Origin of the sequence: Altererythrobacter epoxidivorans (assembly GCF_001281485.1) — a bacterium.
Taxonomy (GTDB): domain Bacteria; phylum Pseudomonadota; class Alphaproteobacteria; order Sphingomonadales; family Sphingomonadaceae; genus Erythrobacter; species Erythrobacter epoxidivorans.
Genome location: NZ_CP012669.1, coordinates 2,304,432 through 2,361,514, shown reverse-complemented (window position 1 = coordinate 2,361,514; position 57,083 = coordinate 2,304,432). Strand labels below are relative to the sequence as shown.

Genomic DNA, 57,083 nt, shown 5'->3' with positions numbered 1-57,083 from the left:
CCTCGACGTCCGCCTGGCGCAATCCGAGGTCACCAAGCTGGCCCTTTACTGCGATGCGTCCCCGCAATCTCCCAAGACGGTGGAGGCGGCCGATCTGGATGCGATCGGGGCCGCTGCCGAGGAAGACGGCTTCATGCCGCTCGTCAACGCAGTGCTGTCGGGAGAGACGGGCAAGCTCGACCGAGAATTGCGCCGGATGCGAGAGCACAGCATGAACCCTGTCGGCCTGTTGCTCGCGATCGAGCGCCGCGCTGCGCAGCTTGTACAGATCAACGCGCGGCTTGGCCCGAACGGTTCGCTGGAAAACATGAACCGGGGCGAAAAGGCGCAGCTTGGGATCTTCTGGAAGGAAGAGCGGGATATCCGCAACCAGTTGCAGCGCTGGCATCGCCGCAAACTGGAGCGTTTGGGCCCCCGGCTGGTCGACCTGCATCGCTCGCTCCTGACTAACAGTCAGGCCTCGGAAACCCTGATAGCTCAAGACCTTGTCGAGATTGCGCGCTTCGCATCGCGTCGTTAATCGATTGAGTCATCAACAGTTTCGCCGATAATTTCGCTCTACAACCTACGTGATTTCGCGTAGATTCGCTGTCACCATGTTGGGCGCGAAATGAACAAGCCGGCCGATGAGCTGGTAAAGGCGATTGCGGCGCAGGATGCAGCATCGAATGCCGCGCCCTCGCTCGAACGTCGGCGCTTGTGGCTCTATGCCTCGCTCCTGTTCGGCGATGCGATTCTCTTCATGCTCGGCTTCGCTCTGGGCGGGCTGCTCTACGAAGGTATCTGGCTGGAACAGCGGGCCTTGATGCAGGCGCAGCTAATGCTGCCGCTATTCTACACGATCGCGTTTTACAACAGCACCTATTGTGCACGGGCGCTGACGGACACTCGCTATGCATTGAAGCGGGTTGCAATCACTCTGGCGATTTCCGCTGCACTGCTGAACTTCATCGCATTCTATCTCAAGACGAACGCCGTTTTCTCGCGCGGCAGTTTCACGCTTGGCCTGATGTTCACAGTCGCGCTGCTTGCCGCATTCAGGATTGGAATTGTCAAGCTGGTCGCATCCGTGTGGAACGGTCAGGTGCGAAATTTCCTCGTCATCGACGATGCCGGCCCCGCGTTCGCACTCGAAGGCTCTCGCAGGCTCTCGGCCGCGGAACTGGGCCTCGATCCCGAGAGCGACGACCCGCACATGCTCAACCGCCTGGGTCGCATCCTCAATTTCCAGGACCGTGTGATCGTCACCTGTCCTCCGGCAAGGCGCGAAGGCTGGGCGCGCCGCCTCAAGGCTGCCGGGGTGCAGGGCGAAGTGGTTTCGTCCGGAGCGTTCGAACTCGGCGCCCTCGGCGTCGTGCGCTACGAAGACCAGTCGGTCGCGACGCTCATCGTATCGACAGGTCCATTGGGCATTCGCGCGAGAGCCGCAAAGCGTGCATTCGATCTGACAGTTGCGTGCACCGGCATTGTCGTGCTGTTTCCCTTACTTGTCTGGGCGGCGATCCGGATAAAGCTGGAGGACGGAGGGCCGATCTTCTTCGTCCAGCGCAGGCTCGGTCGGGGAAACAGGTTCTTCAACATGTACAAGCTGCGCACCATGAGCGTGGCACTGGAGGATCAGGCGGGGGACCGTTCGACCAGCAGGAACGATTCCCGGATCACCCGGGTCGGTCGGACCCTGCGTTCGACCAGTATCGACGAACTGCCTCAGCTATTGAACGTCCTGCGCGGCGAGATGTCTGTGGTGGGTCCGCGGCCCCATGCGCTCGGCAGCCGTGCGAACGACAAGTTCTTCTGGGACATCGATAGCCGATACTGGAAGCGTCACTCGTTGAAGCCGGGCCTCACCGGCCTTGCGCAGGTCCGTGGCCAGCGCGGCAGTACGCGCGAAGAGCAGGACCTGGTCGACCGGTTGCAGTCCGATCTCGAATATATCGCTGGCTGGTCGATTGCTCGCGACGTCGCGATTGCGTGGCGAACGTTTCGCGTGCTCCGTCATGAGCAGGCATACTGACCTGACCCGCCGCGGCACGGTAGATTTATTGCGGAACCTGGAAGGTGCCGGACACGCGGCCATTGCCATCGGTGGTTGTGCCTGTCACCGGCGATGAACCCGAAGCCCTGCCATCGACGCTCGAGACCCCGCTCGCCAGATCGATGACGAGGCGTCCGCCATTGAGCGTATCCCCACCACGATTGAGACGTACGTTACCTGCCATCGTGATGATGCGCCGGTTGAAGTCATACACGGCGACATCGCCGCGCGCCGCCTCGTTGCCGCGGGTCACGGAAACACCTCCGGTTGCGGTGATCCGCTGGATGCTCAGCGAACCGGCGTCGGAATAATTGACCAGCATGCGGTTCGACCGGACCGTAAGGCCGGCTTGCGTAACGATCACATTCCCCGACAGGACGACGCGATTCTGGCGATCCTGCAATTCGATCCGGCCTGCTTCGTAAGAGACAGGCGCATTCGAATTGTGGCCCGCAATGGCCTGCGCGTGAAGCTGGATACCGGCCATGGCGACGAGGGTTACGGCAAACGCCCCGACACCAGAACGGATGGCAGTGCGGAGGTGGTTTCGGGGCTTCGTTGTCATCATGGCATCCTCAGTTCGCCTGGCCGCATCTGCAGCCGGGCATCGCCGATAAGGGTTACGGTGCGCTCTGCCAGATCGGCTTCTATCCGGTTGGCAGAGAATGTGCCTGCAGGCACAGCACCCTCGACGCCGCCGGCTCCGACCATGCGGCGGTCTTCAAGGTTGATGGAGACATCGCGGGCGACCATCGAATATCCGTCCGCTGCCGACATGCGCAGGGGACCGTCAACCGTCACGAGTTCCTCGTCGATGTTGTAGGCACCGGCCTCGGCACTGATACGCGCCGGCCCTTCGGGCAGGAGCAGGCTGGCGACGAGGTCGCGCATGCGCACGATGCCTTCTCGGCTGGACCTTTGCACCGCTTCTCCGGCCGTCAGCGAGAAAGGACGTCCCTGGTTGTCCTGACCGCGATACATCGCGTTATCGACGCTGAGGCGGTTATCGATCATCGCGACCTTGTTGCGGTCGAGCAGGAACGAGACTTCGCCGCGCGGACTGAGCGGTGTGATGACCATCAGTGCCGCAAGCACACCGATCGCCATCGGCAGCGCCTTGGCCAGAAAGCCGACCATCTTGTCATGGCTACCGCCGGGCACGGCGAAATGCTGGCGCTGGTTGCGCAGCGCCTTGGCTTCACTCGTTTCGATGCGGCGTTTGATGACCATTCGACTGCCTAACGCACCAGGACCTTATTCGTGGCTGAATATGTCGCGGTCGGGCCAACCGGCAAGGTCGAGCCGCGCGCGTGTAGGCAGGAAATCGAAGCATGCCTGGGCCATTTCCATCCGCCCTTCACGCTCGAGCCGGCGGACCAGTTCCTCGCGCAGGCGATGAAGGTAGCGCACGTCGCTCGCGGCGTATTCGCGCTGGGCATCGGACAAGACCGGACCGCCCCAGTCGCTCGACTGCTGCTGCTTCGAAATGTTCTCGTTGAGCAGTTCGTCGATCAGGTTCTTGAGGCCATGCCGGTCGGTATAGGTGCGCACCAGCTTGCTGGCGATCTTCGTGCAGAAGACAGGTCCGGCCATGACACCCATGTAATGCTCGATCGCCGCCAGGTCGAAGCGGGCGAAATGATAGAGCTTGAGCCGATCCGGATCGCCGAGAACCGCTTTCAGGTTGGGGGCATCATAAGTGCTGTCGGGGCCGAAGCGGACGAGATGTTCGTCACCCTTGCCATCGCTGATCTGCACGACGCAAAGGCGATCGCGATGGGTGATGAGACCCATGGTTTCGGTATCGACCGCGACGGGTCCGTCAAAGACGACGTCAGCGGCAAGGTCTTCTTCATGGAAATGTACAGTCATACGGGTTGAGGCCTTAGGCGCATTGGGGAAATAGGGGAAGAGGGTGGTGGCGGCTGCCCGATACGGCAGTTATTCCGGTTACATGACCAGCGACCCGATCCCCCCGAGTTGGCGCCCCGCGCTCGAACCGGTCCTGCAAACGCCGGATTCGCGCAAGCTCGGTGGCTGGCTGAGGAACGAAGCGGATGCGGGCAAGCAGATCTACCCGCCGCAGGGCCAGCGTCTCAACGCTCTTGCTTTCACTCCGCTCGAAAGCGTCAAGGTCGTGATCCTGGGGCAGGACCCCTATCACGGCCCGGGTCAGGCCCATGGCCTCGCATTTTCCGTGCCCGATGGCGTCAAGCAACCGCCCTCGCTGGTGAACATCTACAAGGAACTCGCCGCCGACCTCGGAGTCGAGCGCCCTGTCAGCGGCAACCTGGAAAAATGGGCGCGGCAAGGCGTGCTGCTGCTCAACAACACGTTGACTGTCGAAGCGGGCCAGGCCGGGAGCCATGCCGGCCGAGGCTGGGACGCGATTACAGATGCCTGTGTCCAGGCGGTGGTCGATCGCGGAGCCCCTACGGCATTCATTTTGTGGGGCAACCATGCGAAGAAAAAGGCCAGCCGGGTCAGGGGGCTGGGTTCGGGCAGTCATCACTTGGTCCTGACCAGCCCGCATCCCAGCCCACTGTCGGCGCACTCGGGATTTTTCGGGTCCAAGCCGTTCAGCCAGGTAAACGAGTTTCTCAGCCGTCACGATCTTGACCCGATCGAATGGTGAGACGCAGCTTGGAAAATACTTACAGACGGTGAGCGCGGGGCCATCCCAAGCAATCGGGGAGTGACGATATGAATACGCAAGATCTGGTCCTGCTTTCGGTCGAAGACAATGTGGCGACGGTCACGTTGAACCGCCCCGATGCGATGAATGCGCTGTCCAAGGCGCTTCGTGCCCGCCTGTACGAGGTGATGTGCGAGGTGGATGCGAATGACGATATCCGCGCCGTCATCCTGACGGGCGCTGGTGAGCGAGCTTTTACGGCAGGTCTCGACCTGAAGGAGCTCGGTTCCGATCCGACCGCCATGGGTGCCGCCAATGCGGAAGGCGCCGACGAGAACCCGGTCAAGGCGATCGAGGTTTGTAGTAAACCTGTGATCGGCGCGATCAACGGCGTCGCCATCACCGGCGGCTTCGAGGTTGCACTCGCCTGCGACGTACTGGTTGCGAGCACGGCTGCCCGCTTCGCCGACACGCACGCACGCGTCGGCATCGTGCCGGGCTGGGGGCTGTCGCAGAAACTGTCGCGCATGATCGGCATCAGCCGGGCCAAGGAGCTTTCCTTCACTGGCAACTTCCTCGACGCGCAAACGGCAAAGGATTGGGGGCTGGTCAATCACGTGGTCGAGCCGGAGGAACTGCTGCCGCTTGCGCGCAAGCTGGCAGCCGATATGGCGAGTATCGACCCCGATTTCCTTGCCCGGTACAAGAAGCTCATCGACGATGGATATGCGACAAGCTTCGGCGATGGACTCAAGCTGGAAGCCAAGCTGTCGAGCGAGGCCAATGCGCAGGTTTCACCGGAAGAAGTCGAGGCGCGTCGTGCAGGTGTTCAGGCGCGCGGTCGCGGGCAATAGGCGAAAAAAGGACTAGCGGCGCCCCGCTTTTGCATTGCGAGCTGCCTTCCGCTGCGCATCCGAAGCGCTGGAAGCGCTGACAAATAGCGGGGCTATTGGTTCGACCTGTTCGAACAGATCCTCGAAATGGGCGTCGTTCAGGAGAGCGCCCCGGCTAGGGGGATCGAATTCACTCTCGACGATCGGGTGGAAGAACGCTGCATGGTGCCGCCAGATGTCGGCTGGTGATGGCCCATGCGGGACGAGGAAAGGATCGATCCAGCCATCGCGATAGTCGATGCTGAGCGACAAGCGGACATGCGGATAATCAAGGCAGCAACCTTCTTCGAACGATACCTCCGCCAAGGGGCCGAGAAGCTCGGAAAAACGCGGCTTGTGATATTCGACGAAGTGCCGGAACCTTGAAGCGTTTCGCAGCATGAAATTCAGAATTCGGCAGTTAGACGCATACCGGCCGTTACACCGGTGTCTCGCACGGCAACCGCGCTATCGACGATTTGTACATCTGCCGTCAGGCGCAGATTCTTGGAAAGGCCGAGGGTGTAAAAGGCTTCTACGCCCTCCTCATCTTCGAGCGGCACGCGGTTAGCGAGCACGTCGATGAGGTCGTCGGTCAGCGAATAACGGAACCACGCGATGCCGAAACGGTCCTGCGTCCGGAAACGCGGATTACCCGAAATGCCGATGAAGCCGCTCTTGTCGAGGAAGGTCGGATCACCGTTCGACAGATACACCTGGCCGAAAATACCCCAGCCCTTGCCCGGCGCCTCTGGATAGACACCGATGAACTGGTAACCAGCCAGCACTGCGCTGAATTCGCCCTTCCTGTGTCCGAAACTCGAACCCGGTGCCGGTATCAGCGCGGCCGGCAGGGACTCCGCTGCAATCTCGCTGCGTGTCGATCCTGCCAGCTTCAGGGCGTAATAGCCGGGCTTCCCACCGATCTTGGTCGGTATGGTGACTGACGAAAGAAAAGCCACGCCCTTGTCGAAGGGGCTTTCAAAGCCCGTCTTCGTCGATTGCGATTGGGGATCGAAAACCCAGAAGCGATAGAGCGCCTTTTTGGTCGGCACGTTCAAGAGCGCGCCGGTAATCGAGCCGGGGACGATGGCGGATGGCGGGAGCGCCATGGCCAGGTTCTGGAAACCGTCGTGACCACCACCGCCGACAACCGGCAATTGCGCGGCAAGATCGAGCACGTTGACCTTGCCAACGGTCAAGCTCGTGCCGCTTTTCCAGCGCTTGGTAATATTGACGTTTAGGTCGAAGACATCGCCTTCGTCGGGATAGAACAACTGGGTATTGCTCGGAAGCAAGCCGACCAGCCCGTTGGCGCTCTCGCCATATTTGAATTCGGGATGGATGTGGACCGACCAGCTGTCGTCGATGCCGAGCGCACTGCCGCCAATATCGAAATAGCCGTCGATCTTGCCACCATAGCGAAGCGTACCATCGGCGTCGCCCGACACGGGCAGATCGGCGAATTGCGAGAACAGCACACGGGACTTGATCGATGCAGAAGGGGTGCTGGCGGGGGTCGAGGGCTGCGGCGGAGCATCGGGGCTGGAGGCGTTGGACTGGGCTGCGCCATCCATCGTTGCGGCACCCGACAAAACGACAGCATCGCTTGGGTTAGAAGCCGGGGTTGCACCGTCTTCGGCAATGACCGGGGCAGAAATGAGCGCGAGACAGGTCGCGCAGCTTCTAAAAAGCCCTCGCCTTGCAAATGAAGGCCTTCGAATTTCAGAATTCACGACCCCTGACCCCCCGCTCGCATTGCTGATCTCTATTAAGTCAAAGACTTTAATCCGGTCAGCTCAGTCCGATATTTAAACTGACATTATTCGCGAATTCAATCCGGATTGCACAAAAATGCATCCGGATCGGCGATTTCTATGTAACGCTATGCGGGGAGGGGCTTTGCGTGAATTGTATGAAAGCGACATGCGCCGCGAAGTATCAACGCGGCAGCTGTGTTGCTCCCATCAGGAATTCGTCGACAGCGCGCGCCGCCTGCCTCCCTTCACGGATTGCCCAGACGACCAGGCTCTGGCCGCGACGCATGTCACCGCAGGCGAAAACCTTGTCGACCGAGGTCGCGTAGTCCTCGGTATCGGCTGCGACGTTACCGCGATCGGTCAGTTCCACGCCCGACTGGTCGAGCATGCCCGCCTTCTTCGGACCAACGAACCCCATCGCCAGCAGGATGAGGTCGGCCTCGATCGTGAATTCTGAGCCTTCGATCTCCTGCATCTTGCCGTCGGCCCATTCGACGCGGACGCATTCGAGGCCGGTGATGGTTTCCCCGTCGCCGACGACGCGCTTGGTCAATACGGCCCAATCGCGTTCGACGCCCTCTTGGTGGCTTGACGAGGTGCGCAGCTTGAGCGGCCAGTCGGGCCAGGTCAGCGCCTTGTCTTCCTTTTCGGGCGGCTTGGGCATGATCTCTAGCTGGACCACGCTTTCTGCGCCCTGCCGGTTGGAAGTGCCGACACAGTCGCTGCCGGTGTCACCGCCGCCGATGACGACGACCTTCTTGCCGGTCGCGAGCAGCGATCCGCGCGGTGCGGCGCGGACTTCGTCGTCGCCTGCGTTGCGCTTGTTCTGCTGGGTCAGGAACTCCATTGCCAGGCGGACGCCAGGCATCTCTGCACCGGGAATGGCAAGCGCGCGCGCATCTTCTGAGCCGCCCGCCATTACGATCGCATCGAAGTTTTCTTCGAGGCTCTTGAACGACACGTCGACGCCGACTTCCTTCGACGTCTTGAAGGTCACGCCTTCGGCTTCCATCTGCACGCCGCGGCGGTTGATCAGATGCTTTTCCATCTTGAAGTCGGGAATGCCGTAGCGCAGCAGGCCGCCGATGCGGTCGCTCTTCTCGAAGACCGTCACGGCATGGCCGGCGCGTGCAAGCTGCTGTGCGCATGCAAGGCCTGCCGGACCGGAGCCGACGACAGCCACCGATTTGCCCGTTTTCTTCTCGGGCACCTGCGGCTCGATCCAGCCTTCCTTCCATCCGCGATCGACGATGGCGCATTCGATCGACTTGATGGTGACCGGCTGGTCGACGATGTTGAGCGTGCATGCTGCCTCGCACGGGGCAGGACAGATGCGCCCGGTGAATTCCGGGAAATTGTTGGTCGAATGCAGCACTGTCAGCGCATTCTTCCAGTCGCCTTCGTAAACCAGATGGTTCCAGTCCGGAATGATGTTGTTCACCGGACAGCCGTTGTGACAATAGGGGATGCCGCAGTTCATGCAGCGGCTCGCCTGTGCCTGCAGTGCATCGTCGGGCGGCTGGATCACGAACTCGCGATAGTTGCCGAGGCGCTCTGCCGGATCGAGATAGTCGCGATCCTTGCGGTCGAGCTCGAGAAAGCCGGTTTCCTTACCCATTATTCTGACCCTTACTCTGCCGCTACCGATTCCGCTTCGAGGCGTTCGGCCTCGAGCGTTTCGAGCGCGCGCTTGTAGTCGCGCGGCATGACCTTCACGAAGGACCTGATGGCTTCGTCCCAATTGTCGAGCAGTTCCGTCGCTCGCGCCGATCCGGTGTGCAACTTGTGTCGTTCGACCAGGATCCTGAGGCGTTCGGCGTCGTGGCGCAGCATGTCGCCCATGCCGAAATCATTCACCGAGCGCGGGCGCTGTTGCGGACGTCCGGTGCCTTCGTCCTGATCGGGATCTGTCGAGATCGGGACGAGATCGACCTGCGCCGGATTGACGAGATCGGCGAACTGTCCCTGCGGATCGTAGATATAGGCGATCCCGCCGCTCATACCGGCAGCGAAGTTCCGGCCGGTCTGGCCAAGGACGACGACGACGCCGCCAGTCATGTATTCGCAGCCGTGGTCGCCTGTTCCCTCGACAACTGCAATTGCACCGGAATTGCGAACCGCGAAGCGTTCGCCGGCAACACCGTTGAAATAGGCCTCGCCTGCGATAGCGCCATAGAGGACTGTATTGCCGACGATGATGTTCTCGGTCGGATTGCGATCCACGCCTTCAGGTGGGCGAACGACGATCCGGCCGCCCGACAGGCCCTTGCCGACATAGTCGTTGGCATCACCGGTGAGGTCGAGAGTGACGCCGTGCGCGAGCCATGCACCGAAGCTCTGCCCGGCAACACCGGTCAGGTTGATGCGGACCGTGTCCGGGGCAAGGCCCGAATGGCCGTGTGCGCGAGCGATTTCGCCGGACAGCATGGCGCCGACCGTACGGTTGACGTTGCGGATGGTCCGGTCGATCTGCACCGCCTGGCCTGAATCGATCGCCGGGCGACATGCCTCGATCAGTTCATTGTCCATTGCGGCGCCCAGGCCATGGTCCTGCGTGCCAGTTTGGTGAAGCGCGCTGCCATCGTCGACAGCGACGGTGTGGAGCAGGCGCGACAGGTCGACGCCTTCTGCCTTCCAGTGGCGATGGACGCGGCGCATGTCGAGCCGGTCGACCCGGCCGATCATTTCCTCGACCGTGCGGAAGCCCATTTCGGCCATGATCTGGCGCAGTTCCTCGGCAACGAAGAACATGTAGTTGACGACATGCTCGGGCTGGCCGGTGAACCTTGCGCGCAGGACCGGGTCCTGGGTCGCGACGCCGACCGGGCAGGTGTTGAGGTGGCACTTGCGCATCATGATGCAGCCTGCGGCAATCAGCGGAGCCGTGGCGAAACCGAACTCGTCCGCGCCCAGCAATGCGCCGATGGCAACATCGCGGCCGGTGCGAAGACCGCCATCGACCTGAACCGCAATGCGGCTGCGCAGGTCGTTCAGCAGCAGCGTTTGCTGCGTTTCTGCAAGGCCGATTTCCCACGGGCTGCCGGCATGGGTCAGGCTGGTCAGCGGAGATGCGCCGGTACCGCCGTCATAGCCGGAGATCGTCACGTGATCGGCACGCGCCTTCGATACGCCTGCGGCTACCGTGCCGACGCCCACTTCGGACACCAGCTTGACCGATATGCGCGCAGACGGCTGGACGTTCTTGAGGTCGTGGATCAGCTGCGCGAGATCCTCGATCGAATAGATGTCGTGGTGCGGCGGCGGCGAGATCAGGCCCACGCCCGGGGTCGAATGACGCACCGCGCCGATGCGCTTGTCGACTTTGTGGCCGGGCAGCTGGCCGCCTTCGCCGGGCTTTGCGCCCTGGGCCATCTTGATCTGGATGTCGTCCGAATTGACGAGATATTCGGTGGTCACGCCAAAACGACCGCTGGCAACCTGCTTGATCCGGCTGCGCATCGAATCGCCATTGTCGAGCGGCTGGAAGCGCTCTGGCTCTTCGCCGCCTTCACCCGTGTTCGAGCGGCCGCCGATGCGGTTCATGGCGATGGCCAGCGTCGAGTGCGCTTCATGGCTGATCGAACCGAAGCTCATCGCGCCGGTGCTGAAACGCTTGACGATTTCGGCAGCGGGCTCGACCTCGTCGAGCGAGATCGCCCCGCTTTCAGCCGGTTTCAGGGCCATCAGGCCGCGGATGGTCAGCAAGCGTTCCGACTGCTCGTTGATCGACTTGGCGAACTCTTCGTAGTTCTTGTGGTCGTTACCGCGCACTGCATGCTGGAGCTGCGCGATATTGGCAGGCGTCCAGGCATGGGCTTCGCCGCGAAGGCGGTATTGGTACATCCCGCCGACATCGAGCATGTTCTCGTACAGCGGATTGTCGCCATAGGCCTGTGCGTGGCGCAGCACGGATTCCTGGGCCACTTCCTTCAGTCCGACACCTTCGATCGTCGTCGCCGTGCCGGTGAAGTAGTTGTCGATGAACTGCGAGCAGAGGCCGACAGCGTCGAAAATCTGCGCGCCGCAGTAGGACTGGTAGGTCGAGATGCCCATCTTGGACATGACCTTGCGGATCCCCTTGCCGATGGCCTTCACATAGTGCTGGCGCAGCTCGTCCGCGTCGAGGTCGGGATGGCGTTTGGAACGCAGGTCTTCCAGCGTCTCCATCGCGACATAGGGGTTGATCGCTTCCGCGCCGTATCCGGCCAGAACACAGAAATGGTGCACTTCGCGCGCTTCGCCGGTTTCGATCACAAGGCCAGTCTGCATGCGCAGGCCCTGCCGGACGAGGTGATGGTGCACTGCCGCAGTCGCGAGCAGCGCCGGCATGGCAATACGGTCGGGCCCCTGCGCGCGGTCCGACAGGATCAGGATGTTGTGGTCCTGCAGCACGGCTTCGGTGGCAGCCCAGCACATTTCCTTGATCGCAAGCTCGATACCCTCGACGCCGCTTGCAGCATCCCAGGTCATGTCGATGGTCGCGGTGCGGAACGCCCCGTCGAGCACCGCTTCGACCGAGCGGATCTTAGCCAGGTCCTCGTTGGTGAGGATCGGCTGCATGACTTCGAGACGCTTGTGCGTGCCGGCTTCGCGGCCCAGCAGGTTGGGGCGCGGCCCGATCATCGACAGCAGGCTCATCACCAGTTCTTCGCGGATCGGGTCGATCGGCGGATTGGTGACCTGCGCGAAGTTCTGCTTGAAATAATCGTACAGCAGGCGCGAACGGTCCGACAGCACGGCGATGGGCGTATCGGTGCCCATCGAACCGATCGGATCGTCCGAATCGAGCATCATCGGCTCGAGGAATTTCGACACGTCTTCCTGCGTGTAGCCGAATGCCTGCTGGCGCTGCAGCAGGGTGGTTGTGTGTTCGGGCACCTCGCTCAGGTCGGGTTCGATGTCCTCGATATCCTGCAGCTGGTACTGTGCCTGCTCGAGCCATTTTTCGTAAGGGTGAGCGGCAGCGAGTTCGGCCTTGAGCTCTTCATCCTCGATGATGCGGCCCTGTTCGAAATCGATCAGCAGCATCTTGCCGGGCTGAAGGCGCCATTTGCGCACGATGTCTTCTTCGGCGAACGGCAGGACGCCGCTTTCCGACGCGAGACAGACGAGGTCGTCCTTGGTCACGCAATAGCGCGCCGGACGCAGACCGTTGCGGTCCAGCGTCGCACCGATCTGGCGGCCGTCGGTAAAGGCAACCGCGGCCGGGCCGTCCCATGGCTCCATCAGCGCGGCGTGATATTCGTAGAACGCGCGGCGTGCCGGATCCATCAGCTCGTTCTTCGCCCAAGCTTCGGGGATCAGCATCATCATCGCATGCGCGAGGCTGTATCCGCCGGCGAGCAGCAGTTCGAGGGCGTTGTCGAGGCAGGCCGTATCCGACTGGCCGTGCGGGATCAGCGGCCACATCTTGTCGAGGTCGGGACCGAGCAGGTCGCTTTCCATCGTGCGGCGGCGTGCATTCATCCAGTTCACATTGCCGCGAACCGTGTTGATCTCGCCATTGTGCGCGATCAGTCGATAAGGGTGGGCAAGGCGCCAGCTCGGGAAGGTGTTGGTGCTGAAACGCTGGTGCACCAGGCCCAGCGCCGAAACGCAATCGGGATCGCGCAGGTCGTCGTAATAGCTGCCGACCTGGTTGGCGAGTAGCAGCCCCTTGTAGACGATCGTGCGGCTCGAAAAGCTCGGGATGTAGGTCTGGACGAGGCCGGGCAGATCGTGCTTCTCGGCCAGCTTGGCGAGCGGGTTCAACGTCTGCTTGCGGATGACGATCAGCTTGCGCTCGAACGCGTCCTGGTCGGCGCAATTCTCTCCGCGGGCGATGATCGCCTGTTGCATCACCGGCATCGAAGCGATCACGGCATCGCCCAGCCCGTCGAGCGTGGTGGGCACGTCGCGCCACCCGATCAGGCGCTGGCCTTCCTTCGCCGTAAATTTTTCGAGCTGCTCGGTCACGAATGCGCGCGATGCCGCGTCCTGCGGCATGAAGCACATGGCGACGGCATAATCGCCCGGCTGCGGAAGTTCCTTGCCTTCGCTCTCCGCCCATTTGCGGAACAGCGGGTCGGGAATCTGCAGCAGGATGCCCGCACCGTCCCCCAGCAGGGGGTCGGCGCCGACAGCGCCGCGGTGGTCGAGATTGGCGAGGATTTCCAGTGCCTGGATTACGATCGCATGCGATTTCGCGCCTTTGATATGAGCGACAAAGCCCACACCACAGGCGTCATGTTCATTGCGCGGATCGTAAAGACCCTGCCCCTCGGGCAGGCCTTGCACCGGGTAACCCATCTATCTTTCTTCCCATCGCCGACACCCCATCACATCGGGCACCCTGAATGTGCGCGAGGCAATGAAGCGCGATTCACCCCGGAGACCGGGGAAATAAAAATGTCGCGAGAGTTTCCTTTGGCGAAAGGAACGTGTTTTTGCAACTGCGAAGGCGCGTGAATTCGATTGAGCGCGCTAAAGCGCCACTTTAGCCGCCGCGAATATGCAGTCGCACCGATTTTCGAATTTTCGGAGCGAAAGCGGGAGGTTAGCCGCCGCTCATCGACTGCAGTTTTTGCAGCGCGTCGCGAAGGGCGGCCTCTGTCTCGTCCGCCTGCTCGCGGGTCGAGAGGGCGACCGCCGCATTGCCCTGGCTCACATGCATCGGTGCAGGGCGGTGGTGCCGGGTGAGCGCTTTGAGGGCTTCGGCGATCACCGGTTCGGCTTGCCCACGCAAGTCGGGATTTCTTGCGATCATTTCGCGGCGATCTGCCAGCGCACCGGCGAAGCGTTCCACCAGCTCTGCGAGGCTCAATTCCTCGACACTGCGTTCGCGCAGCAGATCGATGCCCTGTGCCGGGGTGGTCGGTGCGTAAGTGTCAAGAAGGTCGGCCTGCTCGTCTTCAGTGCCTTCGCTTTCGAATTCCGGTTCAGGGTCATGCTCTTGATTGAGGTCATCGTCGTGATCGTCGATCGGACTGTCGAAAGCATCGACCCCCAGGTCGCTGACATTGATGATGGATGGGGCAGGAGTATCGCCGAACGCATGTTCTTGCGTTTCGGGCTCATCGCCGAACGCATCTTCATCGTCGACGTAATCAAATGGCAGGTGGTCGGCTTCGTCGGCGTCCGGGTCGTCCTGGCTGACTTCCTGCTTGGCAGGACGGCTGGTGAGCCGTGCAAGGGCGCGTGCCGCAATGAAGCCGGTGATGGCGCCGACACCAGCAAAGCCGAGCGCCAGCAGCATGCGTGCCGTATTACCCAGCGGAGGCGCGGCAGCAGGTACGAAATCGGCAATGCGCAGTCGCGCTACCAGCCCTTCGATCAGCCCGACCGGCAACACCATGATCGCGAGGCCCATGAGCGCCGCGACCCACAGGCTGAGGATCAGCGCAAACGCCGGATGGCGTGCAATCGTGGTTTTAGCCTGTGCTGGTTTCGATCTGGCCCGAATCATCGAATAACCGTCCGTCTTGCGTTGAGGCTCAGGTCAGGCCGCACGCCTGCCTTCACCGCTTTGCCTGCTGGCTATCAGGTCGTGGTAAACGAGGAGATAACGCCCGACATTAGTTGCCCAGTCGTGGCGCTGGCGGACGTGATCGAGTGCAGCCGCTTTCATCGCAGGCCAGTCGGCCTTGTGAGAAAGCAGGTCCGCAAGCGCGTCGGCGCACCCCTCGGGGTCGTCGGCCGGGAACAGCGCTCCGTGAACGCCGCCCGTCATCAGTTCGCGATGCCCACCCACGTCCGAGGCTGCGACGAGGCGTTGCTGCGCCATCGCTTCCAGCGGCTTCAGCGGTGTCACGAGATCGGTCAGGCGGCTTTTCTTGCGCGGATATGCGAGGACATCGATCAGCGAGTAATAGCGCTCGACTTCGGAATGCGGCACACGGCCCGTGAATACGACCGAACCCGGATCGGGCAGGGCGCGGGCTTGCGCACGCAAGGCCTCGTCCATCGGACCGCCGCCGACAAGGAGCAGGCGCGCGGCCGGATACTCTTCGCGCAGCAAAGGCATGGCTGCGATCAGGTCGTCCAGCCCCTCGTAATCGTAGAAGCTGCCGATGAAACCGATCACAGGGTCTCCTGCCGAAAAACCGAGTTCGGCGGCAAGTGCTTCGTCCCTATCGACAGGTTCGCCGAACAGCGACATGTCGACACCGTTGGGTGAAATGCCGATCTTTCCGGGAGGAAAGCCGCGCTCGATCAGGTCGTCGCGCAAACCGTGGCAGATGGTGAATACGGCATCGGCCCCTGCAACGACGCGGTTTTCGAGTGCGCGTGTCAGGCGGTATTTCACGGAACCTTCACGCCCGGTGCCATTGCCGACAGCCGCATCTTCCCAGAATGCGCGAATTTCATAGACCAGGGGAATATCGTGGCGCTGGGCGAGCCGCATTGCTGCCTGGCCGCAGAGTGCAGGCGAATGGGCATGGATGACGTCGGGGCGCCAATCGGCGACGACTTTCTCCATTTCGTCTGCGAAACGAGAGATTTCTCGCCATTCGCGCAGTCCGGGAGGACCATCGGCTGCGCCCGGCGTGCGATGGAACAGGAGGCCGTCGGCTTCTTCGACCGGCGGACCTTCCGCAAAATGCCTCAACCCTGTGACGCCGCGAACGTCCAAACCCGCCGCCTGCTGGCTTTTCAGGATGGCGCGCGTGCGGAAGGTGTAGCCGCTATGGAGCGGGAGCGAATGGTCGAGGACGTGCAAGATGCGCATGATGGCAGGGTATGTGCCACAGATGTGCTTAACGGGCCGTCAACTGCCTGCTGATAGACGCGGTGCAGGGGATGCGCATGGTGCGCCCTCGCCGAAGCAGGAAAATGCAGCTCCAGTGATCGACTATTTCGCCCTTGCCCTGGCCCATGGACTGCTCGTCGTCGCGTTCCTGCGACTGGCGACACGCGAGGGGCTGGATGCCGAAAGCGAAACTGCCGCCAGTGCAGAACAGGTCGTCGAGCCTGACGAGATCGGTTCGAAGTCGCGCCGGCAAAGGGGCAGGCGCCGGCCGTGATCGACCTCGTCTTCCTCGCCTTCATCGGCTTCATCCTCGTTCTCGGGCTGCGTCGTCCGTATCTCTGGGTGCTGGCCTACGTCTATATCGACATCCTTGCGCCGCAGCGGATCGGTTACGGCATCATCCAGTCGGTCCCGGTTTCGCTGATCGCATTCCTCGCGGCGTTCGGCGGATGGTTGTTCCTCGACAGGAAAGAGGGCGCTCGCTTCACATTGCGCCAGGGCCTGATGCTGGCGCTGTTGCTCTATTGCGCCTGGACGACTTCGCACGCCGATTTCCCGGTAGAGGCGAAGGAGAAATGGGAGTGGGTGTGGAAGGCCCTTGTCTTCGCCATCTTCCTGCCGCTCACCATCACTACCCGCCTTCGGATCGAGGCGCTTGGCCTGGTCATCATCCTGACCGTTGGCGCCATCGTTATCAGCGCAGGGCTCAAGACGGTGGGCGGGGGCGGCGGCTATGAAAGCCTCTACTTCTTCGTCAACGACAATAGCGGGATCTACGAAAGCTCCACGCTGGCGACGGTCGCGATTGCGCTGATCCCGATGATCGTGTGGTTCACGCATCACGGCACCGTCTTTCCGCCGGACTGGCGAGTGAAGCTCTTCGCCTATGCCCTGATCTTTGCCTGCCTGCTCATTCCCGTCGGGACAGAGGCGCGAACCGGCCTTCTTTGTATCGCAGTGCTCGGGGTCATGGCGCTGCGAGATGTGAAGCGCCGCCTGACCTATCTCGTCGCGGCCGGGGCGCTCGGCCTCCTGGCATTGCCGTTCCTGCCGCAAAGCTATTATGAGCGCATGGCGACACTGGGCAGCCCGGGGGGCGATGAAAGCGCTTCTACGCGCGTCGCCGTCTGGGAATGGACGATAGACTACGCCAGCGAGAGGCCGATGGGCGGAGGCTTCGATGCCTTTCGCGGCAACAGCTTTACCTATGTGATGCCTGTGCGAGAGAAGAACGCCAATACTACGGTGATCGAATATCGCGACGTCACCGACAATGCCCGCGCATATCATTCCGCAATCTTCGAAATGTTGGGCGAACAGGGCTGGCCGGGCCTCGCCTTGTGGCTCTGGCTCCAGGGGCTGGGCGTCTGGCAAATGGAGAAACTGCGCCGCCGCTGGAAGGATCGCACCGGTCCTGACGAACAATGGCAGCGCCCCCTTGCCATCGCCTTGCAGATGGCGAGCGTCATCTATCTTGTCGGTGCATTGTTCCAGGGCATCGCTTACCAGCCGGTCGTGCTGATGATCCTGGGCATGCAGATCGGGTTCCATTCCTATTGCCAGCGGCTCGATTCGAGCAGGAACGTCGAAAAGCGGCGCCCGCGCCGGGCATTGCACGACACGCGTGCCGTAGCGGCAGGTTGACGTTTACGGAAACTTGATTGCGCTTCCGGTCTCCATGCGCCATGAGTCCCGCCGACGCGGCGAGACTCGCCGCATGCGCAATGAGAGGAGATCCGCATGACCCCGCAGGAATTGGCAGCGAAGACCGGAGAGAACATCGGCACCAGCGAATGGGTCGAGATGAGCCAGGAGCGCATCAACCAGTTCGCCGATGCAACAGGTGACCACCAGTTCATCCATATCGACGAGGAAAAGGCCAAGATGACGCCGTTCGGCGGCACCATCGCCCATGGCTTCCTGACCCTGTCGATGATCCCCTACCTCAGCGCCAACAGCGACATGCCGCGCATCGACGGCGTGAAGATGGGCGTGAACTACGGCGGCAACAAAACCCGCTTCATTAGCCCGGTCCGTTCGGGCAAGCGCATCCGCGGCCACTGGAAACTGGTCGAAATGATCGAGAAGCGCCCCGGCCAGTGGCAGCAGACCAGCGAAATCACCATCGAGATCGAAGGCGAGGACAAGCCCGCCCTGATCTGCGAATGGATCACGCAGCTTTTCGTCTGATTATCCAGCCCGGCTGGCGAGAACGCTCGCCGGGCAACCCTCCCCGGGTGATCGGAAACCCAACAATCTAAGGAATATTCAATGTCTCGCGACGCAGTCATCGTATCAACCGCCCGCACCGCCATCGGCCGCGCCTACAAGGGGGCCTTCAACGCCACGCCCGGCGCCACGCTCGGCTCCTATTCGCTGGCCGCCGCTATCGAGCGCGCCGGTATCGAAGCGGGCGAGCTGAAGGACGTGATCTGGGGTTCGGCCCTGCAGCAGGGTGCGCAGGCCGGTAACCTCGGTCGCCAGGTCGCGCTTCGTGCAGGTTGTCCGGTGACGGTTTCGGGCATGACGATGGACCGCCAGTGTTCGTCGGGCCTGATGTCGATCGCGACTGCAGCCAAGCAGGTGATAGTCGACAACATGGATATCGTTGCAGGCGGCGGCCAGGAATCGATCAGTCTCGTGCAGACCAAGGAAATGCGCGTCATGCCCGACCCGCAGCTGCTGGCGATGCACGGCGCGATCTACATGCCGATGCTGCAGACTGCTGAAACCGTTGCCCAGCGTTACGGCATCAGCCGCGAAGCGCAGGACGAATATGCCCTCCAGTCGCAGCAGCGCACCGCCGCGGCACAGGAAGCCGGCAAGTTCGACGATGAAATCGTGCCTGTGACCACCACCATGAAGGTGCAGGACAAGGAAACCGGCGAAATTTCCGACGTCGAGATTACGGTCTCGAAGGATGAAGGCAATCGTCCGTCGACCACGCTGGAAGGTCTTTCTTCGCTCCAGCCGGTTATGGGCCCGGGCACCACGATCACGGCGGGCAACGCCTCGCAGCTGTCGGACGGTTCGTCGGCCAGCATCGTGATGGAAGCCAAGCTCGCCGAACAGCGCGGGCTGGAACCGCTTGGCCGTTATGTCGGCATGGCCGTTGCCGGCACCGAGCCCGACGAAATGGGTATCGGCCCAGTCGTCGCGATTCCGGCGCTGCTGGAACGCACCGGCGTCAAGCTGGAAGACGTCGGCCTGTGGGAGCTGAACGAGGCATTCGCCGTGCAGGTCCTTTACTGCCGCGACAAGCTTGGCATCGATAACGACAAGCTGAACGTCAACGGCGGCTCGATCTCGATCGGCCACCCCTATGGCATGACCGGTGCCCGCTGCGTTGGCCACGCCCTCATCGAAGGCAAGCGCCGCGGTGCGAAGTATGTCGTCGTGACCATGTGCGTCGGCGGCGGCATGGGCGCTGCCGGGATGTTCGAAGTCTTCTAAATATCTGCCGTTGTTGCCTTTCGGGGCAATCGGACGCATCCTCCCGCCGTTCCTCGCGGAATTGGCGGGAGTTTTGCGTTTATGGGCATCATGGAAATCATCGGGATCGCCGGGAGCGTCAGCCTGCTTAGCGGCTGGAGGCTCTACCTCTGCATTTTTGCGACCGGCCTCGCGATGCGGCTCGATGCCATTCCGATCCCGGAGCACCTTGCTTCACTGGCGGTGCTCGCCAACCCTTGGGTGATGGGCATCGCGGCGATCGGCGCACTGGCAGAGTTCTTCGCCGACAAGGTCATGTGGCTCGACAGCATCTGGGACACGGTTCACACGCTGGTGCGCCCGGTAGGCGGTGCGCTGCTCGCGCTGGCGATCGTCGATCCTTCCGATCCGGCGATGCAGGTGGTCGCTTTCCTCCTCGGCGGCGGCGCGAGCTTCCTCGCTCATGGTGGCAAGGCGAGCGCGCGCGCCGTGGTCAACACTTCGCCCGAGCCGGTCAGCAACGTCGCGGCATCGAGCGTTGAGGACGTCGCGACAGTCGGCCTGCTGTGGCTGGCCTATGAATATCCCGTGGCAGCAGGGATCGTTGCTCTGGTCCTGCTGGTGCTGGTCGTATGGCTGCTGCTGTGGGCGCGCAGGGTCATCAAGCGGATTTTTGTCCGCATGCCGAGGGTCAAGCGCGGCGAGGAATTACCGCCGATAGGATAGCAACGCCGGCTTCAGGCCTCGGGCGGCTTGATCGGAACCAGATCCTCGTCACCTTCGATATCGTCGACGACCTCGACGATCCCGCGGCCCAGGTGGCTGCGGCTGCGGCTATAGGCGAAGTAGAGCACGAGGCCGATAACGCTCCAGACCGGCAGGACCATCATGGCCTCAAACGGGAGGTTTAGGAACAGGAAGACACACCCTGCGACCGCCGCCGGCGCTACAAACCACACCCCCCTGACCTTGAACGGACGCGGTATTTCGGGTCGCTGGCGCCGGAGCACGAGCACCGCAATCGCGACCATGGCAAAGGCATAGAGAGTGCCCGCATTGGCGATGTCCGCTAGCTGGCCGACAGGAAGAAATGCAGCAGCGACCGCCACGACTGCGCCTGTCGCAATGGTGACGATATAGGGCGTGTGCCATTTCGGGTGAACGCGGCTCAGAACCTCGGGCAGCAGGCCGTCGCGGCTCATCACGAAAAAGATGCGCGTCTGGGCAAACAGCAGCACGAGGATGACCGAAGGTAGTGCGAGGAATGCGGCATAGCCCAAGGCATTACCGACCCCCGACCATCCGATCTGGCGCAGCACATGGGCGAGCGCTTCGTCGGAGCAGACCAGGGCTGCCGAAAACTGCGGAAGTGCGCACTGGCGCGCGAGCTCTTCCGAACCTGCCGGAAAGGGAATTCCGCCCGGGCCCATGATCGGTTGGCCGCCGATCGTGCCGATCGCACCAGCTGCAACAGCGATATAGAAGACTGTACAGAAAAGCAGGGATCCGACGAGACCGATCGGCACGTTGCGCTGCGGATCCTTCGTTTCCTCTGCTGCCGTCGAGACCGCGTCGAAGCCGACATAGGCGAAGAATATCGTCGCTGCGGCACCCACTGCCCCTACGCCGCTCCCGAAGCCGCCGAACAGGCCGGCTGGCAGGAACGGGTTGAATTTTTCCGCGTCCACCTGCGGCAAGGTCAGCGCAATGAAGATGGTCAGGGCGGTGACCTTGATCGTGACTAGGACGGCGTTGAACTTGGCACTCTCGCTCGTCCCGATCATCAGCAACCAGGTAACCAGCAGGGCGATGACGAGCGCTGGCAGGTTGATGAATCCGCCCTCGACTCCGCCAAGCGCCAGTGGCCCGCCAGATAGCCACGCCGGCAGATGTATGCCGAAAGTCTCGTTCAGGATCGTGCCCACGAAATAGCCCGACCAGCCGACCGAAACAGCACTCGCCGCGATCGCGTATTCGAGTACCAGCGCCCACCCCACGGTCCAGGCGAGGAACTCGCCCATCGTCGCGTAAGTGTATGTATAGGCGGACCCCGATACAGGGACGGTGGAGGCAATCTCGGCATAGCAGAGGGCTGCCACGATGCAGATGACGCCAGCGATGGCAAAGGCGAGCATGAGGCCGGGGCCGGCCTTCTGCGCGCCTGCGGCTGTCAGTACGAAAATGCCGGTGCCGATGATGCAGCCGATGCCAAACAGCATGAGCTGGAAACCGCTCATCGTGCGCTTGAGCGACTTCTTGCTTGCCGCGGCCAGGATGGCGTCTAGCGGCTTAACACGATCAAGGATCATTATGTCAGGATACCCGTTGACCCGCAGCCGCAACAGCGCGCCCAGCCAGTCAATCACGCATCAATATCACCAGACAACGCGGCCTGCATAGAAGAAAAATATCAGTGCTGCTTGGCGGCGAAAAAGCCCGGCGTCCTAGCGCCGCCAGCCGCCATTTCAGCCGTGCTTGGCGATGAATTTCTCGACCTCGGGTGCAACCTTGGTGCGCCATTTGCTGCCGTTGAAGATGCCGTAATGTCCGGCGCCTTCGGCCATGTAATAACGCTTCTTGCCCTCGGCGAGGCCGGTGGCGAGCTTCAGCGCGGCCTTGGTCTGGCCGAGACCCGAGATGTCGTCGCGCTCACCTTCGACGGCGAGCAGCGCGGTCTTGGCGATCTTGCCGAGATCGACGATCTCACCCTTGTGACGGAACTCGCCATTGGGGATCGAGTGCTTCTGGAACACTTCCTCCACGGTCTGGAGATAGAATTCGGCGGTCATATCGCACACCGCGCGATATTCGTCGTAAAAATCCTTGGTCGCCTGCGCGCTGTCGTCATCACCCACGGTCAGGTGTTTGAACATTTCCCAGTGGCTCATCATGTGATTGCCGAGGTTCATGCTCATGAACGCCGATAGCTGCATGAAGCCGGGATAAACACGCCTTCCGGCACCGCGATAGTTGGTCGGCACGGTTGCGATCACGCTCTGGCGGAACCATTCGATCGGGCGATTCATCGCGTGATCGTTGACCGTCGTCGGGCTTTCGCGCGTGTCGATCGGGCCGCCCATCATGGTGAGCGTCTTCGGCGTAGCGGGCGAATCGTGCTGGTTCAGCAGCGCGGTCGCGGCGAATGCGGGAACGGAAGGCTGGCACACGGCCATCATGTGGGGGCGCTCGCCGCCACCCTCGACGCGGATCTGCTCAAGGAAATCCATCAGGTAGTCGATGTAGCTGTCGAGGTCGAAACTGCCTTCGTGCATCGGCACCAGCTTCGCGTCGGCCCAATCGGTGATGTAGACGATGCAGCTCTGGAGCATGCGCTCGACCGTGCCGCGCAGCAGCGTGGCGTAGTGCCCGCTCATCGGTGCCACGATCAGCAGTCGCGGGGAGGTTTCGGGCAGGCCGGTGTGACGGAAACGCTTAAGATCGCCGAAGGGGCGGTTCATCACTGTCGCTTCTTCGACCGGATGCACCTTTCCATCGACCTCGACCTCGGTGATGCCGAAAGCAGGCTTGCCGTAGCTGGCGGTGGCGTGGGCGAACACTTCGAGCGCATTGGCGGTTATCGGGCCGAGGCTGGTGTATCCCCATGGATTGACCGGGTTGGAGATCATTTCCGATGCGATCGACGCAAAGGCGCTGGCACTGTTGAGCCAAGAGCGTTGCAATTCGTAAGCGTGATAAAGCACGTCATTCCCCTGCTGCGACATTCGTCCACACGCATCTTTTGTGCGCTTGAAAGGGCCAAGGTGGGCCCAACTTCGTCATTGTGCAATGCACAAAATCGATAGTGGTGCCGGAAACCTGCCGAGTTCGCGGTTTTTGGACGTGTAATTTAGCTTGGCGATAGCTACCTGACATGGCGATGGACGTGGACGATACCGAAACCGAGGGGCAGCCCGAACGCCGGGGCTTCATGGCGCGGCGCAGGGAGAAGAAGGCGGGCAAGCCTGCCAAGTCTCTTGGCCCGCTCAAAATGATCTTCAGCCAGGCGGCCAAATATCCGCGCGAGCTGGTCTTTGCCGCCTGCGCCTTGCTGATCACCGCGGCGGTGACATCGCTTGCGATGCCCTATGCCCTCAAGCTGATCGTCGATCGCGGCTTTGGCGCCGAAGGTGAAGTCGGACGCTGGTTCCGCTACCTCCTGCTGCTCGTCGGCGTTCTGGGTCTCGGCACGGCGATCAGGTTCTATTTCGTCAGCTGGATAGGCGAACGGGTGGTCGCCGACCTGCGCCGCAAGGTCCATCGCAACCTGCTGCGCCTGTCGCCTGCCTTCTTCGAGGAAAACAGCCCCAAGGAAATTTCGAGCCGCATGACGAGCGACACGGCGATCATCGAACAGGTCGTGGGAACGACCGTCTCGGTCGCGATGCGCAATATCATCTCGGCGATTCTGGGTACCATCTACCTGTTCTGGCTCGCGCCGCAGCTTGCCGCCTATATTTTCGTAGCGATCCCTCTGGTCGTGATACCCATCGCCGTTTTCGGCAGGAGGCTTCGCAATATCAGCCGCACCAGCCAGGACCGGGTCGCCGACGTGGGGGCGATGGTCACCGAAGTGCTGGCCGGCATGAAGATCGTCCAGGCCTTCGGACAGGAGGACCGCGAAGGCGAGCGTTTCACAGGCGCGGTCGAACGCACCTTTGCCGTTGCCAAGCGGCGTATCATGATTCGGGCAGTGATGACCGCTTTGCTGATCACGCTGATCTTCGGCGCGATCACCGTGCTGATGTGGCGCGGTGCCTCGCTCGTCGCTTCCGGCGAATTGACCGGCGGCACGATCGCATCCTTCATCTTTGCGGGCGTCGTCGTTGCGGGCGCCTTTGGGGCGCTGACCGAGGTTTATGGCGATCTGCTGAGGGGTGCTGGCGCGGCGAGCAGGCTCAATGAATTGCTCAACGCCCGTCCCGAGGTCGCAGCGCCTGCCCGGCCGGAAGCCTTGCCGGTGCCGCCGCGCGGCAGCCTGTCGTTTCGAAACGTCACCTTCCGCTATCCCACCCGCCCGGAAACAGCAGCGCTCAAGGATTTCACCCTCGAGGTTGAACCGGGCGAAACGGTCGCCATCGTCGGCCCTTCCGGCGCGGGCAAGTCGACGATCTTCCAGCTGGTCGAGCGTTTCTACGATCCCCAGGCCGGGACGTTGCGGCTCGATGGCATTCCCCTGACCAAGGCAGATCCGGCCGAAATCCGCGATCGCATCGCTTTCGTCCCGCAGGAAGGGGTGCTGTTCAGCGCCAATGCACGCGACAACTTGCGCTATGGCAATTGGGACGCGAGCGAAGAACAAATCTGGGAAGCGGCCCGCGCCGCCAATGCGGAACAGTTCCTGCGCGATCTGCCCGATGGCCTCGATACCTATCTCGGCGAAAGCGGAACCAGGCTATCCGGAGGGCAGCAGCAACGCATTGCCATTGCCCGTGCCATCCTGCGCGATGCGCCGATCCTGCTACTGGACGAGGCAACGAGCGCGCTCGATGCGGAAAGCGAGCAACTGGTGCAGCAGGCGCTCGAACGGCTGATGAGCGACCGTACCACGCTGGTCATTGCCCATCGACTGGCAACGGTGCGCGCCGCCGACCGCATCGTGGTGCTCGAAGATGGCGAGATCGTGGAGCAGGGAACGCACGACCAGCTGACGCGGGCGGACGGACTTTACGCCCGCCTCGCTCGGCTCCAGTTCGCAAGTACCGAAGCCGCCTGACGCGGCAGTTCAGCCTGCCGCAATCGATGAAGTTGCAAGTGAAACCGACGAGCGACTGCACCCGTATCTCAACTCAACCTATACCGCATTTCAACATGGGCCGAATCTGGCCTCTGATAAATCCATCAAATGTCTTGAAAAGGGGACGCATCTGATGATCCGTAAAACTGCCATTCTCGGCGTGAGCGCGATTGCGCTTTCGCTGGCCGCCGCCAACCCGGCACTTGCCCAGGACCAGGAATCGGAAGAAATCCAGGCTCCGCTGCTGAGCTATCCGCCGATGGGAATCGACACCGAATTGCTCGATACGTCGGTCGATCCGGGCGACGACTTCTTCGCCTATGTGAATGGCAAGTGGGTGGCTGAAACCGAGATCCCTGCCGACAAGTCCTCCTATGGCGCTTTCCACGCGCTCGGCGAAAAATCGCAGCTCGACGTAAAGTCGCTGATGACCCAGCTGGTCGAGGGTGAAGGCTACGCCGCAGGCAGCACCGAACAGCGCCTCGTCGATGCCTACAACGCCTACATGGACGTTGACGCGATCAACGCGAAGGGTCTTGTACCGGCCCAGCCTTATCTGAACGAAATCTACGCCGCCAACACGCTCGACCAGATGGTCGAACTGTTCGCGAAGCCGGGCTTCTCCTCGATGGTTGGTGCCGGTGTCACCGTCGACCGCAAGGATCCGGAAAGCTACATCGTCAGCATCGGTTTCGACGGCATGGGCCTGCCCGACCGCGATTACTATCTTGTCGATAGCGAGCGGAACCAGGAAATCCGCACCAAGTACAAGGAATACCTCTCGTTCCTGTTCGGCAAGCTTGGCTACGAAGATCCGGCAGCAGCAGCCGAAGCCGTCTATTCGTTCGAGCTGGCCACGGCCGCTCTCGAATGGGACCGCGTTGCGCTTCGCAATGCCGATTTGACTTACCAGAAGCACGATCGTGCAGGCATCCTGGCACTCGCTGGCGACTTCCCGCTGGCCAAGCTGCTCGAAGCCGGCGGTTATGGCGATGTCGATAGGTTCGTAACCTCGCAGGTTCCGCCGACGGCTGAAGAAGCTGCCGAGATGGGCCTCGATGCCAAGATGCTTTCGGGCATCGGCGGCGGTCTTCCGGCCTTCATCGACCTCGTCGAGAAGACTCCGGTGGCGACGCTCCAGGCGTTCATGGCGAAGAATTTCCTCGACGCGAATGCTTCGATCCTGCCGAGCGACATCTACGACGCGAAGTTCGCATTCTTCAGCACCACGCTGAGCGGGATCGAACAGCAGCAGCCGCGCTGGAAGATGGCGATCAACACCGTCCAGGGCATGCTCGGCGAACAGCTCGGCAAGGCTTATGCCGAGCGTTATTTCCCGTCCGAGAACAAGGCCGCGATGAGCGAGCTGGTCGAAAACCTCCGCACCGCGCTGTCGCAGAGCGTGACCGAAATCGACTGGATGGGCGAAGCGACCAAGGAAGAAGCGCAGGCGAAGCTCGCCTCGTTCAACCCGAAGATCGGTTATCCCGACGAATTCGAGAACTACGAAGGCCTGACCATCGTCGCCGACTCGCCGCTCGCCAACAAGATGGCATCGGCAGAATGGTACAAGCAGGACAATCTCTCGAAGTTGGGCAAGCCGGTGGACAAGACCGAATGGGGCATCCTGCCGCAGACTGTGAACGCCTATTACAACGCGGTCTTCAACGAGATCGTCTTCCCGGCGGCCATCCTGCAGCAGCCGTTCTTCGCGCTGACTGCGGATCCGGCGGTGAACTATGGCGCGATCGGTGCCGTGATCGGCCATGAAATGGGCCACGGTTTCGACGACCAGGGTTCGAAGTTCGATGCCGCCGGTGCCCAGCGCAACTGGTGGACCGACGAGGACCGTGCGAATTTCGACAAGCGCACCACGGCGCTCGCCGGTCAGTACGACCAGTTCTGCCCTTATGACGAAGGCAAGACCTGCGTGAACGGCAAGTTCACCCTGGGCGAGAACATCGGTGACGTGGGCGGCCTTTCGATGGCCTACCGTGCCTATCGCCTTTCGCTCGACGGTAAGGAAGCACCGGTGATCAACGGCCTGACCGGCGACCAGCGTTTCTATATCGCATGGGCGCAGGTGTGGCGCGGCATGGTCCGTGAAAACTACGGTCGCCAGATGCTTCAGGTCGACCCTCACTCGCCCTATGTTGCCCGCGTGAATTACACGCTGCGCAACCAGGACGCATGGTACAAGGCATTCAACGTCACCGAAGACGATGCGTTGTATCTTGCTCCCGAAGACCGCGTGAAGATCTGGTAATCGGGACGTCCTGCCCGGCTTTCAAACGGGCTCGACGAAATCTGCTTTAACTTGGCCCGCGCTTCAGCCATGGAGCGCGGGTCATGACTTTTCTCCAGCTGCTGCTGATCGCCATCGTCCAGGGGATATCGGAGTTTCTGCCGATCTCCTCCTCCGGCCACCTCATCCTGATTCCCAAGCTGACGGAGTTTCCCGATCAGGGTCCGATGATGGACGTCGCCGTCCACGTCGGGTCGCTTTTGGCGATCATCATCTATTTCTGGCGCGATGCACTGGGGCTGGCGAAGGGCGGTTTCGCCACGGTCGGGATCGGCAAGGACCCGCACCAACGCCGTCTGTTCCTCTGGGTACTCGTGGGCACCATTCCCGCGGTCCTGCTTGGCCTGTTCCTCAAGATGGGCGGCTATCTCGAAGGGTTCCGCAGCACGCATCTCGTCGCCATCAACCTCATCGTCTATGGCATCCTTCTCGGCATTGCTGACAAGTTCGGCAGCCAAGACAAGACTTTCGACGGGCTGACCCTGCGCGATGCAATCCTCGTCGGCCTTGCCCAGTCCCTCGCCCTCATCCCCGGCACCAGTCGATCGGGCTCGACCATGACGATGGCGCGCTTCCTCGGCTATTCGCGGGTGGAGGCAGCGCGATTCTCCTTCCTGCTGGCGATCCCTGCGGTGGCAGGTGCAGGCCTCTTGGCGGCGCTCGACCTGGCAGAAGCCTCGCAACAGATGCAGGCCGATGCGCTCATTGCTGGCGCGCTTACTTTCCTCGCCGCATTCGCCACGATGGCCTTCCTCATGAACTTTCTGAAGAAGGCGTCGATGATGGTTTTCGTAATCTATCGTGTCGCACTCGGTGTCATTCTTCTCGCATTGTTCTAATTCCATCGGTTCGTCGCATTGGCGGAACCAATTACAACTTTGGCTTGTTGTATCGGTTGAACCAAGTTGGAAGAAGGCATGGCATTGATTTTGCTCATCCTGATCGGAGCAGTCCTCGGTTGGCTGTCATCGATCGTAACGCGAACGGAAGATCGCAACGGCGTGCTGACGGAAGTCGGCATTGGCGTTGCATCGTCGCTCGTGGCCGGATTGCTTGCCAATAACGGTTCGATCATCGGCGGCCTCAGCGCCACAGCACTGCTTGCAGCGCTGGCTGGCACGATCGCCGTGCTCGTGGCCTATTATCTGTACCGGCGTAATCGGGCCAACGCCTAATCTCGACCAACTGATTGACTGATCCGGGGATAGGAGCAATCAAGCTGCTACCTGGAATTTTAGAAGGGGAAATGTAATGAAGTTCACCAAATTTGCCGCTCTCGCTCCCGTTGCCGCTCTTGGCCTGACCCTCGCAGCTTGCGACGGTCCGCAGGAAAACGCAGCTGAAGACGCCGGCGAACAGGCTGCAGAAGTCGTCAACGAACAGGCTGAAGCCATGGAAGACGCCGGTGAAATCACCGACGCTCAGGAAGATGCCATGACCGACGCTGCTGAAGACCAAGCTGACGCCATGGAAGAAGCTGGCGAAGCTGCTGACGAAGCTGCTGGCAACTAAGCATCTGCCGCAAGGCAAAGAAAAGCCGGCTCGGGAGCGATCCCGGGCCGGTTTTTCATTGGACGTGCTAGATCGGCGTCGCGCCGCTTCCACGTCCTCCGCGCAACCAGTATTCCTGCGTCCCGCGGTGGAGCACGTCGTCGACGTCGATCACTGCCGAATTGGCATATGTGAAGCTCGGACCAAGGCTGCGGTACAGGCGATCGAAGTCGCGCTCGACCGTCTGGCGGTAAAGGTCTTCGAAGCTTTCGATGACGAAATAGGTCGGCTGAAGATCGTCGATCACGTAATCCGTGCGCATGACCCGGTCGACGTTCAGCATGATGCGGTTGGGGCTGTCTGCTTCCACCGAAAAAACAGCCTCTGTCGGTCCGGACAGGATGCCTGCGCCATAGGCCCTGATATCGCCCGGCGCTTCCTCGATCAGGCCGAATTCGACCGTGTACCAGTATAGCGCTCCAAGGGCCTTTAGATGGTTGTAGCGCATGGCTTTCCAGCCGGCGCGGCCATACTCCTGCATGTAATCGGCATAGACCGGGTCGGTCAGCATCGGCACGTGGCCGAAGACGTCGTGAAAGACATCCGGCTCCTGGATGTAATCGAAAGTCTCGCGTGTCCGAATGAAATTGCCGGCAGGAAAACGGCGGTTGGCAAGGTGCCAGAAGAACACGTGATCGGGGATTAGCATCGGTACCGGGACGACGCTCCATCCGGTGAGCGCGCCGAGATCCTCGCTGAGCTTGCGGAATTCGGGCACGCCGCCGCGGTTGAGATTGAGTTTCTGTAATCCGGCCATGAACGCGCTTGCCGCCCGTCCGGGGAGCACTTCCATCTGCCGCGCAAAGAGGTCGTTCCAGATCGCATCATCATCTGAAGTGTATTCGGTCTGCTTCGGCTCCAGCCAGTCGTCACCGACATGCGCGGGTTTTTTCAGCGGCGCGGTGAAGACATCGGCCGGCAATTCGGGCAGGATCGAAAAGTCCTGCTGTTGTTCTGCGATCGTAGCCATAGTTTCAATTGCAACCATATCATGCCCGTCGGGCACTGACAATTCGGGAGATGATCTTGGAACCTATCAAGCGCAAGCAATATGAAGATCTTCTCGATCCGCTCGAACTGGAACTGGTTGGCATGGCCCGCTGGGCAAAGGCGACCGGTGCGCGGATCCTTGTACTGTTCGAAGGGCGCGATACTGCTGGCAAGGGCGGTGCGATCAGGGCGGTCAGCGAACGGCTCAATCCCCGCCAGTGCCGGATCGTAGCGCTTTCAAAACCGTCCGAAGATGAAAGCACGCAGTGGTATTTCCAGCGTTATGTAGCGCACCTTCCGAGCGCTGGAGAAATCGTCCTGTTCGATCGCAGCTGGTACAACAGGGCGGGCGTCGAACGGGTGATGGGATTTACCGACGAGGCGCAGGTCGATGCCTTCCTGAAACAGGCGCCCGTGTTCGAGAAGCAGCTGGTTGATGACGGTATTTTGCTTTTCAAATACTGGCTGACTACCGATCAGTCCCTGCAGGAAGAGCGGCTGGCGGAACGGCTCGACGATCCGCTCAAGCGCTGGAAACTGTCACCGATCGACCTTGCCGCGCGGGAAAAGTACCAGGCCTATACCGATGCGCGCGAGGCGATGCTGGCTGCGACCCATACCGAATGGGCACCGTGGACGCTCGTCGATTTCAACGACCAGAAACGGGGGCGACTGACCCTGATCCGCGACTTGCTTGACCGGCTGCCGGACACCCAGGTCGAGCCCGCGCCGATCGACTTTCCGGCTCTTGGACAAGAGCTGCTGAAAGAGACCTACGGGGTACTGAAACCGATCGAGAGCTATCCGGTCGAACCCGACTAGACGGTCGCGCTTGCCTTGACGACCTGGCGCCCGTCGCTGGCGAAGGTGCCGAGCTCGAACCCGTCGTCGCTCGGCCGCATCGCGATGTGCAGCACTTCATCCGCAATGGCGGGGCTGACAGCCCGGAAGGCGAAGCTCTTCAAAGCATTTTCGCCCAGTTCACCCGCTGCCATCTGCAACAGCAGCGATGACATGAGCGGTCCGTGGACGACCAGCCCGCGATAGCGTTCGATATCGCGGGCATAGGGCGCATCGTAGTGGATGCGGTGGGTGTTGAAGGTCAGCGCCGAGAAGCGGAACAACAGGCGCGGGTCGGGCGTGACAGTGCGGTGCGATTGCCATTGCGCAGGATCGAAACCCCCATCACCGGGTGAAGGCGGGCTCAGTGGAGCGTCGGGCGCCATGGCGTCCCGATAGACCAGCGTCTGGACCTCACGCACTGCAGGCGTGCCATCGGCAACGGTCAGGTGCTCGACATCGACAAAGCCGAGCCTGCCGGTGCTGCCATCCTTTTCCGCCACCGAAGCGATCCGGCTGGTCCGCGAAATGGCAGCGCCGATCTCTATCGGTGCAAGAAACTCGATCTTGCTTGCCGCCCACATCCTGCGTGGCAGGGGTATGGGCGGGAAGAAGCTCTTATCGTCGGCGCTGCGGGCGGGATGCCCGTCTTCGCCAAGCGCCGCCTGCGGCGCTTCGGGAGTGCAGAGACAGAAATGGATGCCCTGCGGCATCGCGCCGCTGTCGCGCTGTTCGAGATCGAAGGTTGCGAGCCAGCGCTGCGCCAGCGAAGGGGGGAGCGTATCGGTCTGGACTTGCTCGCGCCCCAGCCAGGCGTCCCATTCGCCCATCAGGCAGCCCGTTCGAAGATCGCAGCGATGCCCTGACCGCCGCCGATGCACATGGTCTCGAGCCCGAACTTCGCTTCCCGCCGGTGCATTTCCGCGGCCATGTCGGCGAGGATGCGTCCGCCGGTCGCGCCGATGGGATGGCCCAGTGAAATGCCCGAACCGTTCACGTTGAGCATGTCCATCCGGCTGTCGTCCTTCGACCAGCCCCAACCCTTCAACACGGCGAGGACTTGGGGGGCGAAGGCTTCGTTCAATTCGACCAGGCCGATATCGTCCCAGCTCATGCCGGTGCGGGCAAAGAGGCGCTCGACTGCCGGAACCGGGCCGATGCCCATTCGCGAAGGATCGCAGCCGGCAGCAGCCCAGCCATTGAACCAGAGGGTCGGCTCGAGGCCCATTTCCTCCAGCTTGTCCTCGGCAACGACGAGGCAGGCAGCAGCGGCATCGTTCTGCTGGCTGGCATTGCCCGCCGTCACGATGGCGCCGGGGTCGCGCTTGATATCGATCGCGCGCAAGGACCCGAGCGAATCGATGCTCGCATCGGCGCGATAACCTTCGTCGTGGTCGAACACGATCGGATCGCCGCGGCGCTGCGGGATCTCAACCGGCACCAGGTGATCGTCGAACTTGCCCTCGGCCCATGCCTTGGCCGCATTCTGGTGACTGCGAACTGCATAGGCATCGGCCTCTTCGCGGCTGATGCCGTAATCCTTGGCGAGGTTTTCGGCGGTTTCGATCATGCCGGTGATCACACCGAAGCGCTCGATCGGCTGGCTCATCAGGCGTCCGCGCGACAGGCGGTCGTGCAGCGTCATGTCGCCCATGCGCACGCCTTGCCTGAGGTCGGTGGTGTAATGCTCGACGTTCGACATGCTTTCGCAGCCACCCGCAACGACCACATCGGCCATGCCGGTTTCCACCATCATTGCAGCGGTTGCGACGGCCTGAACGCCAGAGCCGCAGCGGCGGTCGAGCTGGAAGCCGGGAACTTCGAGCGGGAGGCCGGCGGCGAGCCAGCTCCAGTGACCGATCGCAGGCGCTTCGCCATTGCCATAACCCTGGCTGAAAACGACGTCATCGACGCGTTCGGGATCGATCCCGCTGCGTTCGACCAGTGCCTTCAGGATCACCGCGCCCAGCTTACCCGCGTCGAGCGGGGCGAGCGTGCCGAGGAACTTGCCCACCGGCGTGCGAAGCGGGGATACGATTGCGGCGCGTCTCTTGCTCATCATCTGTCCTTGTCTGAAAGTGCGACCGTGCCTGCATCGACAAGCTTGCCGATGTGGCCGGACGACAGGCCGAGCTTTTCGCTCAGCACCTCTTCGCTGTGTTGTCCGAGATAGGGTGCGGGCGCAGGATCGCCCCGGTCCTGGCCGCCCAGATTGGCGAAGCTGCGGGTGGCCGGGTATTCGAAGCCCGAAGGGTTGGCGGGCGAAGGGCCGAACAGCGGGTTATCCGCCACCAGCACCGGATCGTTCGCCGCTTCGTGCATGGTGCGATAACGTTCGAAGGTGCAGCCCTGCTCGCTCATGCGGGCGGCAAGGACGTCGTAGTCATGCTGGCCCGCAGCCTGCTGGAACAGGTCGAACAGGCGGTGCCGGTTCTGGAACCGAGGGGTGTCGCCATCGGCGAAGCGGACGCCAAGCTCGCTTTCGAGCGCTGCAATCTCGGCTTCGATACCGAAGGCTGCGACCAATCCGTCCCATTGCTTGGGCGTCAGCGCTGCAACCATGAAGCGCTGGTTGTCGAGGCTGCGGAAGTCGCGGCCGAACGCACCCCAGATGGCATTGCCGAGCCGTTCGCGGTCGGACCCGCGGTAAAGCATTTCGGCAAGCGAACCGCTGTTGGCCATTGTGCCGATCGCCACGTCGCCCAACGGAATGCGGACCTCGCTGCCCTGGCCCGTCTTGTCACGGTGACGGAGCGCCGCCAGCAATGCGAAGGCACCATAGGCCCCGGTGATGAAATCCCATGCCGGCAGCACCTGGTTTACAGGAGGGGCCGTGGCCATGTCCCATTCTTCGGGTCCGCACATCAGCGGATAACCGCTCGCGGCATTGACGGTGAAGTCCATCGCCTGCCTGCCGTCGTGCCAGCCCATGATCCGCACGGATATCATGTCTTCGCGGCCATCGCTTAGTGCCGCATGGCTGAGGAAGCTCTTTTCAGGCAGGTTGGTGACGCACTGGCCGGTCTTGCGAGCAAGTTCGACGCACAGCTCGCGACCCTCTGCCGAACGCAGGTCGAGCGCGACCGATTTCTTGGCACGGTTGAGGTTTTCCCAACTCAGGCTGCGCCCTTCCTTCGTCAGCAGGTATCGGTCGTAATCCAGCCCGCCCGCCTTGTGATCGACGCGGATCACCTCGGCTCCCATCTGCGCGCAGTAGAGGCCGATCGTCGGCGAAGCGACGAAGCTGGAAACTTCGATCAGGCTGAGATCGTCGAGAAGCTGGTACACGCCGCCGCCCTCAGCCGTGTTCCGCCTTCCAGTCTCGCAACATGTGCTTGGCGATCTGCAGTTGCAGGATCTGCGTCGTGCCTTCGTAGATGCGATAGATGCGAGCATCGCGGAAGAAGCGTTCGGCCTCGTATTCGGCAAGATAACCGGCGCCGCCATAGACCTGGACCACGCGGTCGACCACGCGGCCGCACATTTCGGAGGCGAAGACCTTGAAGGCGGCTGCCTTGCGCAGGATGTTTTCCCCGCGATCGGCACGGGCGGTCACGTCAGCCATCATGCTTTCGGCTGCGTAGATTTCTGTCTCGCTCTCGGCCAGCATCTGCTGGATCAGCTGGAAGTTGGCGATCGGTTCGCCAAACGCCTTGCGCTCGTTGGCATAGCGGATCGCACTGTCGAGCGCGCGGCGGGCATAGCCGGTTGATGCAGCGCCGACAGAGATGCGGCCGTTGTCGAGGCTCTTCATCGCGAAGACGAAGCCGCGGCCCGTCTCTCCGCCCAGCAGGGCATCGCCCGGGACGTGCACGTCGTCGAGCATGATGTCCGAGATATGACTGCCCGCCTGCCCCATCTTGTGGTCGGGGCTGCCGGTCGAAACGCCGGGCGTATCCATCGGCACGATGAAGGCGCTGACATGCGCATTCTTGGGCAGGTTGTCCTTCTCCGTGCGCGCCATGATCAGGCCGACCGAGGCGTGCGGAGCATTGGTGATGTAGCGCTTCGTGCCGTTGAGGATCCAGCCATTGCCCGACGGGTCGGGCTTGGCAGTCGTCTGCATCGCGGCGCTGTCCGAACCGCTTCCCGGCTCGGTCAGGCCGAAGCAGGCGATCTCGCCCGCGGCGATACGCGGCCACCATTCGGCCTTCTGCGCATCGGTGCCGCCGTTCTTGATCGCCGAATTGAACATTCCGACATTGATCGAGAAGATCGAACGGTAGGCCGGCGCTGCGTAGGCCATGGTATAGACCGTGCGCGCATATTGTTCCGTGTTGAGCCCCGCGCCGCCAAACTCTTCAGGCACGGTCAGTCCGAACAGACCCATTTCCTTCATCTCTTCGATGATGTCGGCAGGAATGGCGTCATTCTCGATGACATCCTTTTCCGCCGGGATCAGCCGTTCGCGAACATAGCGTTCCAGCTGTTCGATGAACTGTTCGAAGGTTTCCGGGTCCATTCCGGTCTGGCTCATGGCGTCTCTCTCTCGGTCGTGTCAGGTCAGTTGTTCTTATTGGGTGCCGGTTTCCGTTCCGGTCGCCGGTGGCTGTTGAGCATTTTCGCCCTCAACCTCGGGAATTGCTTCGTCGGGGATACGCCGTTCTTCCAGCATTTCGGCTGCTTCGTCCAGCGCCCGCGCTTCACCCACCGTGACGCCGCCCGGCCCCGGATCATTGTCCGCCGGGCCGCAGGCCGACAGGGCGGTGGCGGCTGCGGCAAGCAGCAGGGTGGCGATGCGTCGATTCATGCCGTGCTCCATAACGCTTCTGCGAAAAAGGAAAAGCCGACGATTGAGCGCAGGCGAAGATCCCGAGCCAAACCGCCGGCTTTTTGCCTTCGGGGTATGCCGCGTGGGCGGCATACCGATTATTCAGTTGCCGCTGCGGCCTCGGCAGCTTCGGCAGCAGCCATAGCGTCGGCAGCGACGTCGGCAGCGGCTGCGGCAGCAGCTTCCGCCTCGTCGGTGGTGACATTAGTGCTGGTGTCATCCTCGACCGAGGCTGCGCTGTCCTCGACCGGACCTTCGGTCACCGGCTCGAGCGCTTCTTCGGCAGGCATTTCAACCGTTTCGGAGGTCATGTCTTCCGACACGTCATCCGAGTTGCCGCACGCAGCCAGAACCAGCGATCCGGCCGCGACCATGGCCAGGGCAGTGAACTTTTTCATCAATCCGTCTCCTGTTGAAGAATATCGACGCGGCGAAACGCCGCAGCGCCCGAATGTCTATCGGGCGGCTCGGGGTGCTGCAAGCGCGCGATTCTGATTGCGCGACGTCCGCTTTTCGATTAATATGATATCATAATTATATCGGAGAAAATATCATGAGCGACAAATCGAACGTGATGAACGTCAGCCGGGAGACCCCGGCATCGGCGCATAGCGGCTATGTCATGTTGCTGGTCCTGCTGGCCATTACGGTCATCGGAGTCTGGGCGATCATGGGCGGGTTGCCGCCTGTCGGCGCGTCTAAGTTCGAAAAGCTGGCCTTCATCGGCACTCTTATCGGTGCGGTCATGGCTTCGGTTTTCGTGATGGTCGGATTCTACATGGTGCAGCCGAACCAGGGCGCCGTGATCACGTTGTTCGGCGAATATCGCGGTACCGACAGGACAGAAGGTCTGCGCTGGGTCTGGCCATGGATGATCCGCAAGAAGATCTCCGCCCGCGTCCACAACGTCCATTCCGACAAGGTCAAGATCAACGACCTTCGCGGTAACCCGATCGAGATCGCCTGCAACGTCGTCTGGCGCGTGGCGGACACCGCCCAGGCGGTGTTCGACGTCGACGATTACAAGGAGTTCGTGAACATCCAGATCGAGGCCGGTCTTCGTACGGTCGGTGCGCGGCACCCCTATGACGACATGAGCGACGAGGATGAAACGACGCTGCGCGGCAGCGCCGACATCATCAACGCCGAATTGCAGGCCGAGCTCAACGAACGCCTGCGCACCGCCGGGATCGTGGTCGACGAAGCGGGCCTCACGCACCTCGCCTATGCACCTGAAATCGCCGGGGCGATGCTTCGCCGCCAGCAGGCTGATGCCGTGATCGCGGCGCGCCAGAAGGTCGTGCTGGGCGCGGTCGGAATGGTTGAGGATGCGCTGCGGAAACTCTCGCACGATGGCATTGTCGACCTCGATGAAGAGCGCAAGGCGGCAATGGTTTCCAACCTCATGGTGGTCCTGTGCGGCGACCGCGAGGCGCAACCGGTCGTCAACACCGGCACGCTCTACCAGTAAGCGAAGGGGCAGGAGGCAGCCATGGCTGCACCACCGAAGAAAGCTTTCGCACTCCGTCTCGACCCCGCAGTCCATGCGGCGGTCGAGCGGCTTGCTGCGGGTGAATTGCGCAGCGCGAACGCCGAAATCGAGGTCCTCCTGCGCGAGGCTCTGGCAGCGCGCGGCATCAAGGTCCCCATCTCGGGCAAGCCGAAGCGGGGGAGGCCGCCGAAGGAATGACACGCAAGGCTCCTGCTTGACGGCCCGTTAACCATTGCCCTGCTAGGGTTTGCGCATGACCCAGCATACTGCCCGCCGCACGCACCCAGGCCTCGGATGGCTCGGCGTGGCGACCGTCCTCTTCGCGGTTGCCTCGATCCCGCTTGCAGCCCTGATTGCGCAGCCGGTCCAGGCAAAGTTCGTGGTCCAGGAAACGGGGCGCGGCTTTGCCACGTTGCAGGACGCGGTCCGCGCCATCGGCGCCGGCCAGGGCACGATCACCATCGCACCGGGACGTTACCGTGAATGCGCTGTCCAGGAAGGCGGGATCGTGACCTATCGTGCGCAGGAGCAGGGTCAGGCAGTTTTCGAGAACACCGCCTGCGAGGGCAAGGCGGCGCTGGTCCTGAGAGGCCGCAAGGCTTCGGTCGACGGGCTCGTATTCCGGGGGATTGCGGTCGGTGACGGAAACGGCGCCGGCATCCGGCTGGAGCAGGGCGACCTCCATGTCCGCCAGAGCTGGTTCGCCGACAGCCAACAGGGCATCCTGACAGGCGACGATCCGGGCGCAGCCATCGTCATCGACAAATCGACCTTCACCGGGCTTGGTACCTGCGAGAATTCGGCCGGCTGCGCTCATTCTATCTACATCGGCAATTATGGCCTGTTGCGCGTGACCCGCAGCCGTTTCGAACGCGGCACCGGCGGGCACTATCTCAAGTCTCGTGCGGCGAGAGCCGAAATCATCGGCAATAGTTTCGACGACGCGAATGGCCGCGCCACGAATTACATGATCGACCTGCCCGCTGGCGCCATCGGCAAGATCGAGGGCAATCTGTTCGTGCAGGGCCGCGACAAGGAGAACTACTCCGCCTTCATCGCGGTCGGCGCAGAAGACCTGCTCCACGATGCAGACGGTCTGCAGATCACGCACAATACGGCGCGTTTCGTGCCGGGACTCAAGCGATCATCGGTGTTCGTAGCCGACTGGACCGGACACGGGATCGCCATCCGTGAGAATGAAATCGAAAGCGGCATCGCCCCTTTCGAAGCGCGCTGATACCTATCCGAAAGCCGGGGCGTAGCTGACAACGCCAGAGGGAAGATCGCCTTCCAGCACCAGGCACTGGAAATATTCCGCTGGCGGCCCCGGATAGGCGAGCTGCGGTTCATGCCTGAAGCCGAAGCGCCCGTAATATTCCGGATCGCCCAGCAGCACGATGCCCTTTGCCCCCAAAGCGCGTATGTCCGCGATACCCCGCTGGACCAGCCGGAAACCGATGCCCTGTCCATGAAGTTCGGGCGTCACGCTTACCGGCCCGAGCCCGTACCAGTCGCCGGTGCCGTCGCTGATCGTGACGGGTGAAAAGGCGATATGGCCAACGATGTGCCCGCCGTTTTCCGCCACCAGCGATAGCGTGAGATCGCCTGCATCGCGCAGCTTGCCGACCAGTCCGGCTTCGCTTCCATCAGAGAATGGCATGTCGCGAAATGCAGCCTTGGTAACATCGAAGATTGCCGCGTGATCCTGCGTGGCTTCGGGGCGGAGCGAGACGGCGGTCATTCCAGCAAGTGGCCCGATTTGTCGCGCTTGGTTGCGAGGTAGCGGGCGTTGTGCGGATTGTCGGGCAGCTGGTGCGGCACCCGTTCATTCACCGTCATGCCCGCTGCCTCGAGCGCTGCGACCTTGCGCGGATTATTCGTCATCAGGCGGATCGAGCGGACCCCGAGCAGGTCGAGCATTCGCGCGGCGGTGGCGAAATCCCGGGCCTCGTCCGGCAGGCCCAGCCGTTCGTTCGCCTCGACCGTGTCGAAGCCCTGATCCTGCAGGCGATAGGCGCGCAGCTTGTTGACGAGGCCGATGCCGCGCCCTTCCTGCCGCATGTAAAGGAGAACGCCCCAACTGCCCCGGCTCGCCTCGTCGGCCATCGCCGCCAGTGCTGCATCAAGCTGCGGCCCGCAATCGCATTTGAGGCTGCCGAGTATATCGCCGGTAAGGCACTCTGAGTGGAGCCGCACCAGCGGCGCGACATCGCCCGTCTGCCTGCCAATCACCAGCGCGACGTGTTCTCGCATGTCGTCGGCGCTGCGGAAGGCGACGATTTCGGCTGTCTCGCTCGCTGCGACCGGAAGCCGTGCGCGCGTCGCAATCGTCAGGTTGGCCGTGTCGGCCCATTCCGCAAGATCACCGGTTTCGATCGCCTGCGCTTCTCCGGCAGAAGCGGGATCGACCATGAAAGCGGGAAGGATGCCTGCAATCCGCGCCAGCTCCATTGCCGCTCTCGCTTCCCCTGCCCATTCGATCGCTTCGGCCTTGAACGGCCCTTTGAGCGGATTGGCGAGATCGAGCGCAGGATCGGCAATCGGGCGCGCGGATGCGAGGTCGAAGGCTTCCCCGCCCCGGATCAGGACCGGCGCATGCGGCTCTGCCGCTTCGCGCTGGTTGGCCAGTTTCAGCGTGGCTGCGCGCGCCGCCGATATCAGCATCCTGTCCGAAGTTGCCGCCTTTGCGATCGCGGTTTCGACCGGCAGCAGGACCGGGCCGCCTGCAAATGCGATCGGCCAGCCGTGCCGCAGGGCATCGACCGCCTGCGCGACGCGGCGCGAGGGCGTGGGTCGAGGCGCGGCCTCGTTCAGAGACTGAACTCCGTAAACAGCGGGATATGGTCGCTCGGTTTTTCCCAGTCGCGCGCATCTTCGCGCAGCCAGTGCCGTCCTGCCTGTTTGGCAAGCTCGGGACTGGCCCACATGTGGTCTAGCCGGCGTCCGCGATCATTGGCCTTCCAGTCCTTGGCGCGGTAACTCCACCAGCTGAAATAGCGTTCGGGATCGCGGATGTGCTCGCGCCCGATGTCGGTCCAGCCGTGGGCATCCTTGAAGCGTTGCAGCGTCTCGACCTCGAGCGGCGTGTGGCTCACCACCTTCAACAACTGCTTGTGGTTCCAGACATCGCTTTCGAGCGGCGCAATGTTGAAATCGCCGACGATCAGCGTCGGGCGATCGACCTTGTCGGCCCAGCGCGTCATGCGTTCGAGGAAGTCGAGCTTCTGCCCGAACTTCACATTGATCGTGCGGTCGGGCTCGTCGCCGCCTGCGGGAATATAGACGTTCTCGATCACCATGCCCTGGTGCGCCGGATCGGTCAGTTCGACCCCGACATGACGCGCCTCGCCATTGTCCTGCCAGTCGTGGCGCGAGAATTCCTTCATCGGCAGCCGGCTGACCGTCGCGACGCCGTGATAACCCTTCTGCCCGTGGATCGCCTGGTAGGTATAGCCGAGATCGGCCAGCGCCTGGGCCGGGAACTGATGCTCCTGGCATTTGATCTCCTGCAGGCAAAGCACGTCCGGGGCTTCCTCCTGCAAGAGGCGCTCTACGATCGGCAAGCGCAGGCGGACCGAGTTGATATTCCATGTAGCGACTGAAACCATGGGCGCAGCACTTAAGGCCCGCCAGCTTGCGGGTCCAGTCCGCAGCTTTCTCTTTCCCGTAACGAACGAAAGCGATAGCGCGGCGCAGAGAAGGAGATTCCACGATGGCCAAGAACACCGCAGCCTTTGCCCTGACCGGCGCAATCGCCATGGCACTCGCCGCCTGTACGCCCGCTACCTCGCAAGGATCGGTCGAATCGGCGCCGGTTGTCGCAGCGACCGAACCGACGACGGCGAAGAAGGTGATCCTGTTCATCGGCGACGGCATGGGCATTTCGACCATCACCGCCGCGCGCATCTACGCAGGGCAGAAATTGGGGCAGAGCGGCGAGGAATATGTCCAGTCGTTCGAGAAGTTCGATAATGTCGCACTCGTCAAAACCTACAATTCCAACGCACAAACTCCCGATAGCGCCGGCACGGCATCGGCCATGAACACCGGGGTGAAGACGAAGATCGGTGTGCTCGGGATCGGGCCAGAGGCACCGCATGGCGATTGTGCCGGGTCCCTTCCGCACCGTCTGGAAACCCTTGGCGAAAAGGCCAAGCGCGAGGGGCTGGCGCTGGGGATCGTGAGCACGGCGCGCATCACCCACGCGACCCCGGCGGCGGTCTATGCCCATATTCCGAATCGCGACTGGGAAGCCGATGCGGCGATCCCCGCGGACCAGCGCGGCCTCGGCTGCGAGGATATCGCGACGCAGCTCATCGGCACCGATTTCGACGTCGCGCTCGGCGGCGGCCGTGCGGCATTCTATGGCAAGGACAAAGGTGGGCGCAGGCTCGAGGACGATGCCGATCTGCCGGCAGCCTGGGTGCAGCTGACTGGCGGCACCTATGTCGAAGATCAGGCGGCGCTTGCGGCAGCCCCGCTAGACAAGCCTGTCTTCGGCGTGTTCTCGCCCAGCCACATGACCTACATGGTCGATCGCAAGGCCGACAGCAGCGAACCGACCCTGACCGATATGACCGCAGAGGCGATCAAGCGGCTCGATAGCGATCCCGATGGCTATTACCTGATGGTTGAAAGCGGGCGGATCGATCACGGCCACCACGAATCGAAGGCTGGATATGCCCTGGAAGAGGCGGTCGAATTCGACCGGGCCATCCGTTACGCGATCGAGCATACGGATCCGGAAGAGACACTGATCCTCGTCACGGCGGACCATAGCCACGTCTTCACAATGGCCGGGTACCCGAAACGCGGCAATCCGATCCTCGGCCTGGTCTATCCGCCTGAAGGGGGCGACGAGGACCACGGCGCGGGCGGCGATGGCCCCTCGCTGGCTGCGGATGGAAAACCCTACAGCACGCTTGGCTATGCCAACGGACCCGGCGCGGTTCGGGGCGATCGCGGTATCCCGGACACAGGCGTCCGCGCGCAGCAGCAGTCGCTGGTGCCGATGGGCTCGGAAACGCATGGCGGCGAAGACGTCGCGCTGTTTGGCACAGGTCCCGGGTCGCAGCGCGTGCGCGGCGTGATCGAGCAGAACGTGATCTACGACATCATTGCCAAGGCGCTGGGCTGGAAGCGTTAGGCGGGCAAAGGAAAACCCTCGCGCCGGGGGCATTGGCACGAGGGTTCCTTTGAGCGTTCGTCACGCTTGGCAAGGCGGTCTTTTGGAAGATCGGGCAACAGGGGGGAAACCCGTCTTCGACCGCCTTGATTTACAATCTACCCGTCAGTGGCTTTCCCGTAAATGAATAAGCCGCCGCAAGTTGTCGCATTCATACAACCAATCGACGCTAGTCCGTTCAGCTGGGGCGACGAGACGAGCGGCGCGGATCGTCGAACTTGAACGCGCTGTCAGCAACGCTGACGCCGTAGCGGTGATTCCGCAGGCGCACCGTAGTGCGGTGGTTCTGAGAATCGAGCGCGACCCAGTTGGTCAGCTGCAATCCGCCCGGAGCCGCAGAGTTGCGGATGAAGATCATCGTGATCACGCCGAATTCGGGACGCTTCGGATCGCGAACCTCGACGCTGACGACGTCGGGATTGCTGGTCGGGACCAGCTTGCCATATTGCTTCACGTCGCGGCTGGGATCGAGCAATGCGCCTAGCGGCGAACGCTTGATCGGCCAGCGCTGGACCTGGTTCACCTCGTAATCGATCAGGTAGAGCGAGCTGCCGTTCGACACGACCAGCATCGGCACGCCTTTTTCATATTCGAAGCGAATCTTGCCCGGACGCTTGAGCGTCATCACCCCACCGACCGTCTGGCCTTGCCTGTCGGTCTGGGTGAAGTCCGCCTTCATCGTCGAAATACCGCGCAATGCGGTAACGGCACGATCAAGATCGCCTTGCGCTGCCTCGGCAGAGGTCGCGGGCAGGGCGATCATTGCTGCGGGAAGCCCAATGGCAAGCGCGCCGGCAATCGCGGCGCGCAAGGGGCGTTTGGTGAGGGATGTGAAGATGTTCATGCTCCTGCCTTTAGCTACAGGGCATTGAACCATGAGTGAACCCGGGAAGTTCCCGCGGTTCAGCTTACTTGATCTTCGCTTCCTTGAATTCGACGTGCTTCTTCGCGACGGGGTCGTACTTGCGGAAGCTCATCTTCTCGGTGATGTTCCGCGGGTTCTTCTTCGTCACGTAGTAGAAACCCGTGTCGGCGGTCGAGACGAGCTTGATCTTGACGGTTGCGGGCTTCGCCATGGCGTATTCCTAAAGATCTGTGGGGCCGCCCCGTTTTGCAGGGACCGGGCCGAAAAAATAAGGGCGGCGCGCAGCGCACCGCCTGTCCGGCGCGCCCATTGGGTGATTCACGGGGAAAAGTCAAGCATCGGCGTCACCCGAAACCGACGCAGGCCCCGCTACCAGTCGGAGCGTGAGACCTTGCCGCGGTTCGCCTTTACCTCGCCGCGCGCCTTCTTCGCCTTCAGCCGCTGAACCTTGCCTACCCGGTTGAGCCGCGATTTTGCGCGTTTCTTCGGGCGCTCGTGCGCCTGCTTCAGCAAGGTCTCCAGTTTCTCGCGTGCTTCGGCGCGATTCGCTTCCTGCGTACGGTGTTCCCGCGCAGTGATGAGGATGTCGCCCGAGGCAGTCAGCTTGCTGCCGGCGATTTCCTTCAGTCGCGCAAAAGCGAATGGTGGCAGGCGCAGCTTGTATGCATTGACGCGCAGCTGGACCTCGGTTGCGACCTTGTTGGCATTCTGGCCGCCAGGCCCCGAACCGGCGAGGAAGCTTTCCTCTGCCAGCTCGTGGGCCCGCGCGATCAGGTCCTCATCCACCTGACACTCCGAGAGCAACAAAATCCGCCGGTAGCGGCGCGGTCGCTACTATCGAAGGCTTGCCATCGCGCGCGACAACCAGGCTTTCGGCGTGCAGCATGGTGCGCGGCGCGCCCTTGCCATTGCCATAGACCGGATCGCCAAGCAGCGCGTGGCCCAGACCCGCCAGCGCATGGATGCGCAGCTGGTGCGTCCGGCCCGTTTCCGGCCTGAACCGGATGACCGAACGCGTTCCGAGCACCTCGACCAGTTCCCAGTGAGAAACTGCCGGCTTGCCCTTCTTCGCGGCGATCATGCGCCAGCCCTTTTCGGCGCTGCTGATCTTGCTCAGCGACAATTCGATCGTCCCGCTTTCGCCATCGGGAATCCCGTCGAGGATTGCGATGTAGCTCTTTTCGACCTCGCGTTCCTCGAAAGCGCGGTTGAAGCGCTTCAATGCTTTCGGATTGCGCGCGAGCAGGAGGCAGCCCGAAGTATCGGTGTCGAGCCGGTGTACCGGCATCGGCGGCCGCTGGAAGCCGAGCTTGAGCGCTTCAAGATGGTCTTCGAGCGAAGGGCCGCCCTTGCGCGGACGCTCGATCGGCAGGCCGGCCGGCTTGTCGATGACCAGCGCTTCGCCGTCTTCGAACAGGATATCGATCATGAAGTGAACTCCGCTTCCACCAGCCCGCGAACCGAATTGCCGAGCAGGAAGCCGCCTTCGAGGTCTTCGAGCGACAGCTCGGCCTCGCGCGCCTTGCCCGCATCGATCAGCGATCGCCGCAGGACGCCCGGCAGCAGGCCGAGCGCGGTGGGCGGGGTAAGCAGGATGCCATCATCCCCGCGAACAAAAATATTGGTGAAACTGCCTTCGGTAACCAGCCCATCGTCACGGACCAGCAGCGCCTCGTCTGCGCCCATGCCGCGTGCAACGCCCAGCGCTTCCTCGTAGAATGCGCGCTCGCTGGTCTTGTGCCGCAGGCGCCAGTCACCGGGATCGACCGGCAGGGGAAGCGCGATGCATTGCAGGACCGGCTTGGCAACCTGTTCGATTCGCGTCGCTTCGAACGCGATCGCGCCGCTACGCGCTGCCAGCAGGCGAACCTTCGACCTGTGCTCCAGATCGAAACATAGCGCCTGGATCTGGTTGCGAACGTCGTGACGGTCAAAGGAGAAGCCCAGTTCGGCAGCGCTCTGCTTGATGCGCTCGAGATGCAGTTCGAGCAGGCTGATTCCCGCTTCCGGGTCGAACAGCATGCTTTCGATCAGGTCGAAGCGGGCAGCGCGGTGATCGGACGTGCTGCTGCGCGCAAAGCCGCCCTTGATCTCGCATTCGCGCCGCTCGGCAAGGGGCTCGCTATCGGCAACGATGGCAGAGCCGACGCCCATGACCGCAGCGCCCTGACTGTTCTCGATCGGAGTCAGGCGCAACGTGCGGATCGCGACATTGAACGCGGCGCTTCCATCCGGGTCGATCCGGCCGATCGCCCCGCAATAGGGTCCACGCGGATCGCGCTCGACCTCGTCGATCAGCTCCATCGCCCTGATCTTCGGCGCGCCGGTGATCGATCCGCAAGGAAATATGGCCCGGACCAGATCGACGGCACCTTTCCCGTCCTCGAGCCGGGCATGAACGGTCGAGACCATCTGGTGCACGGTCGGATAGGTTTCGACGCTGAACAGCCCCTCTACCGTGACGCTGCCCGGCTCGGCCACGCGGCTGAGGTCGTTGCGCATCAGGTCGACGATCATCAGGTTCTCGGCCTTGTCCTTTTCGGACATGGCGAGCTCATCGCGCAGGGCTTCGTCCGCACTTTCGTCCGCTGCGCGCGGGCGCGTCCCCTTCATCGGCTTCACCTTGGCCGCATCGCCGCGAAGCGACACGAACAGCTCGGGACTGAGGCTGAGCAGCCAGTTCGAGCCGTCGAAGATCAGGCCGCCGTAGCCGGCTTTCGCTGCGGGCCGCAGCGCGGCATAGATCGCAACGGGAGAACCGCGATAAGAACCGGCCAGCGGATAGGTCAGGTTGGTCTGGTAAATGTCGCCGGCGCGGATCGCTTCCTGCATCGTGGCAAAGGCAGCTTCGTATCCGCCGGTCGACAATTGCGGCACGAGCGGGCCGAGCGCCGCGTCGCCGCCATCGTCTTCGGCTGCTTGCGATGCGAGCCAAGCGGCAACGTCGTCCGGCGCGATTTCTTCAGCATCGTCGAACAGCCCCAACCAGACGAGCGGTCCGGCGGCGCCGCTACGCCCGTCGACACGCCCAGCAAGGCGAGGTTCGAGCGCGAGCCCGGCTTCGTAGGCGATGTATCCGGCAAGATGCCCGCCGGTCTTGAGACGAGCCTTGTCTGCTTCCGCCAGCACCCGTGACACCTCCTCGCCGCGCCTGGCGACGAAGACCTGGCGCGGTTCGCGATAGAGGTGCGCAGGGGCAGGATTATCCGTGCGCGCATCGTCCAGCAGGATGAAAGGAGTATTCTGACCCATTTGTATCCTGCATTAGACCATCACGCCGACAAGTCGAGAACTTGACCGCACGGCCTGCCCTTTGCCACACACGAGCGAACATTCGGGACCGGAGACTACCCACGCATGAGTCAGATTTTCCTCGGCCTCGCCGAAAACGGCGAGAAGCAGTATCTCGACCTTTCCCGCGCCAACCGTCACGGATTGATCGCGGGCGCCACCGGTACCGGCAAGACCGTCACCTTGCAGGGGCTGGCCGAAAGCTTTTCCGCCGAAGGCGTTCCGGTTTTCGTCGCCGATGTGAAGGGCGACCTGTCGGGCATCGCCATGCCGGGCTCTCCCACTTTCAAGCACGCCGACAAGCTGGAGAGCCGGGCAAAGGAACTCGGCATGGACGACTATGGCTATTCCGATAATCCAGTCGTGTTCTGGGATCTCTACGGCAAGCAGGGGCATCCGATCCGGACGACGGTTTCGGAAATGGGTCCACTGCTGCTGTCGCGCCTGCTCGACCTTAATGAAACGCAGGAAGGGGTCCTGCAGATCGTCTTCCGCCATGCCGATGAAAACGGCCTGTTGCTGCTCGATTTCGGCGACCTCCAGTCCGTCCTCGCCTGGGCGGCCGAAAATGCGAAGGAGCTTTCGGGCGTTTACGGCAATGTGTCGAAACAGTCCGTCGGCACGATCCAGCGCCAGCTGTTGAGCTTCGAATCGCAAGGTGCGGACATGTTCTTTGGCGAGCCCGCGCTTGAAATCGACGATTTCATCAAGGTGGACGAGCAGGGCCGCGGCTATGTGAACGTGCTCGCTGCCGACCAGCTGATGCGCAGTCCCAAGCTCTATGCGACGTTCCTGCTGTGGCTGCTGGCGGAACTTTTCGAAAGCCTGCCCGAGGTGGGCGATCCCGAGAAGCCCAAGCTGGTCTTCTTCTTCGACGAGGCGCACCTGCTGTTCGATGATGCGCCCAAGGCGCTCTCGGACAAGATCGAGCAGGTTGTGCGCCTGATCCGGTCGAAGGGCGTTGGCGTCTATTTCTGCACCCAGAACCCGATCGACATTCCTGAAGAGGTGGCTGGGCAGCTCGGCAATCGCGTGCAGCACGCTTTGCGCGCATTCACCCCGCGCGACCAGCGGGCGATCAAGGCGGCGGCCGAAACCTTCCGCATCAACCCCGACCTCGATGTCGCCCAGGCCATCACCGAACTGAAGGTCGGCGAGGCACTGGTTTCGACCCTGGACGAAGATGGCGCGCCTACGATCGTACAGCGCACGCTGATCAAGCCGCCGCGCAGCCGCCTGGGCCCGGTGACGCCCAAGGAGCGTGCGATCATCCAGTCGATCAGTCCTGTTGACGGGAAATACGATACGACGGTCGACCGCGAGAGCGCCGAAGAAGTACTCGCGGCCAAGGCGGTCGATGCTGCCGAAACTGCGGAAGAGGTCGAGGAAAAGGGGCGCGAGGAAGTGGGCAAGCGCAGCCGCAAGACCACCTCTCTGTGGGAGAAGGCGGGCAAGGCCGCGATGGGCGCGGCTGCCAGTTCTGCAGCTACTATCGTTGCGGCAAAGATTTCGGGCCGGAAGAGCCGCGCCAACCCGATGAAGACGGCTGCGACCTCTGCTGCGGGAACGATTGCTACCGAATTTGGTGGCAGCATCGCCGGGCGCTTCGTTCGCAACCTGATCGGCGGCCTGATGCGCTGATCCGGCCTGCCCTGCCGGTTCAGGCGTTTTCGGGCAGCCGGATTTCCGCGCGCAAGCCGCCGCCGGCGCGGTTGGCAAGCACCAGCTTGCCGCCATGCTGTTCAGCAATGGCACGAGCCAGCGTCAGGCCGAGGCCAGCGCCGCCGGTCGCCCGGTTGCGGCTGGCTTCGCCGCGGGTGAAGGGTTCCATCATTTCCGAAATCCGCTCGGCAGGAATGCCCGGACCGTTGTCATCGACCCGGATCACTGCGACGCCATCTTCGCGCAGGACATCTACGTTGGCCGCTCCGCCGTAACGGACCGCGTTGGAAATCAGATTCCGCATGGCGCGTTCAAGCCATGTCGTATGACCGCTGACGACGAGCCGCGGCGCTTCGACCAGCGTGACCGGTTCGCCCAGATCCTCGAATTCCTCAACCACAGAGGAGGCGAGCGCGGACAGGTCGAGCTTCTCGCGTTGCGATCCGGCGCGCCCCACCCGGGCAAGCGTCAGTATGTCGTCGAGAGTGCGGGTGATTCCTTCGATGCTTTCGGCCATGCGCTGGCGCTGCTGGTCGTCGGGGACGCTCTCGATCCGGACGCGCAAGGCAGCAAGCGGCGTCTTCAGGTCATGTCCGATGGCGCCCAGCATCACATCCTTTTCATCGAGCATGGCCGAAATGCGGGCTTCCATCAGATTGTGCGCAGCGATCAATTCGCGGACATCCTGCGGCCCACTTTCCTCCAGCTTTTCAGTGTGATCGGGCCGTTGAGAGAAGCTCGTCACCCGCTCGGTCAGTCTCGCGATGGGCCGCGTGATGCGGCGCATCACGAAATAAAGGAGCGTCACCAGCACGGCGAAAATGACCAAGGTCTGGATCAGGATCGGGCCGAAGAGTTGGCGCGGTCGCCGCCCTTCTGCCACCCGGGCAACGCGCCACGCGCCGTTATCCTCCCGGTAAGCCGCAACGATCAGCCAGCGATCGTCCTCGCCCCGCCGCTCGATGCGCGCCAGCAGGCGCGGTCGTTCAGTGATGAATGGGTCCTTGGTCGCATCGCGCCGCAGGGCGACGACCTCTTCTGTCACGATGCCCTGCGATGCGAGGACACGTTCCAGGCCATCTTCGATCTCGGGAAGGCGGGTTTCGCCCGGAAGCAGTGGCGACCGGTCCGAAGTTTCGAGGCCGACGCGAAATTCGGAATATCCCGGGCGTTCGCCCCGCCTGTCCTTCTTGCCGTCGCGCTCGCCGCGCCGTGGCCGATCGAGGTTCTCGCCGTCGTCGCCCCTAGAAGCGAGGCGACCCTGCTCGCGGCGCTCGGCGCGTTCGCGTGCATCGACGAGCCGGAAAGCGGCTGAGTTGACGAGATTGACCTGCTGGCGCTGCTGGGCACCCTGAAACAGCAGCACGGCTGCAACACCCTGTCCTACGAACAGTCCGAAGATGACTGTCGCCATGACCTGGCCGAGCAGGCTTTTGGGAAGAAGCCGCATCAATTGTCCGGTTCGGATTTCACGCGTCGTACGTCGGCTGCGAAGCGGTAGCCGCCGCCGCGCACGGTCTGGATGAATTGCGGGTTACGGCTGTCAGACTCGATCTTGCGACGCAGGCGGCTGACCTGGTTGTCGACCGCACGATCGAACATATGCGCCTCGCGGCCCTGCACCATGTCGAGCAGGCGATCGCGATCGAGGACCGCGCGGGGGAGATCCAGGAATGCGCGCAACATGCGGTATTCCGCAGTCGAGATTGCGACCGAAACGCCATCGGGATCGCACAGGCGGCGCTTGAGCGGGTCGAGCGTCCAGCCTTCGAATTCGAACAGCAGGTTCTCCGCCGCGTCCTGGTTGGAGGCTCCATTCCCGTTGGCACGGCCTGCACGCCGCAGGACGGATCGGATCCGCGCCACCAGCTCGCGTGGCTCGAACGGCTTGGTCACGTAATCGTCGGCACCGATTTCGAGGCCGACGATGCGGTCGGTAGCTTCGCCCTTGGCGGTAAGCAGGATCACCGGCAGGCCCTGAGATTCGATCAGGTGCCGACAGAGCGAAAGGCCGTCCTCGCCCGGCATCATGATATCGAGCAAGACGATATCGGCCGTGATTTCCAGCAGGCGACTGCGCGCTGCCGCAGCGCTTTCCGCTTCATGCACGACGAAACCCTGACCGGTCAGATATTCGGCCAGGGGTTCGCGCAGGGTCGTCTCATCATCGACCAGCAAGATGGTAACGGGTGCGACATCGGTCATGAGGAGGTCCTTTGCCGCACCCGGCTGGCCGGCTCAACCGGCCAGATAGGATCGCGGTTATTCAGCCGCAGTCTTGGCTTCGCGGCGTTCCTGCCACTTCGCCTTCATCGCTTCGCGTTCTGCGTCGAGTTCCGCCTTGGTGATGGTCCCCGAATTGTCGGTATCCATCTTCTTGAAGTGGGCTGCGGAAGCCGCGTTGAATTCGGCTCGACTTACCGACTTGTCGTTATTGGTGTCGGCCTGGCGCAGCATGGCCATGCCCATGTCGCGACCGCGATGCCCGCGCTTGCCCTGGCGTTCACCGCCGCGCTTCCCACGATCTTCGGCCGCCTGGTCACCGCGCTCGCCCTTCTTGGCGCGGCGGTTTTCCATGCGTTCCTTGCGATCCTTGCGTGCTGCATCGAGTTCGGCTTGCGACAGTTCGCCGCTCTTGTCAGTGTCGAGCTTGGCAAATCGTTCGGCCTTGCGCGCTTCGCTGTCGGCATCATTGATGAAACCGTCGCTGTTAACGTCCATGCGCTCGAACATCTTGGCTGCTCGGGCATTGTGCTCGGCCAGAGTGATGACGCCGTCGCCATCGGCATCGGCGCCGCGCTTGCCGGTCTGCTGGTCGGCCATCGCAACGGTCGCGCCGCCAAGCGCCAGTGCTGCGGCAGTGAGGGTCAGGGTGAAATTACGCATCGTCTTCTCCACAAGAGGAAATTATCTTGAGCTGCGGCGAGCGCCGGAGTGGAGGGGGAGGGGACTGCTCCAGCAACATCGCCGCAACTCGTGCATCCTGTCTAGGGCACGAGTGTCGCAGGAATATGCCGATGTGAGGGAAATTTGTCGCGCATTGTATCGCGCGGAGAAGGGGGTTCATCGAGCAGCAAACTTGCCGCCGACGAACCCCTGCAACCTAGCCTTCGTTGACCATGCAGAAGGCGTTGAGCTTGTTACCGTCGGGATCGCGAAAATAGCTGGCGTAGAAGACATTGCCGTTCTCGTCCGCCTCGCCGCGCGGTCCCGGAGCGCCTTCGTCGCTCCCGCCATTGGACAGGGCGATTTCGTGCAATCGGTGCACCTGCTCCTTGTCCTGCGCCTGCAGCGCGACCATCGTGCCATTGCCGACAGTCGCTTGCTTCTCGTCGAAGGGCTTGGTCAGCGCGACACCTGCCGGGCCGTCCCATGCGCCCCAGGCGATGAAGGTGTCGAAATCCATCATCCGCCCGTATCCCATCTCCGCCGCGATCGCGTCGTAGAACGGGGCATTCTTCTGCAAGTCGTTCGTTCCCAGAGTCACATAACCAATCATTGTCGAATATCCTCAGTTCATCGCGACCAGTAATGAGAACATTATAGGAACATTGAGTGCTTCGCAAGGCCGTCAGAGGGGCGCGCACTCCCGCTCCAGCCAGTCGAGATCCTCTCCCAATAGCTGCGGCGCGAGGATGTCGCGGACCTTGGAATGATAGGTGTTCCACCATGCAATTTCTTCCGGGCTGAGCATGGTCTTGTCCACCAGCCGGCGGTCGATCGGAACGAAGGTGAGCGTCTCAAACCCGAAATAGTCGCCTTCGGCGCCCTCGATTTCGCGCTTTACCGTCAGGACGAGGTTCTCGATCCGGATGCCGAAACCGTTCGGCTTGTAATAACCGGGCTCGTTGGAAAGGATCATCCCGGCGAGCAATTCCTGGTCGGACCCTGCCTGTCCGCTTGTCGCCTTGGCGATGCGCTGCGGTCCTTCATGCACCGACAGGAAGCTGCCGACACCGTGGCCCGTACCATGGGCGTAGTCGACACCTGCCTGCCACAGGTACTGGCGCGCGAAGGCGTCGAGCTGGGCGCCGACAGTACCTTCGGGGAAGACCGCAAGGTCGATGGCGATATGACCCTTGAGCACGCGGGTATAACGGTCGATCATTTCGCGGCTCGGCTCGCCCGGACCGACCCAGACCGTGCGGGTGATATCGGTCGTGCCGTCGCGGTACTGGCCGCCCGAATCGACGAGGTAGATGCTCGACGGCGGGATGGCGATATTGCTGTCTTCGTCGACGCGGTAATGCGGCAGTGCGGCGTGGGGGCCTGCAGCGCTGATCGTGTCGAAGGAAAGGTCGCGCAGATCGCCGTGTTCCTCGCGGAACGCCTTGAGCGTGGCAGCTGCGGTCAGTTCGTCCACTTCGCCGCTCGGAGCATTGATCTCGATCCAGCGCAGGAAGCGGGCGACGGCTGCACCGTCACGGGCCTGGGCATCACGGTGCCCCTGCTGTTCGACAGCATTCTTGACCGCCTTTGGCACGATCGTCGGATCGCGGTTGAAGCTTACTTCCGCACCGGCACCTTCGAGCAATTGTGCGATTGCATCGACGCCATAATCGGGATCGACCGAAACCCGCTTGCCCGACAATCCGGCGAGTGCATCGGGGAATTCGTCACGCGCCCTGATCGTGACCGCATTGCCGAGGTGCTGGGTCAGTTCCGGCGTCACCTTTTCAGGGGCGATGAAGAACTCTGCCGTGCCGTCCTGATGAGAAATGACATAGGACAGGGCAACGGGGGTGCGATCCACGTCGGTTCCGCGGATGTTGAGCAGCCATGCAATCGAATCGAGCGCTGAGACGACGGCGGCGTCATGGCCGGTCTTCTTCAGCCAGTCGGCGATTTCCGACCGCTTTTCGGACGACGAACGTCCGGCCAGAGCGGCATCGTGCACGACAGCGGTTGCCGCCGACGGCTCCGGCCGATCCTGCCAGACTGAATCGATAGGGTTGGTTTCGACGGCGACCAGTTCAACGCCTGCGCGCTCGAGCTGCTTGCGGGCCGCATCGATCGACTTGCGGGTGTGAAGCCACGGATCATAGGCGATCCTGGCGCCGCGCTCGGCATTGTCGGCCAGCCAGCCGCCAATCGTGTCCTTGGGCACCGAACGGTATTCGAACAGTTTTTCGTCCACCTGGTCGCGGACCTGGACCGTGTAACGGCCATCGACGAAGATTGCCGCCTTGTTGGCGAGTACGACCGCCGAACCGGCAGAGCCGCCGAAACCCGTCAGCCAAGCGAGGCGCTGGGCATAGGCCCCGACATATTCGCTCATGTGCTCGTCGGAGATGGGAATGATGAACCCGTCGAGGTTGCGTCCCTTCAGTTCCTGCCGGAGGGCGGTGAGACGGGCTTCGTGGGTTTGCATCAACATTTTATCGAATCCTGCGTTGGGGAAGTTCCGGCTTGCCGCATGGGACAAACTGCTTTCTATCGAAACCAACATAGGGACCATTCGGTTGCTACGCCACCCGTCGCAGATTCTGGCCGTTGCAGACTCTGGCAGGCGGCGTCACATGGCAGGGGAATTTCATGACCACCCATTCGTTATCCCGCATCGCTCTCGCCGCTTGCCTCGCCCTGTCGCCCGTGGCAGCGCAGGCGGCAACTCCAGACAAGGAAGATACAAACGTGACCAGCGAGGTACCGACCTCCCCGCCCGTCGCCGAAAAGCGCGCGCACAGCTACACCCACCATGGCATCACGATCAGCGATCCCTACAACTGGCTGCGCGACCAGTCCTATCCGACCATCGATGACGAGGACGTGCTCGATTACGTGAAGGCTGAAAACGCCTGGTACGAAGCGCGCATGGCGGACCAGAAACCGATGGTCGAGAAGCTGTTCGAAGAACTGAAGGGCCGGATCAAGGAAGACGACAGCTCGGTCCCGCAAAAGGATGGCGACTGGGTCTACTGGTCGGAATTCGAGGAAGGTTCGCAATACCGCAAGCATTACCGCAAGCCTGCGGCGGGCGGCGATGCTGCGCTGATCCTCGATGAAAACCAGCTGGCCGACGGCCTCGACTATTTCCGCCTCGGCGCGCTGTCGGTGAGCCAGAACGGCCGCCTGCTCGCCTATTCGACCGATACCAATGGTTCGGAACGCTACACTGCGCGGATCAAGGACCTGGCGACCGGTGAACTGCTGGCCGACGAGCTGACCAATCTGCGTGGCGGGCTGACCTGGGTTAAGGGCGACACCGCGCTGGTTTACGGCCCCTCGACCGAAGAATGGCGCACGCTGGAAGCGAAGCTGCACGTCCTCGGCACGCCTGTCGAAGACGATGTCACGCTCTACAAGGAAGAGGACCAGAGCTTCGGCGTCGGTGCCGGACTGACGGCGCAGGAAGATTGGCTGATCATCGCAACGGGCGACAATGAAACGTCGGAAGTACGACTGGTGCCAGCCGATAACCCGACGGCGACGCCGATCCTGATCAAGCCGCGCGTCAAAGGTGTCGAATATTCGGTCGATGTCCGCGACGACGAAATTTACGTCTGGACCAATGACGAGCACATCAATTTCCGCCTCGCCAAGGCGTCGATTGCGAAACCGGGCGAGTGGCAGACGGTCATTGCCGGATCGGACGATTTCTACCTGACCGGTTTCGACCTGTTCAAGGATTTCTTCGTCACGGAAGGGCGTCTCGACGGGCTCGATCAGGTGCAGCTGCGCAGCTACGACGCGCCAACCTCGGTCAAGCCGATCGCCTTTCCCGAAGCGAGCTATGACGCAGGGCTTTCCAACAATCCGGAATACGACGTCAGCAAGCTGCGGCTTGCCTACGAAAGCATGGTCACGCCCGACAGCGTTTATGATTACGACGTAAAGACCGGCGCGCTCGAACTGCTCAAGCAGCAGGAGATTCCGAGCGGTTACGACGCCTCGCTATACGAAACGGTTCGCACGACGATCACCGCGCGGGACGGGACCAAGATCCCCGTCAGCGTCGTTATGCGCAAGGACCGTGACAAGCTGAACGGCGGCAAGGGCGGCCCGCTGCACCTCTATGCCTATGGCTCCTATGGCTACGCCGTACCTCCGGGCTTCTCGACCTCGCGTCTCAGCCTTGTCGATCGCGGCTTCGCCTATGCCATCGCGCACATCCGCGGCGGCGACGACCTCGGCCGCCGCTGGTATCTGCAGGGCAAGATGTTCGAGCGCCGCAACACTTTCAACGACTTCGTCGATGCCGCCGAAGGCCTGATTGACCAGGGCTTCACGACCAAGGGCAAGGTCACTGCATCGGGTGGTTCGGCCGGCGGCGAACTGATGGGTGCGATCATCAACCAGTCGCCTGATCTGTGGGGCGCTGTCGTCGCGCACGTTCCCTTCGTCGATGTGCTCAACACCATGCTCGACGAGAGCCTGCCGCTCACGCCGGGCGAATGGCAGGAATGGGGCGATCCGATCAGGAGCAAGGAAGCATTCGCCTACATGCTCAGCTACAGCCCTTACGACCAGGTTTCGGCGCAGGATTACCCGCCGCTGCTGGTGACCGCGGGCCTCAACGATCCGCGTGTGACCTATTGGGAACCGGCCAAGTGGGTTGCCAAGTTGCGGGATGTGAAGACCGACAACAACGAACTGCTCCTGAAAACCAACATGGGTGCGGGCCACGGCGGCAAGTCGGGTCGCTGGAATGCACTCTATGAAGTGGCCGAAGAATTCGGCTTCATCCTTTGGCAGATGGGGATGACGGACGAGAAAGCGGACGATTGACCGGTCTTTTCGCGCGGACATTCACGGCGCTGGCCGGGCACATCGACGAGCTCGGCCACGTCAACAACACGGTCTGGGTCCAGTGGGTCCAGGACATCGCCACCGCGCATTGGGATGCGGCTGCGCGGCCTGAAGACAACGCGCGCTTCTTCTGGGTCGTGATCCGGCACGAGATCGACTATCGCGGCAATATTGCCGAAGGCGAGAGCGTGACCGGGGAAACCTGGATCGACGGTCCGGCAAAGGGCGCGAAGTCTGATCGCCGGGTCGATTTCACCAATGAAGACGGAAAGATCATCGTCTCCGCACGGACGACGTGGGCCATGCTCGATCGCGAAACGCAGCGGCTGGTGCGCGTGCGTCCGGAAGTGATCGAACCTTTCGTGGTCGATCGAACCTAGGCCGCTTTCGATTTGCGACGGTCGGGTGCCTTGCGCCGTTCGAACGCCTGGATCCGTTCTGCCATCATCCGGTTGCGACCCTGCGCCTTGGCTTCATAGAGCAGCATGTCGGCACGGGAATAGAGGTCGGAGAACGTCGCCTTGGGCAGCGCCTTTCGCGGCGCCACTATCAATCCCATACTTGCCGTGACCACTTGCCCCAGTTCGGGCAGGCTGCGGGCTACGCGGAGCGAGACCATCTGGCGCAAGCGCTCGGCGCGCTCGAATGCATCATCACCGCGCATCAGCAGCACGAATTCTTCGCCGCCGAGACGGATGGATATGGTGCCATCGTCGCCGCGCAGCGCCTCTGCGATGACCTGGAGGACCTTGTCGCCCGTATCGTGACCGGCCGTGTCGTTGATCTTCTTGAAGTGATCGAGGTCGAGCAGGGCAAAGGTTTCATAGCCTGACTTGTGAAGCTGGTCGAAGCGCGAATCGATCGCCCGGCGGTTGAGCAGGCCGGTCAGCGGGTCGCGCTCGGAAAGTTTTTCCAGCTCTTCGGCTTCGCTGCGCACTGCGGTCAGCTCTTTGCGGAGCGAAAGGAACTTGTCGCCCACACCGATCGCGGTGATCGTCGTTTCGCTCAGCGTGCCGAGATAGAACATCGGCAGAGCGTCTGTCGGAAGACCGAGCGGCGCAAGGTAGCTCACCAGCTGGACTGCAAAGCCGAGCAAGAGGGGCATCCAGCCGAGGATCTGGAATCGGACGGCACGCGATCCGCGGCGATAGGCGTCGGCAAATACGATGCCGAACGCCACGAGCAC

The 57,083-nt window shown here is 62.2% G+C and carries 54 protein-coding genes (2 of these 54 cut by a window edge); 22 read left to right on the top strand and 32 right to left on the bottom strand.

The features are described from left to right. Positions 1-520, top strand: partial view of a DNA polymerase III subunit delta gene (gene holA / locus AMC99_RS11650; RefSeq protein ID WP_061926735.1) — the 3' portion only. The gene continues 509 nt to the left of window position 1, outside the view; the window shows 520 of its 1,029 coding nt (coding positions 510-1,029); the start codon falls outside the window, past its left edge; it ends in the stop codon at positions 518-520. Positions 521-610: 90 nt separating this feature from the next. Beyond that, positions 611-2,014 (top strand): sugar transferase, encoded by a 1,404-nt coding sequence (locus tag AMC99_RS11645; RefSeq protein WP_061926734.1) that lies wholly within the window; start codon positions 611-613, stop codon positions 2,012-2,014. A gap of 25 nt (positions 2,015-2,039) precedes the next feature. On the opposite strand, the gene AMC99_RS11640 is transcribed toward AMC99_RS11645, so the two are convergent. From AMC99_RS11640 to AMC99_RS11630, 3 genes are read right to left on the bottom strand one after another with little or no spacing between them, the layout of a single operon-like run. Continuing rightward, entirely contained in the window at positions 2,040-2,600 is a 561-nt protein-coding gene (locus AMC99_RS11640; protein ID WP_061927983.1) for an LptA/OstA family protein, read from the bottom strand. After that, entirely contained in the window at positions 2,600-3,265 is a 666-nt protein-coding gene (lptC, locus tag AMC99_RS11635) for an LPS export ABC transporter periplasmic protein LptC (RefSeq protein WP_061926732.1), read from the bottom strand. Before lptC ends, AMC99_RS11640 begins: the two co-directional genes overlap by 1 nt. Before the next feature lie 24 nt (positions 3,266-3,289). Continuing rightward, a complete protein-coding gene (locus AMC99_RS11630; protein ID WP_061926730.1) occupies positions 3,290-3,907 on the bottom strand; it encodes a ribonuclease D in 618 nt (205 codons plus the stop codon). A gap of 82 nt (positions 3,908-3,989) precedes the next feature. Between AMC99_RS11630 and ung the strand changes: the two genes are divergently transcribed. Both ung and AMC99_RS11620 read left to right on the top strand, forming a co-directional pair. Then, on the top strand, positions 3,990-4,670 hold the full coding sequence (gene ung, locus AMC99_RS11625) for a uracil-DNA glycosylase (RefSeq protein WP_061927981.1): 681 nt from the start codon (positions 3,990-3,992) through the stop codon (positions 4,668-4,670). A gap of 68 nt (positions 4,671-4,738) precedes the next feature. Then, on the top strand, positions 4,739-5,524 hold the full coding sequence (locus AMC99_RS11620) for an enoyl-CoA hydratase (protein WP_157058316.1): 786 nt from the start codon (positions 4,739-4,741) through the stop codon (positions 5,522-5,524). A 12-nt stretch (positions 5,525-5,536) separates the two neighbouring features. Here the strand turns inward: AMC99_RS11620 and AMC99_RS11615 are convergent, their stop codons facing one another. From AMC99_RS11615 to AMC99_RS11590, 6 genes are all read right to left on the bottom strand, one after another. After that, positions 5,537-5,944, bottom strand: coding sequence for a hypothetical protein (locus tag AMC99_RS11615; RefSeq protein WP_061926728.1), 408 nt, complete (start codon positions 5,942-5,944; stop codon positions 5,537-5,539). Between the two features lie 5 nt (positions 5,945-5,949). Then, complete coding sequence (locus AMC99_RS11610) at positions 5,950-7,137, bottom strand: carbohydrate porin (RefSeq protein WP_157058315.1); 1,188 nt, start codon at positions 7,135-7,137, stop codon at positions 5,950-5,952. A 346-nt stretch (positions 7,138-7,483) separates the two neighbouring features. Continuing rightward, positions 7,484-8,920 carry a glutamate synthase subunit beta gene (locus AMC99_RS11605; RefSeq protein WP_061926724.1) on the bottom strand — a complete coding sequence of 479 codons (1,437 nt, stop codon included), beginning with the start codon at positions 8,918-8,920 and terminating at the stop codon, positions 7,484-7,486. 11 nt (positions 8,921-8,931) lie between these two features. Beyond that, positions 8,932-13,590, bottom strand: a complete 4,659-nt coding sequence (gene gltB, locus AMC99_RS11600) for a glutamate synthase large subunit (RefSeq protein ID WP_061926722.1) — start codon at positions 13,588-13,590, stop codon at positions 8,932-8,934. Between the two features lie 247 nt (positions 13,591-13,837). Then, positions 13,838-14,746, bottom strand: coding sequence for a hypothetical protein (locus AMC99_RS11595; RefSeq protein ID WP_061926720.1), 909 nt, complete (start codon positions 14,744-14,746; stop codon positions 13,838-13,840). 33 nt (positions 14,747-14,779) lie between these two features. Next, positions 14,780-16,012, bottom strand: a complete 1,233-nt coding sequence (locus tag AMC99_RS11590; RefSeq protein WP_061926718.1) for a TIGR04063 family PEP-CTERM/XrtA system glycosyltransferase — start codon at positions 16,010-16,012, stop codon at positions 14,780-14,782. Between the two features lie 112 nt (positions 16,013-16,124). Between AMC99_RS11590 and AMC99_RS11585 the strand changes: the two genes are divergently transcribed. The 5 genes from AMC99_RS11585 to AMC99_RS11565 all read left to right on the top strand — a co-directional run bounded on the left by AMC99_RS11585 (position 16,125) and on the right by AMC99_RS11565 (position 20,188). Next, positions 16,125-16,304, top strand: coding sequence for a hypothetical protein (locus tag AMC99_RS11585; protein WP_061926716.1), 180 nt, complete (start codon positions 16,125-16,127; stop codon positions 16,302-16,304). After that, on the top strand, positions 16,301-17,674 hold the full coding sequence (locus tag AMC99_RS11580; protein WP_061926713.1) for a DUF5935 domain-containing protein: 1,374 nt from the start codon (positions 16,301-16,303) through the stop codon (positions 17,672-17,674). The genes AMC99_RS11585 and AMC99_RS11580 overlap by 4 nt, the downstream gene beginning before the upstream one ends. 96 nt (positions 17,675-17,770) lie before the next feature. Then, a complete protein-coding gene (locus tag AMC99_RS11575; protein WP_061926711.1) occupies positions 17,771-18,220 on the top strand; it encodes a MaoC family dehydratase in 450 nt (149 codons plus the stop codon). An 81-nt stretch (positions 18,221-18,301) separates the two neighbouring features. Further along, complete coding sequence (locus AMC99_RS11570; protein ID WP_061926709.1) at positions 18,302-19,483, top strand: acetyl-CoA C-acyltransferase; 1,182 nt, start codon at positions 18,302-18,304, stop codon at positions 19,481-19,483. A gap of 81 nt (positions 19,484-19,564) precedes the next feature. Further along, positions 19,565-20,188, top strand: coding sequence for a DUF4126 domain-containing protein (locus tag AMC99_RS11565; protein ID WP_061926707.1), 624 nt, complete (start codon positions 19,565-19,567; stop codon positions 20,186-20,188). Between the two features lie 11 nt (positions 20,189-20,199). On the opposite strand, the gene AMC99_RS11560 is transcribed toward AMC99_RS11565, so the two are convergent. After that, the gene (locus AMC99_RS11560) at positions 20,200-21,771 is read right to left on the bottom strand and encodes an amino acid permease (protein ID WP_061927976.1); all 1,572 of its coding nucleotides are present in this window, start codon (positions 21,769-21,771) and stop codon (positions 20,200-20,202) included. 156 nt (positions 21,772-21,927) lie between these two features. Next, on the bottom strand, positions 21,928-23,163 hold the full coding sequence (locus AMC99_RS11555; protein ID WP_061927974.1) for a polyhydroxyalkanoate depolymerase: 1,236 nt from the start codon (positions 23,161-23,163) through the stop codon (positions 21,928-21,930). A gap of 227 nt (positions 23,164-23,390) precedes the next feature. On the opposite strand from AMC99_RS11555, the gene AMC99_RS11550 reads away from it, so the two are divergent. From AMC99_RS11550 to AMC99_RS11530, 5 genes are all read left to right on the top strand, one after another. Beyond that, entirely contained in the window at positions 23,391-25,175 is a 1,785-nt protein-coding gene (locus tag AMC99_RS11550) for an ABC transporter transmembrane domain-containing protein (protein ID WP_061927972.1), read from the top strand. A 154-nt stretch (positions 25,176-25,329) separates the two neighbouring features. Continuing rightward, positions 25,330-27,462: a M13 family metallopeptidase gene (locus tag AMC99_RS11545; protein ID WP_061926705.1), complete on the top strand. Its 2,133-nt coding sequence runs from the start codon at positions 25,330-25,332 to the stop codon at positions 27,460-27,462. A gap of 83 nt (positions 27,463-27,545) precedes the next feature. Further along, positions 27,546-28,340, top strand: coding sequence for an undecaprenyl-diphosphate phosphatase (locus AMC99_RS11540; protein ID WP_061926703.1), 795 nt, complete (start codon positions 27,546-27,548; stop codon positions 28,338-28,340). Between the two features lie 78 nt (positions 28,341-28,418). Then, entirely contained in the window at positions 28,419-28,676 is a 258-nt protein-coding gene (locus AMC99_RS11535) for a hypothetical protein (RefSeq protein WP_157058314.1), read from the top strand. Positions 28,677-28,752: 76 nt separating this feature from the next. Further along, complete coding sequence (locus AMC99_RS11530; protein WP_061926699.1) at positions 28,753-29,013, top strand: hypothetical protein; 261 nt, start codon at positions 28,753-28,755, stop codon at positions 29,011-29,013. A 67-nt stretch (positions 29,014-29,080) separates the two neighbouring features. Here the strand turns inward: AMC99_RS11530 and phhA are convergent, their stop codons facing one another. Beyond that, positions 29,081-30,022 (bottom strand): phenylalanine 4-monooxygenase, encoded by a 942-nt coding sequence (gene phhA / locus AMC99_RS11525; RefSeq protein ID WP_061926697.1) that lies wholly within the window; start codon positions 30,020-30,022, stop codon positions 29,081-29,083. A gap of 56 nt (positions 30,023-30,078) precedes the next feature. Here phhA and ppk2 point away from each other — a divergent pair, with 56 nt between their 5' ends. Beyond that, positions 30,079-30,864, top strand: a complete 786-nt coding sequence (gene ppk2 / locus AMC99_RS11520; protein WP_420805549.1) for a polyphosphate kinase 2 — start codon at positions 30,079-30,081, stop codon at positions 30,862-30,864. Here the strand turns inward: ppk2 and AMC99_RS11515 are convergent. From AMC99_RS11515 to AMC99_RS11490, 6 genes are all read right to left on the bottom strand, one after another. Beyond that, on the bottom strand, positions 30,861-31,712 hold the full coding sequence (locus AMC99_RS11515; protein WP_061926693.1) for an HTD2 family dehydratase: 852 nt from the start codon (positions 31,710-31,712) through the stop codon (positions 30,861-30,863). The two genes, ppk2 and AMC99_RS11515, sit on opposite strands and share 4 nt — an antisense overlap. Beyond that, positions 31,712-32,941, bottom strand: coding sequence for an acetyl-CoA C-acetyltransferase (locus tag AMC99_RS11510; RefSeq protein WP_061926691.1), 1,230 nt, complete (start codon positions 32,939-32,941; stop codon positions 31,712-31,714). The genes AMC99_RS11515 and AMC99_RS11510 overlap by 1 nt, the downstream gene beginning before the upstream one ends. Further along, positions 32,941-34,170 (bottom strand): CoA transferase, encoded by a 1,230-nt coding sequence (locus AMC99_RS11505; protein WP_061926689.1) that lies wholly within the window; start codon positions 34,168-34,170, stop codon positions 32,941-32,943. The genes AMC99_RS11510 and AMC99_RS11505 overlap by 1 nt, the downstream gene beginning before the upstream one ends. A 10-nt stretch (positions 34,171-34,180) precedes the next feature. Then, positions 34,181-35,359 (bottom strand): acyl-CoA dehydrogenase family protein, encoded by a 1,179-nt coding sequence (locus AMC99_RS11500; protein WP_061926687.1) that lies wholly within the window; start codon positions 35,357-35,359, stop codon positions 34,181-34,183. Between the two features lie 36 nt (positions 35,360-35,395). Continuing rightward, the gene (locus tag AMC99_RS11495; protein WP_061927970.1) at positions 35,396-35,632 is read right to left on the bottom strand and encodes a hypothetical protein; all 237 of its coding nucleotides are present in this window, start codon (positions 35,630-35,632) and stop codon (positions 35,396-35,398) included. A 119-nt stretch (positions 35,633-35,751) separates the two neighbouring features. Then, positions 35,752-36,051, bottom strand: coding sequence for a hypothetical protein (locus AMC99_RS11490; RefSeq protein WP_061926685.1), 300 nt, complete (start codon positions 36,049-36,051; stop codon positions 35,752-35,754). A 155-nt stretch (positions 36,052-36,206) separates the two neighbouring features. On the opposite strand from AMC99_RS11490, the gene AMC99_RS11485 reads away from it, so the two are divergent. Genes AMC99_RS11485 through AMC99_RS11475 form a run of 3 tightly spaced genes read left to right on the top strand, consistent with a single transcriptional unit; the run spans position 36,207 to position 38,382 of the window. Continuing rightward, positions 36,207-37,124 carry an SPFH domain-containing protein gene (locus AMC99_RS11485; RefSeq protein ID WP_061926683.1) on the top strand — a complete coding sequence of 306 codons (918 nt, stop codon included), beginning with the start codon at positions 36,207-36,209 and terminating at the stop codon, positions 37,122-37,124. Positions 37,125-37,145: 21 nt separating this feature from the next. Next, complete coding sequence (locus AMC99_RS11480) at positions 37,146-37,343, top strand: type II toxin-antitoxin system antitoxin (protein WP_061926681.1); 198 nt, start codon at positions 37,146-37,148, stop codon at positions 37,341-37,343. Between the two features lie 55 nt (positions 37,344-37,398). Further along, entirely contained in the window at positions 37,399-38,382 is a 984-nt protein-coding gene (locus tag AMC99_RS11475; protein ID WP_061926679.1) for a right-handed parallel beta-helix repeat-containing protein, read from the top strand. A 3-nt stretch (positions 38,383-38,385) separates the two neighbouring features. On the opposite strand, the gene AMC99_RS11470 is transcribed toward AMC99_RS11475, so the two are convergent. The 3 genes from AMC99_RS11470 to AMC99_RS11460 are packed head-to-tail and all read right to left on the bottom strand — an operon-like array spanning position 38,386 to position 40,753. Next, complete coding sequence (locus AMC99_RS11470; RefSeq protein ID WP_061926678.1) at positions 38,386-38,886, bottom strand: GNAT family N-acetyltransferase; 501 nt, start codon at positions 38,884-38,886, stop codon at positions 38,386-38,388. Then, positions 38,883-40,007, bottom strand: coding sequence for a GTP cyclohydrolase II (gene ribA / locus AMC99_RS11465; protein ID WP_083440237.1), 1,125 nt, complete (start codon positions 40,005-40,007; stop codon positions 38,883-38,885). Before ribA ends, AMC99_RS11470 begins: the two co-directional genes overlap by 4 nt. Then, positions 39,956-40,753 (bottom strand): exodeoxyribonuclease III, encoded by a 798-nt coding sequence (locus tag AMC99_RS11460; protein ID WP_061926676.1) that lies wholly within the window; start codon positions 40,751-40,753, stop codon positions 39,956-39,958. Before AMC99_RS11460 ends, ribA begins: the two co-directional genes overlap by 52 nt. 104 nt (positions 40,754-40,857) lie before the next feature. Between AMC99_RS11460 and AMC99_RS11455 the strand changes: the two genes are divergently transcribed. Further along, a complete protein-coding gene (locus tag AMC99_RS11455; protein ID WP_061926674.1) occupies positions 40,858-42,291 on the top strand; it encodes an alkaline phosphatase in 1,434 nt (477 codons plus the stop codon). A 217-nt stretch (positions 42,292-42,508) separates the two neighbouring features. Here the strand turns inward: AMC99_RS11455 and AMC99_RS11450 are convergent, their stop codons facing one another. The 5 genes from AMC99_RS11450 to pabB all read right to left on the bottom strand — a co-directional run bounded on the left by AMC99_RS11450 (position 42,509) and on the right by pabB (position 46,447). Further along, complete coding sequence (locus tag AMC99_RS11450) at positions 42,509-43,174, bottom strand: LolA family protein (RefSeq protein ID WP_061926672.1); 666 nt, start codon at positions 43,172-43,174, stop codon at positions 42,509-42,511. Positions 43,175-43,238: 64 nt separating this feature from the next. Then, positions 43,239-43,406 (bottom strand): 50S ribosomal protein L33, encoded by a 168-nt coding sequence (gene rpmG, locus AMC99_RS11445; protein ID WP_061926670.1) that lies wholly within the window; start codon positions 43,404-43,406, stop codon positions 43,239-43,241. A 158-nt stretch (positions 43,407-43,564) separates the two neighbouring features. Next, positions 43,565-43,981, bottom strand: coding sequence for an alternative ribosome rescue aminoacyl-tRNA hydrolase ArfB (gene arfB, locus AMC99_RS11440; RefSeq protein ID WP_061926666.1), 417 nt, complete (start codon positions 43,979-43,981; stop codon positions 43,565-43,567). Beyond that, the gene (locus tag AMC99_RS11435) at positions 43,974-44,624 is read right to left on the bottom strand and encodes an RluA family pseudouridine synthase (protein ID WP_061926664.1); all 651 of its coding nucleotides are present in this window, start codon (positions 44,622-44,624) and stop codon (positions 43,974-43,976) included. The genes arfB and AMC99_RS11435 overlap by 8 nt, the downstream gene beginning before the upstream one ends. Next, positions 44,621-46,447, bottom strand: a complete 1,827-nt coding sequence (gene pabB / locus AMC99_RS11430; protein WP_061926662.1) for an aminodeoxychorismate synthase component I — start codon at positions 46,445-46,447, stop codon at positions 44,621-44,623. Before pabB ends, AMC99_RS11435 begins: the two co-directional genes overlap by 4 nt. A 105-nt stretch (positions 46,448-46,552) precedes the next feature. On the opposite strand from pabB, the gene AMC99_RS11425 reads away from it, so the two are divergent. Beyond that, entirely contained in the window at positions 46,553-48,127 is a 1,575-nt protein-coding gene (locus AMC99_RS11425; RefSeq protein ID WP_061926660.1) for a helicase HerA-like domain-containing protein, read from the top strand. Between the two features lie 19 nt (positions 48,128-48,146). On the opposite strand, the gene AMC99_RS11420 is transcribed toward AMC99_RS11425, so the two are convergent. The 5 genes from AMC99_RS11420 to AMC99_RS11400 all read right to left on the bottom strand — a co-directional run bounded on the left by AMC99_RS11420 (position 48,147) and on the right by AMC99_RS11400 (position 53,525). Beyond that, the gene (locus tag AMC99_RS11420; protein WP_083440159.1) at positions 48,147-49,598 is read right to left on the bottom strand and encodes a sensor histidine kinase; all 1,452 of its coding nucleotides are present in this window, start codon (positions 49,596-49,598) and stop codon (positions 48,147-48,149) included. Continuing rightward, on the bottom strand, positions 49,598-50,353 hold the full coding sequence (locus AMC99_RS11415) for a response regulator (RefSeq protein WP_061926657.1): 756 nt from the start codon (positions 50,351-50,353) through the stop codon (positions 49,598-49,600). The genes AMC99_RS11420 and AMC99_RS11415 overlap by 1 nt, the downstream gene beginning before the upstream one ends. 57 nt (positions 50,354-50,410) lie before the next feature. Then, the gene (locus AMC99_RS11410; protein ID WP_061926655.1) at positions 50,411-51,034 is read right to left on the bottom strand and encodes a hypothetical protein; all 624 of its coding nucleotides are present in this window, start codon (positions 51,032-51,034) and stop codon (positions 50,411-50,413) included. Positions 51,035-51,251: 217 nt separating this feature from the next. Further along, complete coding sequence (locus AMC99_RS11405; protein ID WP_061926654.1) at positions 51,252-51,647, bottom strand: VOC family protein; 396 nt, start codon at positions 51,645-51,647, stop codon at positions 51,252-51,254. Positions 51,648-51,719: 72 nt separating this feature from the next. Beyond that, on the bottom strand, positions 51,720-53,525 hold the full coding sequence (locus AMC99_RS11400; RefSeq protein WP_061927966.1) for an aminopeptidase P family protein: 1,806 nt from the start codon (positions 53,523-53,525) through the stop codon (positions 51,720-51,722). A gap of 158 nt (positions 53,526-53,683) precedes the next feature. On the opposite strand from AMC99_RS11400, the gene AMC99_RS11395 reads away from it, so the two are divergent. Both AMC99_RS11395 and AMC99_RS11390 read left to right on the top strand, forming a co-directional pair. Continuing rightward, positions 53,684-55,876, top strand: coding sequence for a S9 family peptidase (locus tag AMC99_RS11395; protein WP_061926652.1), 2,193 nt, complete (start codon positions 53,684-53,686; stop codon positions 55,874-55,876). Beyond that, positions 55,873-56,277, top strand: coding sequence for an acyl-CoA thioesterase (locus tag AMC99_RS11390; protein ID WP_061926650.1), 405 nt, complete (start codon positions 55,873-55,875; stop codon positions 56,275-56,277). Before AMC99_RS11395 ends, AMC99_RS11390 begins: the two co-directional genes overlap by 4 nt. On the opposite strand, the gene AMC99_RS11385 is transcribed toward AMC99_RS11390, so the two are convergent. Then, positions 56,274-57,083, bottom strand: the 3' end of a protein-coding gene (locus tag AMC99_RS11385) for a GGDEF domain-containing protein (protein WP_061926648.1). It continues 921 nt past the right edge of the window; only the last 810 of its 1,731 coding nucleotides appear in the window; the start codon falls outside the window, past its right edge — the gene reads right to left on this strand; it ends in the stop codon at positions 56,274-56,276. The two genes, AMC99_RS11390 and AMC99_RS11385, sit on opposite strands and share 4 nt — an antisense overlap.

Coding starts and splice junctions, on each gene's coding strand:
- AMC99_RS11575 (WP_061926711.1), top strand. CDS start 17,771: ATGACCCCGCAGGAATTGGCAGCGAAGACCGGAGAGAACATCGGCACC.
- AMC99_RS11405 (WP_061926654.1), bottom strand. CDS start 51,647: ATGATTGGTTATGTGACTCTGGGAACGAACGACTTGCAGAAGAATGCC.
- AMC99_RS11490 (WP_061926685.1), bottom strand. CDS start 36,051: ATGAAAAAGTTCACTGCCCTGGCCATGGTCGCGGCCGGATCGCTGGTT.
- rpmG (WP_061926670.1), bottom strand. CDS start 43,406: ATGGCGAAGCCCGCAACCGTCAAGATCAAGCTCGTCTCGACCGCCGAC.
- AMC99_RS11400 (WP_061927966.1), bottom strand. CDS start 53,525: ATGTTGATGCAAACCCACGAAGCCCGTCTCACCGCCCTCCGGCAGGAA.
- AMC99_RS11460 (WP_061926676.1), bottom strand. CDS start 40,753: ATGGTTTCAGTCGCTACATGGAATATCAACTCGGTCCGCCTGCGCTTG.
- AMC99_RS11515 (WP_061926693.1), bottom strand. CDS start 31,712: ATGGGCGAATGGGACGCCTGGCTGGGGCGCGAGCAAGTCCAGACCGAT.
- AMC99_RS11540 (WP_061926703.1), top strand. CDS start 27,546: ATGACTTTTCTCCAGCTGCTGCTGATCGCCATCGTCCAGGGGATATCG.
- AMC99_RS11450 (WP_061926672.1), bottom strand. CDS start 43,174: ATGAACATCTTCACATCCCTCACCAAACGCCCCTTGCGCGCCGCGATT.
- AMC99_RS11615 (WP_061926728.1), bottom strand. CDS start 5,944: ATGCTGCGAAACGCTTCAAGGTTCCGGCACTTCGTCGAATATCACAAG.
- AMC99_RS11435 (WP_061926664.1), bottom strand. CDS start 44,624: ATGATCGATATCCTGTTCGAAGACGGCGAAGCGCTGGTCATCGACAAG.
- AMC99_RS11475 (WP_061926679.1), top strand. CDS start 37,399: ATGACCCAGCATACTGCCCGCCGCACGCACCCAGGCCTCGGATGGCTC.
- gltB (WP_061926722.1), bottom strand. CDS start 13,590: ATGGGTTACCCGGTGCAAGGCCTGCCCGAGGGGCAGGGTCTTTACGAT.
- AMC99_RS11630 (WP_061926730.1), bottom strand. CDS start 3,907: ATGACTGTACATTTCCATGAAGAAGACCTTGCCGCTGACGTCGTCTTT.
- phhA (WP_061926697.1), bottom strand. CDS start 30,022: ATGGCTACGATCGCAGAACAACAGCAGGACTTTTCGATCCTGCCCGAA.
- AMC99_RS11620 (WP_157058316.1), top strand. CDS start 4,739: ATGAATACGCAAGATCTGGTCCTGCTTTCGGTCGAAGACAATGTGGCG.
- AMC99_RS11455 (WP_061926674.1), top strand. CDS start 40,858: ATGGCCAAGAACACCGCAGCCTTTGCCCTGACCGGCGCAATCGCCATG.
- ung (WP_061927981.1), top strand. CDS start 3,990: ATGACCAGCGACCCGATCCCCCCGAGTTGGCGCCCCGCGCTCGAACCG.
- AMC99_RS11570 (WP_061926709.1), top strand. CDS start 18,302: ATGTCTCGCGACGCAGTCATCGTATCAACCGCCCGCACCGCCATCGGC.
- AMC99_RS11530 (WP_061926699.1), top strand. CDS start 28,753: ATGAAGTTCACCAAATTTGCCGCTCTCGCTCCCGTTGCCGCTCTTGGC.
- AMC99_RS11410 (WP_061926655.1), bottom strand. CDS start 51,034: ATGCGTAATTTCACCCTGACCCTCACTGCCGCAGCACTGGCGCTTGGC.
- pabB (WP_061926662.1), bottom strand. CDS start 46,447: ATGGGTCAGAATACTCCTTTCATCCTGCTGGACGATGCGCGCACGGAT.
- AMC99_RS11535 (WP_157058314.1), top strand. CDS start 28,419: ATGGCATTGATTTTGCTCATCCTGATCGGAGCAGTCCTCGGTTGGCTG.
- AMC99_RS11605 (WP_061926724.1), bottom strand. CDS start 8,920: ATGGGTAAGGAAACCGGCTTTCTCGAGCTCGACCGCAAGGATCGCGAC.
- AMC99_RS11645 (WP_061926734.1), top strand. CDS start 611: ATGAACAAGCCGGCCGATGAGCTGGTAAAGGCGATTGCGGCGCAGGAT.
- AMC99_RS11595 (WP_061926720.1), bottom strand. CDS start 14,746: ATGATTCGGGCCAGATCGAAACCAGCACAGGCTAAAACCACGATTGCA.
- AMC99_RS11485 (WP_061926683.1), top strand. CDS start 36,207: ATGAGCGACAAATCGAACGTGATGAACGTCAGCCGGGAGACCCCGGCA.
- AMC99_RS11640 (WP_061927983.1), bottom strand. CDS start 2,600: ATGACAACGAAGCCCCGAAACCACCTCCGCACTGCCATCCGTTCTGGT.
- AMC99_RS11565 (WP_061926707.1), top strand. CDS start 19,565: ATGGGCATCATGGAAATCATCGGGATCGCCGGGAGCGTCAGCCTGCTT.
- AMC99_RS11395 (WP_061926652.1), top strand. CDS start 53,684: ATGACCACCCATTCGTTATCCCGCATCGCTCTCGCCGCTTGCCTCGCC.
- AMC99_RS11415 (WP_061926657.1), bottom strand. CDS start 50,353: ATGACCGATGTCGCACCCGTTACCATCTTGCTGGTCGATGATGAGACG.
- AMC99_RS11560 (WP_061927976.1), bottom strand. CDS start 21,771: ATGATCCTTGATCGTGTTAAGCCGCTAGACGCCATCCTGGCCGCGGCA.
- AMC99_RS11495 (WP_061927970.1), bottom strand. CDS start 35,632: ATGAATCGACGCATCGCCACCCTGCTGCTTGCCGCAGCCGCCACCGCC.
- AMC99_RS11420 (WP_083440159.1), bottom strand. CDS start 49,598: ATGCGGCTTCTTCCCAAAAGCCTGCTCGGCCAGGTCATGGCGACAGTC.
- AMC99_RS11470 (WP_061926678.1), bottom strand. CDS start 38,886: ATGACCGCCGTCTCGCTCCGCCCCGAAGCCACGCAGGATCACGCGGCA.
- AMC99_RS11500 (WP_061926687.1), bottom strand. CDS start 35,359: ATGAGCCAGACCGGAATGGACCCGGAAACCTTCGAACAGTTCATCGAA.
- AMC99_RS11510 (WP_061926691.1), bottom strand. CDS start 32,941: ATGAGCAAGAGACGCGCCGCAATCGTATCCCCGCTTCGCACGCCGGTG.
- lptC (WP_061926732.1), bottom strand. CDS start 3,265: ATGGTCATCAAACGCCGCATCGAAACGAGTGAAGCCAAGGCGCTGCGC.
- AMC99_RS11425 (WP_061926660.1), top strand. CDS start 46,553: ATGAGTCAGATTTTCCTCGGCCTCGCCGAAAACGGCGAGAAGCAGTAT.
- AMC99_RS11480 (WP_061926681.1), top strand. CDS start 37,146: ATGGCTGCACCACCGAAGAAAGCTTTCGCACTCCGTCTCGACCCCGCA.
- AMC99_RS11545 (WP_061926705.1), top strand. CDS start 25,330: ATGATCCGTAAAACTGCCATTCTCGGCGTGAGCGCGATTGCGCTTTCG.
- AMC99_RS11550 (WP_061927972.1), top strand. CDS start 23,391: ATGGCGCGGCGCAGGGAGAAGAAGGCGGGCAAGCCTGCCAAGTCTCTT.